Origin of the sequence: Paenibacillus agaridevorans, from assembly GCF_003112455.1 — a bacterium.
Classification (GTDB): domain Bacteria; phylum Bacillota; class Bacilli; order Paenibacillales; family Paenibacillaceae; genus Pristimantibacillus; species Pristimantibacillus agaridevorans.
The window spans coordinates 76,948-126,103 of sequence record NZ_BDQX01000381.1 but is presented as its reverse complement, the minus strand read 5'-3'; the positions used below and the strand labels follow the sequence as shown (position 1 = coordinate 126,103).

The window sequence follows — 49,156 nt, the reverse complement described above, 5'->3', positions numbered from 1 at the left end:
GGGCTGGAGCCTGACGCCGCCAAGCCGCCAAGCTCCGTTCGCCCCGCCGAACCCGCACCGCTCGCCGTGCTCAATTCGGATGGACACGCACCGCTCGCTGCGCTCAACTCGGACGGACACGCACCGCTCGCTGTACTCAACTCGGATGGACACGCACCGCTCGCTGCGCCCAACTCGGACGGACCCGCGCCGCTCGCTGCGCTCAACTCGGACGGACACGCACCGCTCGCCGTGCTCAACTCGGACGGATCCACTGATATTCCGACGATCTGGACTTCCTCCTCCAACCTGGCCGGCAACTGGGAGACAATCATCGCCACGCCCGTCGGGAAGATGCCGGTCCTGCTTTCGATTGTCATTCGGGACGGCGATCTCCAGGGGACAGCCACGCAAGGCGACGAGACCGTGGAGCTAATCGATCCTGACTGGCAAAATGATAGGCTGAGCTGGTCTCTTCGCGTGACGAAGCCGATGCGCTTGAATTTGAAATTCGAGGTTGCGGTAAATGGAGACGTGATGACCGGAATCGCCAAAGCAGGCATTCTGCCGGCATCCAAAGTGACGGGAAAAAGGGTAACGCCTGGTGAAATCGAGGAGAAATCTGAGGAAAACCGTCAATGAGAAAAGGGATATTTTCTTACAAAATGTTGGCTGCCATCGCCATCCTGTTCATTTTATACGCGCTGATTCGGAATTACATCATCGATCCCGGAGCGGAAAGCTTCCTGAGCCATAAGACCGGCTTGAAACGCGAACTGAATCTGCCGATGTGGCTGAATGTCATGTATATCCACGTCGCGTTTGCGTGCCTGGCCATGGCGACCGGGCTGCTGAACTTCTCGTCCCGGCTGCTCGAGAACAACCGAAAAATTCACCGTGTCAATGGCTATACGTATATCGTATCCGTACTTTTCGTCGTCCTTACGTCCGGGTACATGGCGCCTTATGCCACCGGGGGCAAGATCAGCAGCATGGGATTTAACTTCATGAATTTGATATGGCTGTTCATCACGATTACGGCCCTTGTCCAAATCAGAAAAAAGAGAATCATTCGCCATCGGAACTGGATGGTCCGCAGCTATGCCTTCTGCTTCGCGAACATGGCGATCCATCTGGTCTCGGCGTTGTTCCATCAGGGCTTCGGCTTCGACTACGCGGACAGCTACGCCATCGGCGTATACGGCGCGCTTGCGCTGCTGCTGATCATCCCGGAGGCGCTGATCCGAACGACTCTGAAGTCCGGCACATAAGCGAAGCGCTCTTCTATGGCAAAGGGCGGCCCCTGATGATGGGACCGCCCTTGTCATACCATTATTTTATGAGTCCCCGCAAGCGTCAACCTCTTTGGTTCTTAAGGCTCAGCGATCAATTTGACGACCTTCACTTCATCCGGATCAAGCGTTAAAGTGAATTGCCCGCCAACAAGGGAAAGCGGCATGCCTGCCGTCAATTCCTCGGCAGCAATCATCGTGCCCAGACCCATGGCCTGGCCGTCGAACGATATAGTCGACGTAACGGCCGAAGTTCCTTGGTTCATGAACGTGAGATACACTTCGTCTCCTTCGCCGTATCGTTCCATCGCGACCGACGGGGAGTCGGCGCTTGCCAAAGTGAGCGGCTCCCAGCCAGCCTCTGCTACAGCCTTCACCATCGGCACGTAACGAATGAACAACGCCCGGTCGCGATCATAGAAGCTCGCATTCTTCCAATAATTCGTCGCATTGTCCGCCGTGGCGCTGAACGCGCTCGGGAAGATGCCGTAAAATAGCAGCTTCTCCATGTAGCGCTCCATGTACGCGTTGCCGAATTTGCTGAAATTCGTGTTCTGGAGCATCAAGTAGGGCTTCGCTCCCGACAGCGTTCTGTATTTGCTGAGCGTCTCGTCCGTGTCGGGGTTAAACGTGTCTCCCGCCCCGAGCCAATTGCGCTCGTTGCCCATCGCGTCCAGCCAAGGCATATACATCGAGTAGGCGTGAGGCGTTCCGTTTGCCATCAACAGCCGGCCGTCTCCATGAAGTTCGTCCGCCAGGCGGACCGTCGCTTCCCAACTGGAGAACGCCCGGTGTATGGCAGGCCGCTTTGTTACCTTGGAGAAGACCAGCGGCGCAATCGCGTATTCGAAGTGAGCCCGATTATAGTTGAGCGTATAAGGCCAACCGTCAAGGGTGTCCAAATATTCGCCGTCCGGCTTCGGCCCGGTCGTGTTGTATCTGGCGTCCATCTTATCCTCGCTGAAATACATCTCGTAGCCGTTGGAATCGCCCGGCAAGTCCGGATTAGCGTTGATCATCCAGAGCGCGCCTACGTTCCAGGGAGTATCCAGCCATTGCAGGTAAGGATCTCCGGCCGGATTGCGCATGGCCGCGGCTTGCGCCATCTGCGCTTTCTCCTCCCCGAGCAAGGCTGCCGCGTCCCTCGCGCTCTCCGCGGTCGCAACCGTCTTGGGCGATTGCGGGTCGATGCTCTGCCACCAGGAGGACAGCTCCTGATAGTGGAATACCAAAATGTCGTTGGCGTTGGCATAAGCCGTATCCACGGGATCGTCGTCGCCTTCCTTAAAGCGGAATCCGAAGTCCTCGTTGTCCGGTATGTCGGAGATAGAGGCAAACGGCATCCAGATGCCTTGCTCCGGTATCCGGACCTCGTAAAACTCCGGGAACAGCTCCATGTATTTGTCGAACGCGCCGCGGAAGCCCTGTTCCCCGTCAAACCCGTAAATCACGAATCCGAAGTCCGCTGCGGAAGGGAAATTCGCGGTATCTGGCGCAAGGCCAAGCTCGAACGTAATCGTCAGTTGCTTCGTGCTGCCGTTGTAATCGAGCCGGTAATGCGTCGGCTTGTTGTAGTCCGTGCCCAACGACAAACCTGCTCCCGTGGCCGGATCATAGATTGCGGATATGGGATAAATGGACAACGGCCCCGTCTCGAAGTCGGGAATTTGGCTGTTGCTGTATACGTTGCCGGCCTGTCCCGTCTGGATGGTCCTTTCGCCGCGGACGTAATCGCCCCACTTCCACCCCTCCGCGTTCACCGGCAGGGCAAAGGTCAATGTCACGGCCCGGTCGTCGCCGCTGAGATCCGACAATCTGCCGGATACTTTAATCCCTTCGGGCAGCACCTCGAAATCGGCTTCGATCTCGAGGTCAAGCTGATCCGCGAGACCATTAAACGAACCCGGGTTGTTGCCCGCCAATCGCTCGAACGCATAGACGTCGGAATCCGATTCGTGATCGCGGACCAGGAATCCCGACGCGACACCGGCCGAAGCCAGCTCGCCGCTATTCCATTTCAACGAAGAGACGCCCCGTTCGCCCAATGACAACTCCAGTCCGTCCATGGTCTGAAGCGTCGTATAAGCCGTGCCTGCCTGAAACGGCAGAGGAGTGACCAGCGCATCTTCGAAAACGGCCGCTTCCGTCGTTATTTCCTTTACGGAGAAGTCGTCGAACCAGACATCCCCCCGGTGCCCGTCCCGGAAAATGCCATAAACCGATATCGTCTGGACCGGCTTCTGCGGCTGGAAGTACAGCTGACCTCTTGTCCAATCCTGCGTGCCAGTCGCAAATGGTGCCGTTAGAGCGAATTGGCTGGTTCCGTCCGTATAGAACACGTCCATGTACAAGGCATAACCTCGATCAATGTCTCCGGTGACATTGGCGGCTTTGCTCCAGCCGCTGAAGACGATCAGCTTGGGCGTGCTTTGGTTGACATGAAGCGTCTGATAAATGCCGGATGCGTCCGTGCCCGAAGCGTTGCTTAGCTTGACGCCCCGGCTTCCGCCCCGCCCGCCGGCGGCTTCGATCGTATAGCCATTGCCGAACGAACCCCAGCCTTCGATCGCGGTTCCGGCCACGTTCTGAAGCGTGCCGTTAGCCAGCAGCTCCGTGCCCGTCGTCGCGGGATCCCGTTTTCCCATGACCGCTCCTCCGGCGACGTGGTCCGGCAATTCCTCCAGCGAAAAATTATCGAACCAGACAGTGCCGCTCCGACCGTTAAACAACGCATAGACGGTAACCGATTTGACCGGCTTGGCCGGAGCGATGTATAACTGCTGCGGCTCCCAATCATGCGTGCCGCCTTCGAACGCCGCGTATAATCCCCACTCTTGGGTGTCATCGGCATAGGTTACGTCCGCATAGATCGAATAGGAGGATCCCGGCGAGCCGCTTGCGGAATCCGCTTTGCTCCACCCCCTGACGAGCAAAGGCTTGACGGTAGTCCGGTTAAGAGCAGCCGTCCGATAAATGCCGTATTCCGAGCTCGTCCCGGAACTGCTGACTTTAACCGCCGAGCTGCCCCCCCTGCCTTCGCCGGCGGCAATCGCGTAACCGCTCTGCCACGAACCCCAGCCGGAGATCTCGCCCCCGATAGTCGATTCGAACGCGCCGCCAGGCAGCAGATCGGCCGGCAGTTCCTCGACGGACAAGTCGTCGAACCAGACCTTGCCGGTCTTGTTGCGGAACAAAGCGTATACGGCGACGGCTTTGACCGGCTTCTCCGGATCGATATAGAAAGCTGCCTGCTCCCAATCGTGAGTCCCCGTCTGGAAAGCTTTCGCCTCGCCGTACAGATGCGTATCGTCGGCGTACGTCAGGTCCACCCATAAGGAATAGTCGGTGGATACGTTGCCGCTTGCGGTTTGGGCTTTGCTCCATCCGCTCACCTTAAGCGGCTTCGTCTCCGTCCGATTAAGCTCGATATATTGATAAGCGCCGCATTCGCCGGCCGTTGCCAGCTCGCATGTCAACGAGCGGGTTCCGGAACGGGCGACGGAGCTATCGACCGAATAACCGGCATACCAGCCCAACCAACCGGAAGCTCCTCCTCCGCTCAAGGACTCGGCGCCGCCGTTTGTCAATAATTGCGTCGAATCATGAGGATAATCCGGTTCCGAATAATAGGCCTCGGTCGATGAATAAGGAAATGCCATTAATCCAAACACGAGAAGCGCGCAAAGCAACGTCGATACCAAACCTCGCATACGATCGTTCACGTTTTTTCCTCCTCAATAGTTCATGATCAAACTTTCCTTGGCCCGCACAACGACATCCTCGGCCAATATCGCCCTGCCGCCATCAACGCGGCACTCCATCCCTCCTTCATTGAATCGTACCGTCGCTTCGGCGACTGCCTCCAGTCGCTTGCTTCGAATCGACTTCAAACGCAGCTCGCCGCCCAACACTTGCAGCGCAAGCCTTCCCGGCACCATCTCTACAGAGCCCCAAGCGTTTCCGGCAGCCCAAAAGGAGCGGAAGAGCTCTCTCTCCTTCGTTGCGGGCGAGAAAGCGATTTCCCCATCGCTCATGTCGAACTGAAATCCGCTCATGGCCAGAAGCAGCGCATAAGAAGACATCGCGCGGGCGTAATGGCTGCCGCATTCGAATTCGTTCCATGGATTGCGCCGCACGCCGTCGTAACGTTCCCTCACCGCGCGGACGACAGACAGCCCTTCATCGACCAAACCTTCGTAGATCATGTGGCTTGCCGCCTGGTATTCGAAGCCCGTCATGCACTCATCCGCGTAAGGAACCGGCACGAGCGGCTGCCCGCCTCTCGGCCACGTGCACACCAGTACGCCCCGCTCGTCGTTGAGCGCGTATACCCGGTTCGAGTTGGCATGCTCCCGCATGGACACGAAATTATAGCGATAAATACTGGCCAGCGCGCTTCGCACCTGCGAGCGGTCGAATATGTCTCCCAGTCCGGCCACTCGCGCGTGCCACTGACCGATAACTTGGTCGATATGGCAGCCTTGCCCGATTTGATATTTGATCTCTCCAAGCTCCGGGTCGACCGGATAGGCGGAATCCGACAGATCCAGCAGCTGATGGTAATATTCGCCGTTGAACGCGTTGGCGTCGATCCAGCTTTTTCCCTGCCGGTACATGGTTTCGTACTGATCGGCATCCCCGTCGCCGAGCGCCCGCGCCATGCAGGCCGCGGCCAGCAGCGCCGCCTGGTAATAACCGTTAAGATACGAATTTGGACCGTATAGCTCGACATCCAGCGTATGATGCTGGGCGCCTTCCAGGATACCGTCCCGATTGCGATCCCAGCCGTGCTCGTTATCCGAAGCCCAGGCGAACGCGAGCGCCTTCTTGACGGCAGGCCACAGCTTCCTCAGCCAACTCGTATCGCCGGACAGCCTCCATTCGCGATACGTCCGTACGATAGCCCCCATCTGACCGTCGACCGCCGCGTGGTAATCGGACTTCTCCCGTCCAAGGGGCAGCATCGTCCGGAAAGCCATCTTCCCATTGGGATACTGGTTATGGGCATAATCGAGCGACCGCATGGAACGAGCCAGCGCGGGGAACAGGAAGGCCGTAGCCTGCTCGTAATTCCATACATGCGTGCACGAGCCTTCGCATGAGCCTTCGTCCGTATGGCAGCCTTCGAAACCGTACAAGGAACCGTCCGTTAGCCGCATGACCGTCGGAGACTTAAGCGTCGACAGATTGGCGGATACCGCCTCGATCACCGCTTCCGGCAAGGTCGATTGAAACAGCGCCTCCTTGAACGACATCGTTTCCCGGAGCAGGCGGCCGTAGTTGGCGTGCGCGTAGGCAGCCGCGGACCTCGACCCTTCGAACTCGGTAGCGTAATAATTTTTCCATTTGCCTTCCAGCGTGCTGCCCTCGGGCAATGGATTCCAGTCGTTGACCGCCCATGGAAAGTGCCAAGCCAGAACGAATCGAAATTCCGCACGCTCGCCGGGCCTAAGCGTTCGGTGACCGACCACGCTGCAGGTATCGAAATTTTGTTCCACGACCCGGTAGACGTCAAGATCCCGAGGTTCCGCATATTCGCGTTCGGGCAAGCGGCCCGGCCGCAAAAATTCCTTCCAGAACACCGTGATGTTGTCGAACCATTCGCCGCGGTACCAGTAAGTCTGCAAGCTCGCGTCGGGAGCGTCTGTCGACAGCGTGATTTCCCCGTATTCCGGATCCGTCTGGGGTATGGCCGCCGTGGACAGCGTGACGCCCTTCATGGCATCGTCCCGGAACGAGACGTTGACCGATCCTTTCGCAAACGGGTTGGAGACGCAGCCCGCCAGCGAAACGTCCAGTTCATCCTTCGACCGGTTCTCCACCTCGTAGACGAATATCGCGACGGGGAGCGACGAGTCCCGTTCGTTCATCGGGATAAACGGATTAAACGCGGTCAGCTTGGCGGCAAGCGGAGAACCTTCTTCCTTGAAACCAAGCTCGGCGATCGGGAACTCGCCCCGAAACGTTGAGTCGCGAAAGTGGGGAAAGCCGGCCATCTGTCCGCGTCGCGGACCGAACCCGTAGCCCTCGAATCGCCCCCTGCCTTCTCCCGAATACGGCGGTTGCTTGTCTCCCTGGACGACCTTGGCCAGCACGGTGCGCCCATCCCGCTCCGCCTTGACCGCGAAAAACGAAAAACCGTTAAGGCTGAATTTGGCCGGACGGTTGCGAATTTGCCAGTCGATCAGTCCGCCGTTGCCCGACAAACCGATGCTTCCCGTGCCGATTCCGCCGAGTGGAAATGAAATCTCCCCCGTATTCGCGCCCGTATATACAAAACCTTGCTTCAACTTTCCCCGCCTCCTTGGTCAGCCTTTGAGCGATCCGGCGGTCATGCCGGCGATAATATACTTTTGCAGGATCAAATAGAACAGGAGCAGCGGCGCGATGGATAGGAACAACATCGGAAACAAACTGGTCCAATCGACCGAAAATTGTCCGATATTTCTGAAAACTTCAAGAAGCAACACGCCTTTATCCCTCGACTGAAGGAACAGGAGCGGTGTAATAAAGTCGTTCCAAGTCGCCAGCACGTTTAGAATCGTCACCGTCGCGACGACCGGCGTCAGTAGCGGCAACGTGATGGATGCGAAGGTTCGAAACACCGAGCACCCGTCTATTTTGGCGGCCTCCTCGAGCTCGAGCGGCACCGTCGATTCGATGAAACCCTTCAGCAGAAAAATAGAGAAAGGCAGGCCATAGGCGATCTCGATCAGAATGACGCCAGTGAGGGTGTTCATGAGCCCCATCTCGGATATGAGCTTGAACAGCGAGAGTATGCCCATCTGGTAAGGCACCATCATCCCCGCGAGAAAGATGCCGAAAATAACGCGGGAGTAAACGCGGCGCCTGCGCGCGAGCGTATAGGCCGCCATGGAAGCGAACAAGACGATGCCGGTCACGGCGCCTGCGCTAATGATCAGATTGTTCGACAGCGCTCTGCCGAATTGCATCGTTTGAAGCGCGTTCGCATAGTTGGTCCATAACCAGCTTTGCGGCAGTCCGAGCGGATGAAGCAAAGCTTGCTCGGGCGTCTTAAACGTCGTGACGAACAAATAATAGACGGGAATAATAAAGACGGCGGCCGCGATCCACATCGCCGCTTCTCCAAGCCGGAGGCCGAATCGCCGTTTCAAGCTGCTTTCGCGTAATCGTTCCATCTAGCGCTCCCCCCAAAGTCTGACCAGCCTGAGCTGCAAATACGTAATGAGGCCGACAATGCCGACAAACAATATGCCGAAGGCGGAACCGAAAGCGTAGAAGCCTTCTCCGAGCCCTTTCTTGACCATTAACGAAACAATGGTTTCGGTGGCATGGCCGGGTCCGCCGGACGTCAGCGAATAAATAATATCGAATACCTTGAGTCCGCTGATCATGACCGTGACCGTACAGAACGTGATCGCGGGAGCCAGCAGCGGCAGCGTGATGCTTCGGAACGACTGCAGCGGACCGGCCCCATCGAGCTGCGCGGCCTCGTAATATTCGGGATTGATGCTTTGCAGATTAGCCAGATAGATGACCATGTTGTAGCCCGCCCACTGCCACACTTGGGTAAAGATTACCGCGTAAAGGGCAAGATCGGCATCTCCGAGAAAGTTGATTTTGCCGATGCCGATTGCCGCAAGTCCTTGATTAATGAGCCCGAAATCCGACGTGGAATACAGGTAGCTCCATAGGAATCCGATGATCAGCGGACTAAATACAGCGGGAAGGAAAAAGACCGAACGCAGCAGCGCCCGCGTCTTGAATCCCCTGTTAAGCGCCACGGCCAGCGGGATGGCGAGCGCGTTGATCAATAGCGTCGAAATGAGCGCGTAGACGAGCGTGTTTCGAATGCCGGTCATGTAGATCTCTTCGCGGAATATCGCCTTGTAATTTTTCCAGCCGACAAATTCCACATCGCGAGGGTTAATGTCGGACCAATTCGTAAAGCTGTAGACGAAGGTGCTAAGCGCGGGATAAATGAAGAACAGACCGTAGATGGCGAGCGCCGGCAACAGGAGCAGCGCGTAAGTCGGCTCCAGGCGGCCGTTCATTTTCCATTTTGTCAAACCCATCCGGTTCGCCTCCTTTCCTGATCCATTCTAGGGCGTGTAATAAAAAGGGAGGCGCACCGTCGTTTGACGCCGCCTCCCCGTGGTTTTATTTGTTTCTAAGCGATTCGGCTTTTTTGTCGGCCGATTCCAGCGCCTGCTCCGGCGTTGCATGCCCACCGACGACGGCCTGAATCATTTTGCCAAGCTCGTCGATGATGGGATTTCGCAGCGTTCCCCAGCCGTTAGGAGGGAAATACACGTTGCCCTGCTCGAATGCGGCTTGAGCATCCGCGTATTCTTCCGGCATTTCGAACACGACGCCTTTCAAGTAGGAGGAACCGCCTTTGTTGTCTTCCCAGTATGCCTGCTGCCCTTCCGGAGTCGACAGCAGCTCCAGCACTTCGAACGCGGCCTCTTTGACCTTCGACTTGGCATTGATGCCGAACGCGACTCCCGGTCCGCCGACCATCCAGCCCGCTCCGCCTTTCGTCCCCAGATTCGGGAACATGCCGATGTTCATGTTGGGGTTCTTCTGTTTGAACGTGTCCATATACCAAGGACCGGATTGGAACATGGCGGCTTTGCCGCTCGTAAACTCGTCGATCGCCTGTTCTTCTTCCAAGCCGAGCATGTCCATGGTAAAGATGCCTCGTTCCAGATACTGCGTCCACGTCTGGAGAGCCGGCAGCAACGCTTCCTTCATCGTCGCTTCGCCCTTGCGGAACGCCTCGTCGAAGTCCTTGCCCTCCGCCGTGCCGATATGGTCGTTCAGCGCCAATGCGATGAAGGACTGCATAGCGACGTTTGCGTTTTTGAGCCCGATGGCTTGCGGTTTGATGCCGTTGTCGAGGAACGTCTGGGCGACGGCAAAATATTCGTCCAGCGTCGTCGGAACCGTCAAACCGTATTGAGCAAATAAATCTTTGTTGTAATACACGCCGTTGAACCAGCTTGCTTGCGGAAGTCCGTATAGTTTGCCTTCGAAGGTGACGTAGGAAGTACCCGAATCGTGGTACTTGCCGGCGAACCGATCCGTTAAATCTTCGAAGTAGCCCAGCTTTACCGTCGTGTCGTCGATTAATCCGCCTACGATATCAGGCCCTTCGCCCGCGGCCAATTGCGTCTTGATGATCGTGTCATATTGCGTCGCATCAATGAACTGATACTCCAGATCCACGTTAGGCAGTTTCTCTTCGATCAAGGCCAGCAAAGACGCCATGCTTTCTTCTTTGTTCCAATAAGAGAGACGAACTTTGGTTTTGGCGCCCGTTTCATTCGGCTCCTTGGACGAACCCGTTCCGGCCTCTTGGCCGTTCTGACCCGTATCCGGCGAAGCAGGCTGATTATTCGACCCGCATCCGGCCAAGACCGTAGTGGCTGCCAGCAGCATGGATACGACGGTAAACATCATTTTTTTCACGTACGGCACACATCCCTTTTATGTTCGAATTGGAGGCTGCGATCCCGGGCATCGCTGTTTCTTTCTGCAACTTAAGTATAGGACAGGGACAATAAGGCCGGATATATAAGCTTTTATCGATATCTATCAGAAAATCGCTAAAGTGAGGCGTCAGCGCTCAGCGGCATGCGGACCGTGACAGTCGTGCCCTTGTCGACTTCGCTTGCCAGGGATACCCCGTAAGGCTCGCCGAAGGAGAGACGAATCCGTTCCCGGACGTTCCGAAGGCCGTAACCCGGCGAATGTTCGGACAGCAATCGCATAAGCTCATCCTCTTCGATCCCCACGCCCGTGTCGCGTATCTCGAACACCAAATCTTCCCCGTCCTTGTAGCCCTTGAGCGTAAGGAGCCGCTCTCCTTCAAGCTTCTCCTTCAGACCGTGGTCGATCGCATTCTCGACGAGAGGCTGCAGGATCATCCGAATCATCGCATGCCGGAAGATGGCCTCGTCCAACTCGTACACGACTTCGAAAGCGTGCCCGGACATGATTTGTTGGATTTCGACGTAAGTTTGAACCATTGTGATCTCGTCCCGAACGGAAATCTGTTCCCTGCCTTTGTTGAGCGCCGTCCTGTAAAATTTGGCAAGCAGCGTGACGGTTCGACTCACTTCGAACGCGCCTTTTCCGATCGCCTGCGAATTGATCAGCGATAACGAGTTGTACAGAAAGTGTGGCTTGATCTGCTCTTGCAGCGCGACCAGTTCGGCTTCCTTGCGGGCGATGCGGTTTACGTACGCCTCCTCGATCAACACGTTGATCTGCCTCAGCATATGGCCGAACCGATTCGTCAACTGTCCGATCTCATCCTTGGACGCCGCGGAAACCATGATGTCCAGCTCGCCTTCCTCCACCCGCTTCATTCTCTCGTTCAGTTTCATGAGTCCATGCAGGAGCGTGCGGGAGAAGAGCAGCACAATGACGAACAACACGGCAACGCAGATGACGATCATTACGAAGGTCGCCTTAAGAATATCTTCCGTTCGCTCTCCGATATGGCTTGTGCTGGCATAATAGAACATGGACCAGCCCGAATCGGAGATGCCCCTGCGATAGCTCAAATAATCCCCATCGCCCGCCGATTCTCCTTCGTCCTGTTTAAACGTCGAGAAGATGGCGTCGCCGGTATGGCTCTCTATCGCGATGCGGTCGTCTCCGCCCACTTTCCCGATCACTTCGTTAATCAAACGATCGAAATCGAATTCGATGTACAGGATGCCTTGGCGAATGCTTTGTCCCGGTTCGTAAATGTTGCGCGTGGCAAATAGCTTCTCGCCGTCGCTCCACCAGCGGGTTGCCGTATCCATGACGGTCTCTTTGTACCACCTCGCCTCTTGGACAAGAGAAGCCGGCTGAATAAAGTTGCCGAATGGAGACTGGCGGTTCTCCGAATAAATGACGATTTCCTTCATTTCGGACATAAAAAAAAGATAGTTCCAGAAGATCGGCTCCACGTCCTCGTTCATTTCCACGGCGAACTGATAGACGTCGATCTCGCGGTTCGTAACGGCGTTTATGACTTTAGGGTTAAAGACGATGGATTTGATGGGGTATTCCTGCCGCTCGAACCGGTAGCCAAGCTCGGAGGAAAGCTGATTGGCCGCCGTCACCGCCGACGTGTTCAGTTGGCGCTTTAAATCTTCGTTAGCGCTCCCGTACGAATAAACGCCGAGAACGCTAAGCGGCAGAATGATGACGATGCAATAGGACAAAATCAGCTTCTGGCGGAGAGGCATGTCGCGAAACGCGCGAAGTAGCCCTCTCATGACCGCTCGCCTTGTTCCCTGTACTGCACGGGCGTGCAGCCGAACTGCATTCGAAACAACATGGAGAAGTAAGAGGGATTGGGGTAACCGACCGCTTGGCCAATCTCGGCGATTTTCGTATGGGTCGTCGCGAGCAGTCTCTTCGCGTTCTCCATCCGTACCGCAATGATGTATTTGCCCAGGTTTTGGCCCGTATGGTTTTTAAACAGATGGCCGAGATAGCTGGCGGAAAGAAAAACTTCCGAGGCCAAATAATCCACGCTAAGGCCGGAATCTCCATAGCGGGATTGGATAAGCGCCTGGACGTCACGGACCACCTTGCGCGTGTTCTCGTCGGATCCGCTCCCTGTTGGAAGTTCGCTTCCCCTTTGCACACCCTCATCGGATGACGAGCGGTCATCGAAGCCCGAGGCCTGAAGCTCCCGGTGCTTCCGACATTTCTCGATCGCCTTGTCCATAACGGCAGCGAATTCTTCTCGATCAAGCGGTTTCAGCAAATAATGGATGGCTCCGAGGTCGATGGCTTCCTTGGCGTATTCGAACTCGCCGAAGGCGCTGTATATAATGAGCTGAACAGACGGATTAAGCAGTTTGGCGTGACGCGCCAGATCGAGGCCGTTCATGCGGGGCATCTTAATATCGGTAAACAGGATGTCAAAGCTGTTGGAACGAAGCAATTCCAACGCTTCCTCGCCGTTCGAAGCGGTCGATACGTGCAGAGGCAAGCGTAAATTCTCGATAATGGTGCGTATCGTCCCCGTCTCGATTACTTGATCGTCTACAAGCAGAATAGCATACGTGGATTCCAAAACTTCGCCACCTTCCTCCCAAGATGCTCAACATTATAGCAGGAGGAAGAAGGGTTGGGAAGACAAGCCTTGCGGCATCCGCACAACTGACTGACAAGCGCGAACGCCAAAAAGACGAAACCGCATGGGGCTGCGTTTCGTCTTTTATGGTTTATTTCATGACCTTCCTTGCCCACTTAAGCTTCCCCTTGTAGGGGGGGAACAGGAGGCCCGGCTCAAAACGCGTCGTGCGCTTGAGCAGGCTCTTCCGATGAGAGAACAGCTCGAAGCTGTGCTTGCCATGGTACGCGCCGATGCCGGAGGAGCCGACTCCCCCGAAAGGAAGATGGTGGTTGACGATATGCGACAAGGTGTCATTGACGCAGCCGCCTCCGAAGGAGAGCCTGCCCATCACTTCCTGCTCCGCCGCTGCATCCTCCGTGAACAGATACAGCGCAAGCGGCTTGCTGCGACCGCGAACAAAGTTGATTGCCTCTTCCAGGTGAGCAAAAGTCAGCATGGGAAGAATCGGACCGAACAATTCGTCCTCCATCGCCGCGACGCCTTTCCCGTCCTCGGAAGCCTGGCCCGCGTCAATCAGCGTCGGAGCCAGGTACAAGTCGCTCCGGTTTCGCTGGCCTCCCCATACAACGCGTTTCCCGTCCGCTTCTATGATCGCCGCAAGCCTGTCGTATTGCCGCTCGCTTACGATTCGCCCATAATCCTCGCTTGTTGCGGGATCGTCGCCGTAGAACTGCCGCACGGAGTTCCGGAGCAGCTCCGACAGCCGTTCCTTTACCGACTCGTGCACGAGCAGATAATCCGGCGCGATACAGGTCTGCCCCGCATTGATCAGCTTGCCCCAGACGATTCGTTTCGCCGCAAGCTCCAGATTGGCCGTCGCGTCGATGATGGCCGGACTTTTGCCGCCCAGTTCGAGCGCAACCGGCGTCAAATGGCGGGACGCGGCTTCCATCACGATTCGCCCCACCCCCGTGCTGCCGGTAAAAAAGATATAGTCGAAAGGCGCATGGATGAGCGCCGAAGTCACCTCTTTATCTCCTTCCACGACTCTCACGTAGGCAGGATCGAAGGCGTCCGCGATCAGCTCTCTTATCGCGGCCGACACATGCGGCGTTACCTCCGACGGCTTGATGACCGCGCCATTGCCCGCGGCGATCGCTCCGATCAGCGGCTCCAGCACGAGCTGGACAGGGTAATTGAACGGTCCGATGATAAGAACGGTCCCGTAAGGCTCATAGACCAGCCTGCTGCGGCTGCCGAACAACGTCAACGGCGTCTTCACCCTGTGCGGTTTCATCCACCTTCGGATATGCTTTATCATATACGTAATACTGCCCAGCACGAGACCGATCTCCGTTGCAAAAGCTTCCGCTTCGCTCTTGCGCAGATCCTTGTACAGCGCCCCAAACAACGCCGCTTCATGCTTCGCGATCGCTCCCTTTAGCTTGCGCAGCTGCTCGATGCGAAACGCGGCATCCGCTGTCGCTCCGCATTCGAACCAGCGGCGGTGTTCCGCCAAGATCGCCTCTGCGTCCAGCCCGCTCTCCCCCGTACCGCTGGCGTTATGTCCGTGCGGCATAGCTGTTCCTCCGTTCTGCCAAGTCTGCAGCTTGCACAGTCCTGCTTTTTTATTTTAGTTTAACACTACAAGCTTTCTAACCGCTACTTGCCGATATCTAACCCCAAGCTTCCGTCTCCCTTCTCGGTACGATGCAAAAAAACGCCCATCCCCACGGGGACAGGCGCTTGCTTTTGTTATCGCCGCGATGCTTGAGATCATCGCTTCGGCAGCAGCTTCACGTATTCATCGGACAGCTTCATCAAACTAAGGATATAGTCGTAATCTTGACGATACTGGCTGAAGTCCGCGACGGGCTCCATCGTTTCGATATCGTAAGCTTTGCCGTCGTCGAAGCCTTCGCCCGGGACAAACAAAATATCATCGTTGAAAAATGATCCTGTCGGCAAATAATAACGCATGCCGATGACATTCCGAGTCGTGTTGATCAAGTCTTTGCCGAAGACGGTTGCACCCTTCTCCTTGAGATCGAGACCAAGCAGATTCGCGATCGTCGGCATAATGTCGACTTGGCCGCCGACTTGAGCGGAGGTCTCGCCTTGCACGCCAGGGACATGGACGAGGAAAGGAACGTTGAAGCGGCCGATGCGGTCATCGTATTGGATGCCGAGCTCTTCTTCGACGAATTCGACAGGCGTCTCTTTGGCTTGCAGGCCGAAGTGATCGCCATAGATGACAAGCATGGTGTCGTCCCACATACCGCTTTGCTTCAGATTCTCAATCAGCAGACCTAACGCATAATCCGTATAGTTTGTCGCTTCGATATAATAGCCCAGTTGTTTCTTTTCAAGGGATGCCGGAATTTCGATATGCTTGAATTTTTCCGGTACCCAAAACGGATGGTGGCTCGATGTAGTAATGAATTGGGCGTAGAACGGCTGGCCTTCCTCATAATGCTGCTTAAGCACGTCGAATCCGACCCGATACATTTCTTCGTCCGAGGCGCCGAGCGCATTGAACTGATCATTTTTGAAATCGGGTTTATCATAGTATTTCGTAAAACCCAGCGCGGGATACATTTGATTGCGATCCCAGAACGTGACATCGTTAACGTGGAATGTGTTGCTCACATAACCTTCGGACGCAAGCAGCCTTGGCAGTGCCGGCACTGCCCGGTCGCTATAGCCCTTGGACATGGCTTCCGTGCCTGTCGGGTAGATGCCCGTGTTGACGTTCCATTCCGCATCGGAAGTATTGCCTTGACCGATCTGTTGGAATACGTTGGTGAAATAGAAGCTCCCATCATCGGAGATCAAGTCGTTTAGAACCGGCGTAACCTCCTGGCCGTTCACGGTCAAGCCGACCATCATATCCTGGAACGATTCCAGTTGAATGACGATGACGTTTTTCCCTTTGGCCGCGCCGAACAGCTTCGGCGTGCCTGCTTCTGTTGCTTCTCCGCCAAAATGTCCGCCCACAAGCTCGGCGAGCGCTTCCGCTGTTTTTTGGGGATCGCCATCCTTAATCGCCTGGTTCTCCTTGCGCTCGTTAATGGCTGTAGCTACTTGATAATTCAGAACGCCAAGGCGCTGCGCCTGCACCAGCTCGTTGGAGATATGCAGGTCAGAGCGGATGTACAAGACCGACGCGCCTAACGCCACAACAAGCGCAATGCCGACATAAAGCGGCTTGCCCGCTCCGCTGCTTCCGTGTTTGGATGCCTTGCCGCGCATAACGATCAGCGATAATGCAATCAGGACCACAAGATCGAGGAACAGCAAGTAAAACTTAGGGTTGATCGCAGACTTAACGCTTTCTCCAACCTGACCTACCTGATCAAGGCCGCTCAGTGCCGTATACGTCGGAATACTTCCAAAAAAGGAGAAATATACGGTGCAAGCGAACAATACGAACGCGAGCAGTCCATTTACGGCCCCGAATACGAGCGGCTTCCAGCGGCTTGTTGTGAGAAGCTCCGCGATGCATAAAATGACAAGAACGGCAGCCGCGTCTGCAAGCAGGCGATCGATCTGCACCGTTCCGAAGTTAAATTGACGGAATAAGGCCATCTTCAACATAATAAGAACAAAGGTCGCCCAGAACGGCGAACGACGATATATATTCAGTATGGCATTCATGTTTCACTCACGCTCCTTGCTTTGATACCTTTTAAAATAAAGAAAAACCGTCGAAAAGACGGTTCCTCGCATAAATGTTAATTTCATATTAACGTAATTCGGCACAGAAATAAATAGGGAACTCCCGCCAAATCCGTATCATTGCGTTTCACTTTGCTCCAAATCCCCATGCCACAGCTTGCGGAACGAATCGCTGGACTCAAGCAGCGCTTCCGCGGTCCCTTCCGCTTCGATTTTGCCGTCCTGAAGGACGATTATGTGATCGGCTCTTGCAAGAGCCGCCTTCCTGTGGGAGATGACAAGGCAGGTGGCATCCCCCCGCTCGCCGAAAAGCCGATCCCATAGCTTCTCTTCCGTCTCGACGTCCAGCGCGCTGGACAAATCGTCGAAGACGAACAGCTCCGACTCCCGTACCAGCATTCGTGCCGCTGCCGTACGCTGCGCCTGACCGCCGGACAGCTTAACGCCGCGCGGGCCGATCGTCGTCTCTAGCCCATCGGGAAACTTCGCCAGATCGTCCTCCATAACGGCCGTGCGCAAGGCGCGATCCAGCTTGACTTCATCGTCGGGCTGGCCGAGCAGAATATTCTCGCGCAGCGAATCGCTGTACAGCCTTGGTACCTGTGCGGTATAGGCGCTTCTCGGCGGGATAAAGAAGTCTCCGAGCTCCCCCTTTACCATCCGTCCGTTCCATTGCACGATGCCGCCATCCTTGGGCAGCAGCCCCAGCAGGACGCGGGCAAGCGTTGTTTTGCCGGAGCCGATCGGTCCTGTCACGACCGTAAAGGAGCCTCTGGGCAGCCGCAGCATAATATCCTCGATTCCTCTCCCCGTCTCCGGATAACGGTAAGTCAAGCCCGTTGCTTCCAGCAGCTCAAGCTGCTCGAACGAAGATACGCCGGCGCTTCCTCCAAGCCCGGACCCGACAACCGAAGAAGAAGACTCGCCTCCTGGGCTAACCGCATGATCGATGACCGCGCCTTTTCTCTCCAAGCCAAGCGCCCGATGCGCCGTCAGAACGGAGGTCGGGGCGCCCTGCAGCATAAAGGTTAGTCGTCTCAGCGCCACGCCCATCTGCTTGAAGTACGTGAGGAACTTGCCGAAGTTGGAGATGAACTGAGTCACGAACGTTAAATAATAGACGAACAGCGCAAAATCGCCGACCGTGAATTCCCCGCCCCTCATCTTTTGTCCCGCCAGCAACAGAATCAATCCGGTGCCAATGTTAACGGTATTGGAAAAGATGGAGTCCAGCATTTCGGTCATCAGCTTGTCCTTCAGCATGGTGCGCCTGCGGTTCTCTCCAAGTCCCCGGAAGCGGTCAACGACGCGTCCCTCCGCCCCGGCCACTTGTATGGCCTGCACGTTGCCGAACATCTCGCTAATCGCCCCGGTAACCTTGGACGTCGCTTCCCGGCTCGCCTCTCTGTACTTTTGCAGTCTGGCCGTCGCCAGCTGCGCCGCGATGACTACGAGCACAAGGGGCAGGAATACGAGCAGGGTCATGCCCGCATCGATCCCGATCAGAATATAGCAGGATACCGCGGCGAAGCACGTCATCCCGAATACGTCTACCGACCAGCTGACGGCTTCTTCCGTCTGATCCACATCATCGCGGAAGTAGCTGATCCCTTCGCCGGGCGAGCAAGGAATCGCCTTGGCGCCGGGCTCCTTGAGCACATGCTCCAGCAGATTCCGCCTAATGAGCATGCCGATTCGAAAGCGGAATTGCACATCCGTAATAAAGCCGAACCAGATAAACACGCTGCGGGCAAGAGCAGCGGCAATAAGCAGCATAACAATCAAACCGACGCCAAACTCCGCAGGCTGATCGGGTACAAGCGAATCAAAAAACGCTTTGGTCAGGAGGCCGGGAAAAATCGGCATCAAATAAATAATCGTCCAAAGAACGGCGTTGGCGATGTACCAGCTCTTGCGATAGCCGATCAAACGCATCATATAGGTGAATGTGCTCAAGCCGTCACCTCCTCCAATCCAATGGCAAGCATGCGGCTAAACCGCGATGAAGGATCGCCCGCCAGCTTTTCGCGATCTCCGCTTTCCGCCAGCACGCCTCCATCCATAATGGCAATTCGGCCCGCTCGCTGAATCGTGGACAGCCTGTGGGCAATAATGATGCATGTCCGCCCTTGAAGAAGCCTGTCTACGGCCTTCTCCAGCCGCTGCTCCGTGAGCGGATCAAGGCGGGACGACGCCTCGTCCAAAATGACAAGGCCCGGGTTCTGCAGAAAGACGCGCGCGAACGCGAGCAGTTGCCCCTCTCCTGCCGACATGCTTCCGCCGCCGGAATCGAGCGTTGTATCCAGACCATCCTTAAGCGAGCGCAGCCAATCGCCGAGCCCAAGCTCTTCTAATACGGCGCAAATCGCCTCGTCTGTAATAGAAGGATCGTAGAAGGTCAGATTATCGCGGACCGTGCCTTGAATGATCTCGATATTCTGGGTAACGATCGCGACTGTGCTCCGGAGCTCGGATAACTTCATATCCCGAATATCGGTTCCGTTAAGGCGGATTGCCCCTTGCTGAGGATCGTAGAAGCGCAGCAGCAATCTCGCGATCGTCGTCTTTCCGCTGCCCGTACGCCCTAGCAATCCCAACACCTCTCCGGGTTTCAAATCCAGATTGAGACCCTTGATGGTCGGGGACTCTCCGTAGCTGAACGACATCCCGTTAAACGATACCGCAACCGGACCGTCCGCAAGCTTGACGCCGGGACCGTCCTTAATGCCGGACTCCATCGCCATCAACTCGCGAATGCGATGCATGCTGGCGTCCGCCTTCTGCAGGTCCTCAATCTGGGTCCGGATCTTCTCGATCGGCTTGGCCAGCAGCTCCGTGTAGAAAAAGATCAAATATACGGTGCCGATCGTAATGGCTCCCGTCTTCCACAGATATGCGCTGATGACGAACGCCATAACGTTGCCGAGCGCAAATACGATGATCGTCGTGATCCACATCGACGCGAAGCCGAGGAACGCCTTCTGTCTAAGCGGCAGCATGCGGCGGATCAGCCCGTAAAATCGGCCCATGACGTAGCCGGAAGCGCCGTTCGCCCGCGTATCCTCCGTCCCCTCCAGATGCTCACCGGTAAAGCCGTAATACTCCGCGTTAATGCTCCTCCAGTCACGCCACACCGGCGCGGCGTATTTGCGGATATGCTGCACGATAAACACCGCGAACACGACGAAGAGCAGCATGCCGGCTCCGATCCAGACGTTCTCGAGAAACAGCAGGACGATGATGCCGATCATAAGGAGCAAATTGCCGCCCAGATGAATTATGAAGCTGGAGAAAAAATTGGCTAAAGCGTTGACGTCGCCATCCACACGCTCGATAAGCGAGCCCGACGTATTGGACTTATGAAAGTCCATATCCAGTCGCAAACAATGCTCCGCCAGATCGCCGCGAAGCTTGTTCGTTGTTTTCCATGCGAGATTTTCGCCGACATATGTCGATATGATCGCGATGATTTGCTGCATTATAGAGAAGCCGATAAACAGCAGGGCAGCGTACATCAGCTTCTCCAGAGGCTCGTCCGAGCCAGCTGTGTCAATGAAATAACGAATGACTTGCGGACTGGCAAGCTGCAGACCGATCAAGCCGAACAGCAGCAGCGTCAGAGCGATCAGCGAGCCTCGGTGCGGGAACAAATATTGTCCCAATAACTCGGCATACACCTTTATCCCGCCGGATTTTGTTGTTTTATTCATCCTACTCACTTCCCGCTTTCTCCCATTTGACAAACGTACGTTCCCTCATTCTATCACAAAGTCTCCTATATGGGTTGTATCTCTTTGAGTGATTTGATATTTTTGAAATACTATAGTAAGGCGAGGAGACGAAATAACGATGGGTATCAAATTGGTTTCATGGAATGTAAACGGGCTTCGGGCTTGCGTCGGCAAAGGTTTCCTGGACTACTTCAAGGAGATGGACGCGGACATCTTCTGCCTCCAGGAGACGAAGCTGCAGGAAGGCCAGATCGAGCTGCCGCTGGGAGACGAATACTACCAATTCTGGAATTACGCGCAAAAGAAAGGGTACTCCGGTACCGCCATCTTTACGCGATATAAGCCTCTATCCGTCCGTTACGGCATGGAGACCGACGAAGAGCCGGAAGGCCGCATCATTACGTTGGAATTCGAACAGTTCTATATGGTTACCGTCTATACGCCGAATGCGAAACGCGACCTCTCCAGACTGGAGTACCGGGTGGAATGGGAGGAGCGATTTAAATGTTATTTGAACGGACTGGACAAGTTGAAGCCTGTCGTCGTATGCGGGGATCTAAATGTCGCGCATGCGGAGATCGATATCAAAAACGCGAAATCCAACCACGGCAATTCCGGTTTTACCGCGGAAGAACGCGGATGCATGACGAGCCTGCTGGATTCCGGCTTCGCCGATACGTTCCGCCGGCTCTATCCGGATCGCTCCGACGTGTACACCTGGTGGTCCTTTATGCCGAAGGTACGCGAACGCAATGTCGGCTGGCGGATCGACTACTTCCTCGTGTCGGAGCGGCTGGTCCCGCTCGTCAAGGACGCCGGCATCGACGCCCATATTATGGGCAGCGACCACTGCCCCGTAACGCTGGAGATGGAGGAATTGGAGCGCTGAGCTAATGATTCGCTGCCATGGCCTGGGGCAGGTGTCCGCTGCGCGCCAATCGGGGAGCAACAACGCTAACTTGTCAGTTCTTCTGCCATTGCCGCCCATAGAGGCCACGCTTCCAAATAAGCAGGCAAATCTTCCGGATGGTGCATGAGACAGATCGCGATTCTGCAATAGAGCTGGAACGCCGTCTCGAGAATCACTTCCCCTGGTTCGACCGTCCGTATGTTCAACTCGTTGTAGGCGCCCAGCAGCGTCTCGACGTTTAAGTCGTCCGGAGACGAGCAAAACGCGTAAGTAAAATCGTAAAGAATCGGCCCGGCGATCGGCGACGGGTCGATGACGCCTGTCATTTTGTCCTCGTCGAACACGAAATTATGAACGCCGGTGTCGCCGTGCAGCCAGTACTTATCCTCCTCGCCCCAGTCCCGGAGCTTCTCCTTCCATACCCGTTCGACCAGTTCATGGTCCTTCGCAGGCAGGTAGTCACCAATCCGTTCCGACGCGAAGACAAGGCTTCTCCCGTTGAATTCGCGCCATGACTCGCAAGGCGAATCCGGTCTTCCATATCCTTGGAACGATTGTTCCAGCTTATAATGATTAAGCAGACCTCGCGCCAGCTCGCTCATCCAATCCTTTTTGCCGCCGCGATTGACGTGCGTCGTTCCATCCTGATACTCATACAGCAAATAACGGTGCTCCGGATCCACATATAGCAGCTTAGGCAGCAAATACGCTTCTGCATAACGTATGAGGAACTGCGCCGTTTCCCGCGTATATTCGGCCTCTTCGAGCTTTAGCACGTACGACGGCACTCCGTTCCTGGACAGGATGAAAACTTGCCCCTCCGTCGTTCCTTTGGCTGCCTCGACAGCCATTTCCTCCACACGGCCTATGATTTTCAAGCCTGCCAACTTCTCCAAAATTTCATGCAACGAGCCGTTCATCTTCGTCCCCTACTTTCCATGTCGTCAAGCCTTAACCCTTCTCTGAATTAAGTATAGCCCATTCTCCGAGCGACGCCCGGTAAAGTTCGGCTATAAATTTCCTCTCACCTTGCGGAGATAGGCTCCAAGGATTTACAGTTCTAAATAGCGATTCTTTAACGACCACGGATTGGAAATAAAAAACCATGCGATCGGAATCATGACGATTCCAAGGCATGGAAAGGGGAAGATGATGAAAGCATACCAATGGCAAAACTGCCCGCCGAACGTTAGACGGCAGGCAGAGCTGATCACCAATTATTTGTATGATTATTTAGGGAGCGCGCTTGTCGGAGTATACATCCACGGCAGCATCGCGCTTGGCAACTTCTTGCCGGCCAGGAGCGATCTCGATTTGCTGGTCGTCGTCGATCGCGCTTTGACGGCCAAGGAACGATTCAAGCTGATGATCGCTTTCCTCAGCCTGCATCGCCAGCCTGTCCATGTGGAAGCCAGTATTGTGCGCAAGTCGGATATGGACAACTGGACATTCCCGACGCCCTACGAGTTCCACTTCAGCGAACATTGGCGGAAGCGGTTCGAAGCGATGGAGGCCCGCGAGGACGACTCGTTCTGGCAGTTCGAAGGCGAGGCGACGGACAGCGACCTGGCTTGCCATGTCAAACTGGCAAGACAAGCGGGAATCGCCTTATACGGTCCTGAGCCGAGCGACGTTTTACCTGAAGTACCCCATGATGATTTCTGGCAATCCATTCGCGCCGACGCGGACTATTACGCGAAGCACAGCGGCGATCTGGAGAACGCGGGCATCTTGTCCCTGCTTCGCATCTGGGCCTATAAGGAGCTTGGCGAGATCCTCTCCAAGGTAGATGCATGCCGCTGGGCAGAAGGCGCGCTTCCAGAAGAGCTTCGACACATTGCCGTAAATGCGATGAATGAATATGCGATGAACGCCGCTCCCGCCCACTGCAACCAGTCCGAACTCCTCGCCTTCAAAACCTTCTTGTTGAATCGGATAGATGCAACTGTTTCGGTTGGTTGATAGTTTCGCTTGTGAAATTCATACGGTGGAGGATAATTTTGCGGAAGGGACTACTTTATCCAGCGACAACATGTTCCTGGAGTAACTTTAGCTGTAGAAAGCCTCTTGACGCGATCTTCGGACAGGGGTTCAACTCCCCTCGCCTCCACTATGTAAATCCACAACCGCATAAGGTTGTGGATTTTTGCACGTTACGAGAGGTCAAGTGCCGTAAATTTTTCTGGTTAAAAATATCCATTTTTAAAGCAGGGTTTAAGAAGTATTTATCGAAATATGTAAAATAAAAAAGTAAAGGAGTTCGTTCTGTGGGAAATGAAACCGCAACTATGGAAGTTAATCAGGAAGCGATAGACAAAATAAAGCATATACTACTAAAGGAGAACCCGATCTTATTTTTGGGTGCAGGTTTTTCTTATGGGACAAAAAATGCTGCTGGTAGGTCGATTCCAATAGGTGATGGGCTGAAAGAATTGATCCTTAGTGAGTTATTGAAATATGATATTGACTCCGAGGAATATCAAGAACTTAATAAATATCCTTTATCAAAAGTTTGTCAGTACGTGGAGGATGAATATAGTAGAGAGTTCTTGAATGATTTTATTTGCGAAGTATTTCGAAATACAACTCCACACGATTACCACTTTAATATTTGTAAATTCAACTGGTCAAAGATTTATACAACAAATATTGATGATATGATGGAAACAGTTTATCGTCAAAGCGGAAAGGATATTCTGGTACAGAATTTAAGTCGTGCCTCTACTTTGAAAAAAAATTGCACCCAGTATTTTAAACTTCATGGATGTATTCAGAATCCATCCGGAGGATTTACATTTAGTACTGCAGAGTATATAGATTCTATGTTAAGTCATCAGGATTTTCGATTTAGTAGTTTTAACATAGATATTCAAAAGGAACACTTTATATTTCTTGGTACTTCTTTTGACGAAGTAAACCTTGATTATTATTTAGAACTGTACAAAAATGCTGGATTCTCATCACGCGGTCAACTTTTCTTTATTTCACCTAACCCATCGCTTATTCTACAAAGTAAAGTGAGAAAATTAAAAGGTAATATCATTCGGTGGACCACTAAAGAGTTTCTACATTTTATAAACAACAACATTTCTCAACAAGTGGATAAAAGCAAGAATACAGAAAGAATGCTTTTCCACAGGGGATTTGTAACATTTGATTACTTTAAAAAAGAATATAATGATAATAATTTAATAGAAAGTAAGTTATATTCAGGTGATGAGCCAATAATGGATGATATCATATCAGAGTGGGATTTTAAACATCCAATTGTGGATCAAATAGTAAGTGATATATCAAATCGGAGGGCATCGTGTTTTACTATCTATGGGAAAACATTAATAGGAAAAAGTTGCAGTTTGTTAAGGATCGGGCAAGAACTGTATAGGGATGGTTACTGTGTGATCCTATTTAATGGACGAGATTTTGATACAAATGTATTAAAAGAATTTGTTGCCCAGAATAAAACCAAGAATAAATTTGTTGTACTAATAGATAATGCAAGTTACTTCTATAATGTGATTTCTAATTTTAAGCATCTTGTTTCTGGTAAAACCATTTTTTTTATTACTACTTCAAGAACTTATCTTCATACAAGAAAGAGATATGCGTTGTTAAATGGTTCATTTAAAGAATACTTCTTTGACTCAGAAATTACTAGACCATATGCTCAAATTATTGTCAATAAGCTTAGAGAAAAGGGCTATTTGGGAGAGTTAGCAAAGTTAGCGGATGAAGAATCTAAGTTGGATTATTTTGTAAATAAAAACGATCTGATGTCAGGAATGTTGGAATTAACTTATGGAAAAGGTTTCATTAGGCGCTTTACAAAGGAGTTGAATGCCGAGTTAAGTAAAAATGATATGAGATTAAAAAGCTTATTACTTGACCTTGCTATTATTGACAAGGCTGAACTAGCCTCGTTTCCAGTTGAGTTGATCGCCATGCTTTATAAAACGAATACCAATGATCTAATAAATAAGGTATCTAACTACATAAAACAGACTAAAAATAAAAATTATAGATTGCGTAGCAGTTATTTTACAAGTAAAATATTGGATGACTCTGGAAAAGAAATTCTTGCTCGGAACGTAAAAGATATATTAATAGCAATATCACCGCAAGTTATAGAAAAATCGAAAAATTACTGGACTGAAATGTTTGAAACTTTGCTTAAAGAGAAATTCCTTTCAAAAATACTTAAAATTGATAAAGGTAATATCCGAAAGTTGTTGGTTGAACTTCAAAATTATTATTCTGACACGAGTTATTATTGGCTACAGTTGGGTTTGGCAGAACAAAAATTGAGCGATTATGAGAAGGCATTAAATCATTTTAGGCAAGCCGAAGCGATTTCGCCGACCTCTTATCATGTTCAACATGCTATAGGAAGAAACTTCATGAGACATGCTAACAGTAAGAGGAATATTGTTGAGTCATCGAATTTGTTTAAAGAAGGCGAGAAAATAATTCTATCATTGATAAACGAAAAGGAGCTCTTTCAAGCCAAGTCTCACTCTGTACATTGTTATTTATATGAGAAAATCTACTTTATGAAGAAATTTCAGGTTGATCCTACAAATGAAGAATTAAAAGAGTTAAAAAGATACCTTGATCAACTTACCGAAAAAGACGAGGAGGGAGTTATGGTTAAAGATATTACTAATTACTTTTATAATTATTTAAATGGAATTGGGAAGTTGAGTATGATCAAGGTTAAGTTGTCAGACTTGAATAAATATAACTTTATATTTCAAGAGTACGATAAAGATGTATTACTTGATTATGACTTAGATTAATACCGTTTGAATAGTTGAATAATTAAACTGAATATTTCGCTATTCACACTTCGGTGAATTGTGGTTTTACACAACCACGGTTCGCCTCCACCATCAACCCCCAGTCCGCGTAAGGACTGGGGGTTGTGTTGTTGTCGAGTTATCTCAATTTATCTAATAGGTTGTAATAGTAATATGTTTTCGATCTCAGCCTGCCATCAGAAAAAATCATTTTGTTGGCTTCTAAAACGTTTAGATAACTTCTACATGTTGCTTCTGATAAATCAGTCGAAGAACAAATGGTTTGGACTGTAAAAATTGGTTTTTGAAAGATGCAGTCAACTACTTTTTTTTACTCCGCTACTATTAATCAATGATTGTGCTAAATCTAAATCATGATCATATAAGGTATTCACATCAGGATCGTTAATATAGATTTCGAGATTATTCATAAATGTGTCAACTAGCTGTGGTTGCGGCGGAATATACGTTGCAGTCTCCATAGAACAGCACTCAGGACCAATGAAATAAGCGTTACATGCATCTCTTTAAACAATCTTGTCGAAAGCGGTAAAACGGCAAGTCTATTCATGCCCTCACGAAGCGCGTGATAATAATTTAGCACTTCTTGAATATCTTTGTTAATTTTTCTACTGTGTGCCTCCACTTCAAGAACTTCATCAAGAGTTACTTGAGTGCCCTCAATTTTTGTGGATTGAACAGCTTCATTAAGCATTACTAGATTCAATATGAAATGAGACGGGAGCCTCGTATTCTGAAGCAGTACTTGATATTGAGCTACCTATTTATTGGCTTCAATGAGTTAGTGAATAAACATCAGTTGATCTACTCGTTCACTAGTAAGGGATAAGTTGTCAGGCGTGAAAGGTACCTTAGCCATTCTAAACCTCGACTTCTGTTTTTTAGACCTTGATATTTTTCACATCATACCCTAATAATAATTGTAAATACCACGATTATTTTCGATACCAATCATTAATGTTAGTTTTTTCGCTTTATTTTTACCTATGGTTTCTATGAGAATAAAAACTGCGCTTCTGAACGCAACGTTCAGAAGCGCGGTATACGCTACAAGGCTATTTTTGTTTCAATAAATTCAAAATAGCTTGAATCGCTTCGGCACGGCTTGTATGCGCTTCGGGATCGAACAACCCATTGCCTTTCCCTTGCATCAAACCAATCGCCAACACTTGATTTATATCATCTTGAGCCCATGTTGCGATGCGGTCGGCATCGATAAATCGATCAAGCGCTTCGCTTGCGTCAGACGTTTGGCCTGTCAATCGCACATAGGCTCTGAACAACATGACTGCCATCTGCTCCCGACTGATCTCGGCATTCGGGGCAAAACGTTCTTTGTCTATTCCCTTAACAATACCCGCCTCATAAGCTGCAGCCAATTCTTTTGTATACCATGCATTTGCGTTCACGTCGGAATAAGTGACAGCAGTAGTGCTTGCAGGCAACTTCAATGCGCGAACTAACATCGACGTGAATTCCGCGCGGGAGATCAATTGCTTCGGTCTGAAGCTGCCGTCCGTGTAGCCCTTGACAATACCAAGATCAACAGCTTCTTTAATCACGGCTTCCGCCCAGTGCCCGGCGATGTCTGTAAAATTGGTCGAAGACGCTTCCGGTGTATCCGTATCATCCGGATCGGGATCCTCAGCCGCTTCCGATGGCACTGTGGGTTGTACGGGATTAGAAGGATAATAGTTATACGGCAGTGTCTTGAATGTCCCTGTCAAAGCCTCGCTTTCATTGCCTGCCGCATCGATTGCAATAATCTTGAAGTTAAAGTTCGTATTCTCTGTCAGCGATGCAACCGTATACTCATTTGAAAGTCCGCTAACCGTGCTAACGAATTGATTGTCCAGATAGATCTTGTAACCAGATACACCGACATTGTCGATCGCCGCAGACCAGCCCAGTTTCATGCTTGTTTGCGAAATATCCGTTGCAAACAACTCGCTTTGCGGCGGCCACGTCGGACTGATCGATTCGCTTCTCGTCTCGAAAGTGGAGACGGTGGCATTGGCTAGCAAGTTCCCGCTTGAATCTTGAACTGCTGATGCTGGAATAGACAAAGTATAGCTTGCGTCATTAATCAACTCATCATTGGGCTGAATAACCAGATCATAACCTGAAGCTGTTACCTGGACAGGCACTTCCACGTCACCAAGATATAATTTCACTTCCTGAAATGAGGTTCCCGGTTGAATAATTTCGTCGAATGTTGCAATCATTCTCTTGTTGATCGATACGTTTGCCTGCTGATGCAATGGATTCAGATTCCGTAAAACAGGCGCATATAGGTCTGCCCGATCGATTCTATACTTGTATAAATCCGCACCATTCGCAAAATACAAGTTGCCCTCATGATCTTGCGTCAAATGCGTGCCGCTATCTGCGAGTAATTCCATTTCCAACGTTTCTGCATCGATGCGGTATATACCGCTAGGAATTCTGACATACAAATCTCCACTTTGATCAACGACCAGATAAGTTGGTTTAAATGCGTGGTAGGTTGCGCACCATGAACAAGAATAGAGCTCTTTTGTCAGAACCGTCTCCTTGGTCGTCGGATTGAACTTGAACAACGTATTCATGGTCAGCCCCCATATATTCCCGTCTTTATCCCATTCTAAGGACGAGATTAAGGTTGCGCCAGGTACCGGTGCTCCTTCCCACGCAACTTCCTCAAGCGCTTGGTCCCAGATAAATAACTTTGCTTCTGTTTCTGTCGGGTATCCCCCAAGTCCTCCCCAAATCGATGTCCCTCCATAGATCAATCCGTTTTTGGATAGCAACGGGACAATGCTTTGATTCTCGACGACTTGGCGATGAACGCTGTAATTGCCTGCTTCGGGATTATAAATGGTCAAAGCGCCGCCCAGCAGCCCATAATCGGGCACTGTTCCCATCGCGAGCACGTCCCCGGACCAAGTAAAGCCGTATGGCCGATCTTGGCCTTCCGCTTTCAGCCCGACGATCGATTGAGGATTTGAGCCGATCGCATAAGGCTGTGCAAAATCAAAGCTGTAAAGGTATGCACCGGGGTAGATGCCCATATATAATTTGCCGTCATAAAATAGGCCCGACTCGATTTGGTTAATTGCGCCTTTCGGATATTCATAAAACTCATCCGTAACCGGATCATAAGCGGACAATCCGCCAGATTGAAAGCCGCTCGTATAGATTTTCCCATCGTGACCTGTGCCCACCCAGTTGATAATCGTGGGTTCTCCCGGGATTTGGCTTTCTGCTATTTTAATGCTCCCAGTCGTCGGGTTAATCATCCGCATTCTGCCTACGGCATCAATAGAGATTAATGTCTCTCCTGGGAAATCAGGCTCGTTTAAGTGAACCCATCCAAAGCTTCTCGCACTCCAAAACCTGGAGTCTTCTCCAATCAGCGTCTTGTTCTTCGTCACGGGATCATAACCGATTATTTTTCCTGCACTGAACATGTAAACCTTGTTATCGGAGCTTAAGGGTGATACATCAATGCCGCTTATATTGGTCAAAGTATCGATCCATTGCTCCTCAACCAGATCATAGACAAGCACTGCTCCTGCATTCACAACTCTGGCGAATAAATAATCTCCCCGCACATTGACATCGTATACGCTCGATTCATTCGCATAAGCCGAAGGGAGCGCAATCTCATTCTTTGTGCCCGTGATGCTGTCGACTTCAAATAATCTGGCTTTTTCAGTGCCGAGGCCGACATAAAGCTTGCCATTCCACCAGTCGATCGAACGCGTATATTTAACCCCTTCGACTACACTGCCATAATCCTGGAATTGTTCTGTCTCGGTGTTGTATTGAAAAACTTTACCATTCGGGTAAGTGCCTCCGTAGATATTCCCCGCGTCATCAACGGCCAAGCGCCACAGAAATGTCTCTCCCTCAATCGCTACTCCCAAGTCGGTCATTTGACCTTGCTGGCCGCTGCTGCCTGGCGTCCAACGAAACAGTTTTCCGCCGATCGTCGAAATGTACACGCTTCCATCTTGAGCGGTAACCAAACCCCATGAGCCTCCCCCGCCAGGCAACTGATGCTGCTCCACAATGGTGTTCGTATGCGAATCGACAACAAAAAATCTTGCAGTCGCTCCATTGATAACGGTGTACGTCCACTCCTCGTTATTGGGACCTGTGCCGTAGGCGGCAGCATTTATGCCGACATTATGAACTGCCGGTCCAAGGTTGAAACTTTTCTTCTCTTGCTTGACATAGCTAACATTATCAAAATAACTGATGCATGTCCCCAAGCTATTGGAGTGCAGCATAATTTCCGCGTATACGGCATCAGCAGGCACATCGTCCATAAATGTCAAGGTAGACCACTCGTTCAAGGGCTGCGTATAATAGGCCTTAATTTTTGAACTGAGCAATTCGTTGCTTTGGTTATAATAATAAATGTAAATCAAAGGACTTCCTTGCTCGACGTAGGCATCAACTTTTAACAAATAAGGATTGCCCCCGCTGATTGGTACTTTATTGCTCCGCAGATAGACAGAGGTTTCCGTACTTGTATCCACCAACTTCATCGCTTTACCTGTCCGGCTTCCGGGCAGATTATCTTCTATAGTGATACCGCCCGTGCTCCATATTTGATTCCAGCCGGGAATTTTGTTGTTGACAAGCGGCAGCTCGAATCCGGCATTTGGTACATCGGATGTCAGCATTTCAAGGGACACGTCGTCAAAATAACCCGTAAAGGTGCCTGGTCCATTGGAGTGCAGCATGACTGCCGCATGCGTAGCTTCGACAGGAACTTTTGTCTCCATATAAAGTGTCTTCCACTCATAAGTAGTCGCTCCGTAATAGCCCTCGATCGCATAAGGAGATATTTCATTCCCGTTACTGTCATAGAAATAAATGATGATGACTGGCGCACCAGATTCAATATAAGTATCCAAGGATAACAAATATCGTTTGTCTGCCTGAATCGGAATTTTATCGCTTCTCAGATAGACCCCGCCTGCCGTGCTCGAATCCTCCAACCGTAAGGCTCTCCCGGCACGATTGTCGGGCAAGTTGCTCGACACACTGATACCCGTTGTGCTAAATACCTGTGTCCAGTTTTGACTTTTTCCGCTGACAAGCGGCTTCTCGAATCCCGCGTTGGCTACTGGACCAACGATTTGCTCGATCCTGAAATCATCGAAATAAGCAGAACATGTTCCGACTCCATTCGAGTGCGGCATTACCGCGGCGCTTACTGCTCCTTCAGGCGCAACAGCTTCTAAATAAATCGAAGTCCATCGCTCGGAAGGCGTCCCGTAATAACCATCCGTTACACTCGTTAACTGCGTTCCATTCACGTCGTAGAAATAAATAATCATCACCGGCGCGCCGGATTCAATATAGGTATCGACAGCCAAACGATAGGTTTGCCCCTGCACCACTGGAAACTTGTCACTTCTCAAATAAACGGCCGAAGTTGTACTTGCGTCGACAAGCTTCATGGCTTTGCCAGTATGTCCTGCTGGTAAAGACTCTTCTATTGTAATGCCGCTTGTGCTCCAGATCTGGGACCAGCCAGGTATGACCCCGCTCACAACGGGCTCCTCGAATCCTGCGTTTGCAATCACATTGACTTCATTGACTTGAGTCGTTGGATCGTCGTTTGCCTTGACGTCGCCAATTGGAAACAAAGTCGCACTAAGCATGCTAAAACAAACAAGACTGCATAACCAAGTTGTCATCTTGTTTTTCAAAGCCACGAGAATCACCTCTTTCCGCAAAATGTTGTATTAAACTATCACAAAGCAACGTATCAGCGAGTGCAATTCAATCTCCGTGCCTGAACAAAGTGCCGATCGCTCCTACGGCGTCGGAATAATTTCCGTATGCCCGTTCGCAATCGTTAAGCGCGTACTCATGCGTAATCATGGCTTGGACCGATATGCGCCGCTCAGCCAGCAGACGAATATATTCCGACGTATTCCGGCCTTCGGTCCAACGCACATATCCGACGGGATAATCGACATTGTCCCGCTCGTACCGTTCGTCGTAACGTCCCGGCCCTCCAGCGCGCGATATGAGCACCTGCGCTTCCTTGGCGAACATCAAACCCCGGTTGAACTCCGTGCACAAGTCTCCTACCACCACAATTTTTCCGCGATCGCGCAGCCAGCCCAGCGAGGCGTCAATCAACCCCGAGCCCGATCCGCCGGCACACAGCAATACGGCATCGGCGCCGACGCCGCCTCCCGTCGCTTTCTCAAGCTCGCCCACCAGCTTTTCGCGGTTATCATATACCCGGGATAACCCGTATTTTCGCAGCATATTTGCCCGTCCGGCATCCACATCCAGGGCAATCGTCCTGTACGCTGCGGCATGAGCAATCTGAGCAATCAAATTGCCGAGGATGCCAAGTCCGACAACAATGACCGATTCGCCAAAAGCCAACCGCGCGGTTCGCAGCGCATGGATCGCTATCGCTCCCAATCCTGCATACGCGGCTTCCCGAGCATCCACATGCTCCGGCACCACCGCCGCCAGATTGGCCGGTACCGACAGCCATTGCGCATGACATGTATACGGGGCGCCGTAACAGGCGACCCGCTGTCCTTCGCGAAAGCCATGTGCGCCTTCTCCCACTTGCTCTACAATTCCGACCGCGCTGTATCCCAATATGCGCGGATCGTCCAAGCTGCCGCGAATCATCCCAAGCTCGGTGCCCGGACTAATCGCGGAATATTCGGTCCGCACGCCCACATGTCCCGGCAGCAGCTTCGGCTTCTCGATGTCGACGACGGCAACGCCGCTCCGTAGCGCAGCTATCGCTTTCAAATTCCGACCCCTCCTTTGTGCCGCCCGATATACGGGCGCTGTTATTCGTTAGACAGTTTTCTGTATTCGCTTGGCGAGGTGCCATAATATTTTTTAAAGGTCGTCGTAAAAGTCGACGAGTTCAGATAGCCGATTCTCTCCCCGATTTCGGCAATCGACAGCTGCGAATCCTTGAGCAGCTCTCTCGCATGGGTCAGTCTGATTTTGTTGAGATATTCGACATAATTGACGCCGAACGTTTTCTTGAAGTAGTTCGAAAAATATTTCGGAGTCGTCCCCGCCACCGCGGCAATTTCATCCAGATATAAATTCCGCATATAATGCAATTCAATATATTGGGCAATAAAGGACGGGTTCAGCTTGCGTCCGTTCTCCTCTTGCTTGGCATGCCCCGCCAATTGTCTCGCGGCATCGAGCAGCGCGTTCTCCATTTCGGCATAGTCAGGCGCTTGCTCCAGCCGTTGCATAAAGTGCCGCTCCAGTTCGTACAGCTCCTGACCGGTCCTCGCCGAACCTTCCGTGTGCCCGACCATGTAGAAGAACATGCTGTTCGCCAGATGGATCATTTGATAATAATGAATGCGCCGCTCGGCATTTTCCCTGATCGTCTCCCGAATCAATTGCGTCGCTTCCTGCAGCTTGCCGATCATCAAATAATGGGATAGCTTCTCCATCTTCTCGATCGGGTAATAAGCCAACCGTTTGTACTGGATTTCCGCCACATCCATCACCGAACTGCCATCGTTGACGGCACGGTACAGACTTCCGCCTTGCACGGACAAATAGGCCCGGCGGCAGTTCGACACATTGGAGGTATAGAGAGCGCTAACGCAAGCCCACAATGAAAATCCGGAAAACTCCTCCTTCTGCAGCCGGGTCAAGGATGTTCTCAGTTGTTTGATCAGACCGCTGCGCTCCTGCAGCCGTTCGACGCCAAGCATAACGATAAATTGCAGATGTCCGGCGTGAAACGCGTTGGCTGCCAAACCGTCCCGGCCGAGACCCTGCTCCATCCGTCGCTCCATGTCCTCTATCGTCCAATTCTCCGCCGATTCGTTTGCAAGCCGGCCAACCTGCACAAGCGCCATGATGAAGTGCTTGTGGCGGTAGAAATCGGCATAGTAGGTCTGCATTCGGATATCTTGCTCGGTTTCGTGCGGCAATCCGTCCAGCGTCTGAAGGAACGTTGATCTTCGCAGCTCCTCATCGGCATACGCCTTTTGCCTCCGATTGTCTTCATTCTCCGATTGCAGCCTGACAATACCGCTTAATATTTTGCGGAAATCATTGCCCTTGCTGTTGCCTCCGCCCAATTGCTTTAAAATTCTTTTGACGGGATTGTTCAAATAGACACTGAGCAGCAAAGACAGAATGATAGCGCATACACCTGCGGTCAACATAATTTTTAAATTGGCTCCAGCAACGGCATCCACATTGGCGAACTGGTAGGGCAACCGCTCCATGTAGATAAAGTCGTTATAGTCCGACTTCAGAATCCGGTATTCGTAATCCTGGCGTTTGACCGTCACTTCGCCGGCATTGCCGAAATAAGCGTCGCTCAGCGCATCCACCAAATTCCAGTTGTCGTCGGTGCTCATCAGCATGTCGCGATTCTGGTCCAGAATCATCATGGAGCCGCCGGAAAAAATCGGACCCTGGTTCACATGTTTGAGCAATGCTTCCAGATCGATCAACACCAGAACATTTTTACCGGATGAACGCAGCTTGTTGCCTCCGGTAACAACCAGCAGCTTTTTATTTTTGTGCTGATTCGAGTTCTCGCCGGTATTGACTGTAAACGGCGATGCCGGAAAAACCTTGTACGTTTTTTTGCTCCGCATATAATTTCGCCAGTAATCGGCGTTGTAGGTCTCATGCAAATATTTTTTATCGAAGAAATAGTCGAAGCGGTTCGTGCCCTTGGTGGTAACGACAATATCCGAATCGTCATAGAACACGGCCACCTCTTCGATAAAGTCGTAAGGAGCCGACAAATTGGCGATATGCTCGATCATCGTGTAGGCAATGGACATATCCGTGCTGTCATCGATCATCGAGCGCAGGCTGTCCGTTCCGGGCATTATGTGGATGGTGTGGATCAAGTTGTTGACCACCCTGAAGCTGTTATCGAAGGCCTGCACCGTCGATTGCATCATCATTGAGTTTTTGTCGGATACTTCTTCGTAGATGCCCGATATCGAATTGCGGTACACCATATAAGTCGAGACGAACATAAGGACGATAACCAACATCAAAGCCAAAAATATTTGCATAAGCCCTAGGCTGGTCATTCTACGTCTCATTGCGCACGCCCCTATCGATACGATGTCCCATTATTTTAACACATTAACCTTTCTCCGAGCCGAGCATCACTCCTTTTGCGAAATACTTTTGAGCGAACGGATACACGATTAATACCGGGATCATCGCGAGTACAATCGTCGCATTTTTCATCGCCTGGGGCGCCAGAGCCGCTTTGTCCACCAGACCGGCAGTCGAACCCTCGTTAAAAATAAGCATGCCTCGCAGCACAACCTGCAACGGATACAACGCCTGATCGTTTAAATAAATCATGGGCAAGAAAAAGCTGTTCCAGTGCCCCATAAAGTAAAACAGGCCGATTGACGCCATCGCCGGCTTTGACAACGGAATGACGATATTGAACAGAATGCGGAACTCCGAGGCTCCGTCGATCAACGCCGCCTCGCGGATCTGGGAAGACATATTCTCATAGAACGTCTTTAGAATAATCAACTCGAAGGTCCAGATCGCATTCGGCAGCACGAGCGCCCAGACTGAATCGATCAGCCCAAGCTGCTGCACGATCAGGTAATTCGGGATGATGCCCGGGTTCAGGAACATGGTGAGCACAATCATCAACATCCAGAATTTCCGGAACACCAGATCCCGGTTCGCAAGCGGGTAAGCGGCTATCGCTGTCATGAGCAAATTGACGAATGTCCCGAAAGCGGTATAAAATATCGTGTTCAAATAGGCTCGCGGAATTTTATCGTCCTTAAGCACTTCCGCATACGCCTCGAAATTAAGACCTATGGGCAGCAGCCATACTTGCCCTTGCGACACGCTGGCCGTATCGCTTAGCGATACCGCGGCAATGTACAAAACGGGGTACAGGGTCGCAATAGCTACGCCAACCAGCATAATCGCATTGATAACGCCAAAAAACGTAAACCTGGCCTGGCCTACCATAATCCGCTCCCTCCCAGCCGCTTGCTGATATAATTGGCTCCCAGCAGCATAACCATGGCAACCAGCGCTTCGAACAGACCTACCGCCGCCGCATAACTGTAATTAGACTCCAGCAATCCTTTGCGATATACGAAAGTGGAAAATACATCCGCCACCTCGTAAGTCATCGGATTGTAGAGCAGTAATACCTTCTCGTAACCGATACGAATCATCGATCCCGTCTTCAGGATAAACATGATAATGACCGTTGGCAGAATGCCGGGAAGCGTTACATTCCATATGCTGCGGAACCTGCCGGCGCCGTCCACTCTCGCCGCCTCATACAAGGTTGGATTAATGCCCGCTACGGCAGCCAGATAGATAATGGCGTCGTAGCCGGTGTTGGTCCATATTTCCGATGTAATATACACAGGCCTGAACCAACTCGGATCGACCAGGAAATAATGGCTTTCCAGACCAAGCGATACCAACAGCCGATTGACGATGCCGTTTGTCGGCGACAGAAAGTCAATGATCATGCTGCTGATAATAACAACCGAAAGAAAGGCCGGCAGATAACTGAATGTCTGAATCGATTTTTTGAATCGGGCGACTCGCACTTCGTTGAGCAGCAACGCAAGAAGGATCGGGAACGGGAATGACGCAATCAGATTAAAAAAACCAAGCGTTAACGTATTTCTGAACAGAAGAAAGAAGTCGTCGCTGCCAAAAAGTTTAGAGAAATGCTTCAGCCCCACCCACGGACTGTCAAAAATGCCGGTAAACACGCTGTAGTCCATAAAGGCGATGGCCAATCCGGAAAGCGGTCCGTAACGAAATATCAAATAGAAAACGAGACAGGGAATTAATAGAATCAGCAGTTGCCGGTCCCGCTTTATCCGCTTGCGGAGATCGGACCAATAGGACCGAAATACACGCATGCCGCCTTTTCGCAAAGCCGTCGTATCTGATCCCGCCATACATGATCACTCCTATCGATGTTGAGCGGCGATCGGACACCTAAGCATCCGATCACCGTACCGTGCTGTTCGCGGCCTTGCATTCGCCGCTGCCCGACAAATCATTTGGAGCTGTCGAACCGTTCTTGAGCTGCATTATAGATGCCGATATATTCCGTCACGCCAATCTTGGCCGCATTCTGCACCCAGGCTTCCCATTCGCTGTTGCCGTAGGCCTTGTTCAGAACATACTTGGAATTAAATTCGGCAGCCGCCTTTTCGAGCGAAGTCTGTATTTCCGCAAGTCTTGCGTTTTCTTGATCCGTAAAATTAAGAACGGGATCAAGCGGCTCGAATTTGTTGTCCGACAGCATCATATCCTGGGCTTCCTGCTCTTTCTCCGTGAAATTGTAATAGACGCTTCGTCTGTCGGGAGCCAGGTACATGCCTTCCATCCACATGCCGTAACGATCGTTCAGCACATTGATATCCACCGTCGGCAAATCGGAGAGCTCTGGATACGTAGCTTTGCCGCTCTCATCCCATGTAAAGTTGACTCCCTCCGCGCCTATGGTGACCAATTCCGCGCCGGACGGGCTGCTCAAATAATCCAGAAGCTTGAGCGCCGCTTCCTTATTGGCGTTATTGGCCACCGTTATGCCCCACGAGGCGTCGATTTTCGGCAAGGTGCGAATGTTTCCGGTTGGCCCGATCGGGTTGGCATAACGCAGATCAAAGTCCGGATTGACGTCTTTGATCTGGTTATAGAACAAGTCGAGCCGTCCAATCCAATCCCAAGTTACGAACGATTTATCCGTTGTCATCTTCGCCGTCCACGAGTCGGGGGTATCCGTTAGAAACTCGGGATCGATCAATCCTTCATTGTACAGCTTTTTGATAAAATCAAGCAGTTCCTTGTGCTCCGGTTGAATCGAAGCAAACTTCCAGACCTTAGACGCTTCGTCATAGTAGGCCGGATAGCTGTCTCCCGCTATCCCCCATCCGTAAGCCAGATCCTTAAAGATCAGCTCCTTCGTTTTGGATGCGAACGGATAGGAATCCGGGTACGCGGCTTTCATCGCCTTCAATACCTCATAGAATCCGTCCGTATCCTTCCACATTTCAAGACCTAATTCTTTCAAAATATCCATTCGCGCCATCAGCCCATGGTTGACGTCCCGATTCATATTGTAGATCGGCCAAGCATACATCTTGCCGTTCTCGTCTCCGTAGGATTTGATCACCCATGGGTTCTCCTCTACGTACATCCGGTTGAAGTTGGGGAGAATGTCGAGATAATCGTTAATGGCAACAACGGCTTTCTGCCCGCCAATCTGCTTTAACTCTGCAGGCTTCAATCCGTGGAAAATATCCGGCAGCTTGCCCGAAGCTACGGTTACTCTCAACTTGTCCTGATACGTAGAGTTGGAGAATGCCTGAAAATTAACTTTAATGCCTGTTCTTTTTTCGATTTCCTGAGCGACCAGCTTGCCGTTAGGATCCGACTCTCCACTGAGCATCCAAGTAATGGTTGTTGGTTTATCCACCAATGGAAGCGTCAATCCGCCGGTATCGCCGTACGTATTCGGCTGCTCCGTGCCGGCGCCGGAATCGGATGGCGCTGCGGACGGCGATTGCGTAACGTTTGCGGTGCCGTTGTTTTTATTCCCCGCGCCGTTGTTGTTCCCTGCGCATGCAGCCAGCGCGGATATCAGGAATACGCAAGCGAGAATGGCACTTAACCTTCTTTTCATTTCTTGTCCTCCCCATTTTCATCTATTTGATTTTTGACGACCGTTTAGCGACCGGTACCGGGTCCCTTCGGTCAACCACATTCTATATTCGGCTTTGGACTCACGTAAAGAAGGCGTTTTCAACCAGCGGCATTTTAACTCCGCAGACTTGTTAAATTGAAGTTAAATCCCTGTAATATCAAGGTTTTAGGGGCTGTAGAAAATGCTAAAGAGGTAGAAATCCATAATAAAGTCCGGATTATATTAGTGTAAGATACTCTCTACAAAAAGCCCAGGTTCATATGAACCTGAGCATCTCGCTAATAAGCGGATGGATGACTGACACATGGCCCTCCTCCTCGAACTTGCGGAACGAGAGTCGCAGTCGCCCCTCTCCCGCAAGCGGCAACAGCCGCTGGTATAACCTCTCCGCATCCTCCGCCATCCCGGCCTTCTCCCGGCCGCCGACGCCGATCAAGAGCGCTGCGGCGACCTCGCCGGATAACAACCTTCGTTCGAGCTCCGGCAACCGTTCCAGCAACGAGTGATTTTTCCACCAGATAGATGGACTGCCCGCGATATAGGTTTGGAAGCTGTTCGGCTTCACTGCAAGCGTCCGCAGTACGAAATATCCGCCAAGAGAGTGGCCAAACAGCGTTTGCCTCGTGCGGTCGACTGGGTACAACGCTTCGATCGCCGGCTTCAGTTCCTCTTCGATAAATTCGGAAAATACCGCCGCGCCGCCGGTAAGCGGCCAATCGGAGCCATCCGGTCGCGTCGGCAGCTCAGACGGCTCAGCCGGATCGGTGTAGTCCAGGAACCGATCCTCGGACACGATCGGTCCTTCGGCGTCATAGCCGATGCCGACCACGAGGGGCGGGCTGATTCCCTGCGGACCGCGCATCTGCAGCCGCACCGCTTCCGCGATGGAAGCGAACGACGCGTTGGCGTCTAGCGTGTAAAGCACTGGATACCCCTCCGGCGGGGGATCAGCCGATGGTACCGAGATGAAAATACGGTACTTCCTCCCATTGCGGTGCGATTGAATCTCTCGCTGCTCGGTGCGAGGAACGACATAGCCGCCTGCCTGGCGGGATACGAACGGCGCTAACGTCGCGATTGCTCCAGCAGCGGATTGTCCCGTCGAAAGTCTCGTTTCCGTGTTCGCGCAAGCTCCGATTAAGCTTTTCTCACCTATTTGCTCAAACTCGCTCGACTCCATGGCCCCAGCCGCCTCCTCCGCCGGACCGAACAGCCACTGCAGCGCCCGCGGGAGATTGCCCGCCATGCAGAGCGCGTCATGCGTGCCGCCCTCCTCCAAACGGAAGCGCAGACGGTCGTCCGGGAAACCTTTTTCCTGCCACAATCGGCGCGCTTCCAGCGTTGCTTCTACCATATGGCGCTGAATATTCGCCTTGTAAATACCCTCTGCGTCCCCCACCGACATATAGATTCGCAAGTCGTCGCGAGGCGCATCGTTGTTTCGCAAGTGCGGAATAACGCCTTCATACCAGAAGGACGCCGACAACAGGCCGAGCAGGCCGAACGTATTCGGCCGCCACAAACCGCCAAGCAGCGATACCAGGCCGCCGAAGGATCCCCCGATCAACGCCGTATGCTCCCGCTTCGGCTTCGTCCTGAACTGTCCGTCGACGAACGGCTTCACGCTGTCCGCGAGCTCGTCCAGATAGGCGCGCGCTCCACCGCCGAAAGCAGGATACGTCGACAGCAGAGGCGATGCCGGCCACGGCGTATATTCATCGTTGCGGTTCGGCGTATGTACGCCGACATAAAGCACCTCTTGCAGCTTTCCTTGCCTAGTCAAATGCTGCAGCTGATTTGCAACGAGCTGGAACAGGTCGCCCCCATCTTGCACGTAAGCGACCGGATATCGCCGCTCGCGTCCCGCGTCCGTTTCATAGGACGGAGGAAGAAGCACAGTAAGCCGGCGTCCGTTCGCCTCCATATTCCTAAACCAATTCAATGTATGCACACTCCCGTTTTCGCCCGCCTGCCGCTCGGACGTGGTAAATGAGTACCGTGGCCATTCGCTTGTTCGCCTTCATCGTCTGGCCCGGATAAGCAAAAACACAAAATAGGGAACGCCGATAATCGATATCACGATGCCGACCGCGAGTTCCGCCGGAGCGAACACCGTCTTGCCGATGAAATCGCCGACGACGACCATCGCCGTCCCGATCAGTCCGCTGAGCGGCAACGTTGCGCTATGGCGCTCTCCTACAAGCCTTCGAGCCAAATGCGGAGCGATCAGCCCTACGAAGCCGATGCTTCCCGACACGGCAACGGAGGCGCTGACGAGCGCGATGCTGCAAGCGAGCAACATATTTTTCTCCCTCTCCACGTTCACTCCGAGTCCTCCAGCCGTCGGTTCGCCTAGTTGAAATAGGTCCAGCACCCGCGACCGTCTCCACAACAAGATCGGCATCGCGAGCAGCCACGGCAGCATCGTGACGACGAACTTCCAGTTGGCGCTATAGATACTCCCTGCGAGCCACACCGCGGCCATCTCGAAGTCGTTCGGATTCATCTTAAGCGAAACATATATCGTAACTGCCCCGAATCCCGAAGCAATCGCTATTCCCACCAAAATAAGGCGTTGCGGATCCAGGCTGCCATTATGCCTCGCGAACAGGTAGATCAAAGAGGTTGCGAGCAAACCTCCCGCGAGACCGAACATCGGCTTGAGCATGACGCCCAGCCAGCCGGATGCCGCTATCGCTCCTTGAGTCAGAAACATGAAGAGAACGACCGTCATTCCCGCTCCGGCGTTAATGCCAAGAATGCCGGGATCGGCAAGCCCGTTCCGCGTGACGCCTTGAATAACGTTTCCCGCCATGCCGAGCGCGGCGCCGACCAGCATGGCCAACACGATCCGGGGCAGACGGAACTCGAACACGACAAGGTCATGTTCACGGACGGGGTCAATGCGCAGCAGCGTCTTGGCCACATCGAGCACGGACATGTCGAACATGCCGTTTGTTACGCTCAAATAAATCGCGGCAAGAATAACAAACGTCGTCCCGCCGAACGCCGCTCCCGTCCGAACGGACGCGCCTTTACGCATGTTTGCCCCCTCCTCTCGTCTTGATCAGGTAGAGAAAGAAAGGAACGCCAAACAGCGCTGTCACGACGCCGATCGGCGTCTCGAATGGCGCGTTCAGGAAACGCGAGATCAGATCGCACAGCCCGAGAAACAGGGCGCCCATCGCGGCGGATAACGGGATGATGCGCCGATAATCGACTCCGACGAGGAATCGCGCCAAATGCGGGACGATCAGGCCGATGAAGGCGATTTTGCCCGCAAGCGCAACGGCAGCTCCGGTGAGCACCACGACGGCGAGAATGACGAGCCCTCTCGTCAGCGCCGTTCGTTGTCCAAGACCGGAGGCTATATCCTCGCCGAGCGACAACACCGTCACAGACTTCGCCAGACAAAGCGCCAGCAGAAGCCCGGCCGCCACGAACGGAATCACGATCTTTAGCAGTTCGGGGTCTATTTGATGGAGCCTGGCGTTGTACCAGAAGCTGACGCTCTGCGAATACTGAAAGTAACTCGCGGCAGCAGCCGATACGCCGCTCAGGAAGGTGCCGACGATCGTGCCGAGAATGGCTAGTTTGACCGGCGACAGGCCACCCGGAATAAGCCAGGCCAAGCCGAACACCAGCCCCGCACCGAGCGCAGAGCCGATCACCGAGACGATAATGAGCCCCGTCGAACCCGAATAGGGCAGAAAAATCATCGCGAACGTCACCAGCAGCACCGAGCCGTCGGAGACGCCCATGATCGATGGCGAAGCGAGGTAGTTGCGCGTCATTCCCTGCATAAGCGCCCCGGACACGGCAAGCGCCGCGCCGATGACCAGCGCCCCGACCGCGCGGGGAAGCCGGGCATGGCGGATGATCTGGTGATCGACATTATCCGGGTCGAAGTGGGCGACGGCCTGCCATACCGTAAGAGCCGTAATATTTTTGGAGCCGTACAGAATAGACAAAATGATCAATAGCAGGGCTGCTGCCGGCGCCATCACGAGGATGACTGCCGGCAGTACGTTGTTGTGTCGCATATTCACACGCCTTATCGGATTCGGTTATGGAGCAAGCTTGGCTACGGCCGCCTTCAGGAATTCGATCTTGCTATAAGCCGTGCCGCCTTGCGCGAGCGGATCGACGATGTTGATGAACACGTTGCCGCTCTTGAACGCTGCCGTCGTCTTGGCGATTGGATTGTTCTGCAAATCTTCCAGAGCTTTAGGCGCGTCCGCGTTCTCCGTCGGCTCGAACTGCAGGAACAGAAAGTCTGGATTGATCGCGGCAAGCTGCTCGGTCGTGATCTCTTCCTGCGCTTTCGCCGCGGCGACCGCATCCGGAGCCGTCAGTCCCAGTTCCTCGTACAGAATCGGGTTAAAATATACGTTCGTCGGGTAGATGAACATTTTGCCGCCTTGGCGAATACGAACGACCGCGACCTTCTGGTCCTTTAGCTTGTCGCCAAGCTGCGACTTCGCCGCTTCGAGATCGGCCTTGTATTTCGCTACTTCTTCTTCCGCCTGCGCTTCCTTGCCGCTCAGTTGGCCCAGCAGCTTCAGATTTGCTTCCCAGTTCGTCGAGATATGCGAATACAGAATCGTAGGTGCGATTGTCGCCAGCTTCTCCGTTACTTCGGCAGGGAACTTCGTGGAGCCCAAGATGACATCCGGCTTCAGAGACAGGATTTGCTCGAAGTTCGGCTCCGTCTTCTCTCCCACCGATACCGCGTCCGTCGTAATCGACTGGAACAGCGCCGGGAATTCGCCGCCGAACGAAATCGCGCCAACCGGCTTCACGTCGAGCACGATGGAGTCTTCCATTGCTTCTACCGCGCCCGTGATTACGATTCGTTCCACGTTCGCCGGAATTTCATATTCCTGGTCCAAATATTTAATGACCTGCGTGCCTGTCGCCGTTTCTTCCGTAGGCTGCACCGTTGCTTCGGCCGTTGCCGTCTCCGTTGCCGCCGGGCTCCCCGCCGGCTCGTTGTTGCCGTTATTTCCTCCCCCGCAAGCCGTTATCGCAAGCGACAACGCAAGCAGCAGCATAAGACCCGCCATACCATTTTTCAACCTCATTGCCAGCACCTCTCCTGTTTCTCTAATTGATATTGATTATCATTAGCGATTATAGGATATGGATGCTGTTTCGACCATGGATTATATCCAGATCGAACATGGAAATAATCCAGATTACTCAACTATCATAGCAAACGCCATCTCCAGACACCGCTCGATTGCAATCGGCGAATATTCCCGCCATGGATCGGAGGGCAGCAGTCTGAGCCGGTTGTCCCTCACTACGGGGAGCGCCTGCCAATCCGACGATTCGCGCAGCGTTCTCCACCGTTCAAGCGTCTCGGATTCCTTGCGGATCAGCATGAACGCCCAATCGGCGTCCAGCCTGCCGAGCTCCTCCAGCGTAATCGGACGACCGTGATCCGAAGGCATATAAGGATGCAGCGATGTGAAGCCCAAGCCTTTTACCATCACATCGTGAAACGTCGAGCTGCAATCCAGGTACATCCGGTCTTTGACCAGGCGGATTTGCAGAACGTTGCGCCCTGGTCCTAGCGTTCCGGCGCGAACGAGGCTGCAGCGCTCCTCCGCCTTTCGATCGTAGTCGAGAATCCACTGCCGTGCCTCGGCCTCGGCGTCCAGCCTGGCGGCTAACGCAAGCAGAACGGACTCCCAGCCCGTCTCCTCGGAAGGCAGCAAGAACACAGGCGCAATCTTCGCAAGCCGCTGCCGCTCCCAGTCCTCCGTTTCGTTGGCGCATACGATCAGCTCCGGCTTTGTTCCGACGAGCTGCTCGATATTGGCCATGCGGCGATGATTCTGGCGGAAGGCGTCCAGATGAACCGGAATATCCGCCCCGTAACGCTCGATGTACAGCTTCGTCCACTTCGGATGCAACGGGGCCGCATACGGAATAATGCCGAGAGCCAGCATATAGCCGATGATCGAGGAGGAGCCGTATACGACGATTCTCTTGCTGCGAGACTTCATATAAGCCGTGGGTGACATGCCGGCGAACTTCTTGAACTTGCGGCTGAAGTAAAACTCGTCGGCAAAGCCGACCTGATGAGCCACCTCCTTCATTCGCAGCCCGGAATGGAGCATCAGTTTTTTCGCGCGGTTCATTCGAATGTTCGTCAAGGTGTCGATCGCGCTGACGCCGTACGTCTTTTTGAACGCATCCACATAATATTTCGGACTCAGCTTCGCAATGGAAGCCAGACGCTCAATTGATAAGTCTTCATGGAACCGTTCCTCCATGAAAGCCCTCGACCTCTCCAGAGCGGACTCGGTCGACGCCTTGCTGCCAACCCTCTCCGCCGACAGCAGCGAATAGATCAGCTCGTTCATATCAAGCTCCGCCCGCCATCTCTTAAGACCGTCTTCGCTTCGCCAATTCTCATAAATGGAGCGGCATAAGTGGGCGAGCCTCCCTTTCACGGGAACGTTCAGCTCATCCTTGCCTTCGAACAACATTTCGATCAGATGCGCAGCCGGCAGAGCCGCGAGGGGCAGTTGCTCCTTACCGGGTTCGATTGTCGCCTCGAAGTGCAAAATGGCCGCTGCCAGCTCGCCGCCCCGATCCGACAGCAGGCCGAATGTGCTGTCCGGACGCACCGGGTAAGCGCGGTCTCGTACCAATCTCAGCGATCCGGCATCCAGTTCCAGCTCGCCCTCGCCGCGAATCGGCACGATGAGCGCGGGAAGCAGCGTTAATTGCCGCTCCATCCTTTCTCCTTCCGCCCCGGCAAACAGTTCAATATCGATCAACCGCACCCGAAGCCGCTCCAGCGGCACGCCCCCGTTCCTTGCTGTTTTCAACATCGCTGCTCCCTCCCCTATGTCGTATGGTCATGACTTGTTCTCCCAGTCCGATCATAGATCAAATGATTTGCGGTATTGGCTCGGCGTAATATGATGTATCTTGCGGAATACGGCGGAGAAGCGTCCGGCGCATTCGTACCCGCAGGCTCTCGCGATATCCCGGATGCTCATCTCATCCTTGGCCAGCATCCGCATCGCTTGCTGCATCTTGCCCTCGCGGACATAAGCGGCGATCGTCACGCCGTAAACCAGCTTGAACGAACGCCGCAGCTTGCTCTCGCTCATCGCCGCAAGCGCAGCCAGACGAGATAAGTTGGGCGGCTCCAACATGTTTCGGTCGATTGCATCTTTAACCTTGAAGATGCGCTGCTTATTGTCCCATGTCACATGGTCGGCGCGCCTCTTGTCGATCAGCTCCGGTTGTTCCTGATTGCGCTTGATCAGCATCAGAATTTCCCCGCATTTAAAATAGTAATAAGGCAGCGGCGTTACAGCCTTCCGTATCGACCATTTCAGCTCATCCATCGCGAGCAGCACATCCGGCGTATTGATCTGAGGCTCCGTCCATAGCCGGGCTTCGCCTGGTTTAAAAGCGGTCTCCGGGCCGCCGCCCGCAAGCAGTCTGCCGTGGATATATTCTTCGAACACGATCATCGCGTCGAAGCATATAAGTTCCTCATCGGAATAATGGATCGTAATCGGTGTTCCCGGGCTCGCAACGACCTGATTCATCGGCTTCAGCTCCCGGTCGCTCCTGCCTTGTCCGGATATCGTTATTCGTCCTTTGCTGACGCTGAACAACCACATGCAAGGTTTATCCGTATCGAACGTATACGAAAGTTTTGATACCACCTTGAACCATGCGCTGACGCAAAACAAACCCGGCTCCGGGCTCATCTGGATGATCCAGCCTTCTCCCCGGCTCTTCGGCATGTCGTAACACCAGCCGTTTCCAAAGCGGCGCCTTTGCATCCCGAATTGCCGGGCCATTGATTCAAGACCGTCGACAAACATCCCTTTTTCGTCTTGAATAAAGCTTGTCCTTCTCGCCTTCGAACTTCCCGCGTCTATCCTCGCATTCGCTTTTCCGATTGACTTCCCCATACCTTCTGCCTCCACACAATGTGCCAAAGTGATATAGTTCTATGCTGATTTTAACTGATTTTGATTATCATTAACAGCTATAAATCTAATAAAATGCGGATGTTCCGGGCTTTCGCTTCTCTTTTCCACTTGTCCAGGAGCCTTTCGTCAGCGATTGACTTCCTCGATGACAACAACCTAATATAGCTTTGAATCATTTATTTTTTTGAACTACCTTTAGAAGGAAGGAAGATAAGCGCGTGCAGACTTTACGTCGTTTTTTCTCGTATTACAAGCCCTACAAGTGGCTTTTCACCCTTGCTTTCGGCAGCGCCATCATGGCCGCTCTGCTGGATCTGACATTCCCGATGGCTATCAATATCATCATCGACGACTTGCTTCCCAAGGGCAACTGGATGTCGATTCTGTGGGCCGGACTTATTTTGCTCGGGATCTATTTACTGAGCTCCGTATTTCATTTTGTCGTCACCTATCATGGACACAAGCTCGGCATCAATATCGAGACGGACATGCGCCGCAATCTGTTCAAGCGGGTGCAGAAGCTGTCGTTCCGTTTCTTCGACAACAACAAAACCGGACATCTCGTCTCCCGCATGACCAACGATGTCATGGATATGGGCGAGGTCGCCCACCATGCTCCCGAGGATCTGTTCATCGCCGTCATGACGCTGCTCGGCGCTCTGGGCATCATGCTCGGCATCAACTGGCAGCTGGCTCTCCTAACGTTTGTCATCGTGCCGCTTATGATCTGGGTATCGCTGCATTTCTCCCGCAAGATGAACGCCGCCTTCAAAAAAATGTTCAGCGACATCGCCGACTATAACGCGCGAGTCGAAAATAACGTCAGCGGCATGCGGGTCGTTCAGGCTTTCGCCAACGAGCCGTTCGAGATCGAGAAGTTCAGCCAGAACAACAATCAGTTCCGCTTGACCAAATTGATCACGTACAAGGTTATGGCCTGGCATTCCTCTATCAGCTTCGTCATGCTGAAGTTCGTTTCCCTGTTCGTCATCGTCTGCGGAGCCTGGTTCGTCATTGAAGGAAAAATGAGCAATGGCGACTTCATGGCGTTCATCCTGCTCTCCAACGTCTTCCTGGGACCGATCCGCACGATCAATTCCCTGATCGAGACGATACCCAAGGGGCTCGCGGGCTTCCGCCGCTACGAGGAATTGATTCATACCGAGCCCGACGTAAAGGAGAAGCCCGACGCCCGCAGCATCGGCCAACTCCGCGGCGATATCGTGTATCGGAACGTAAGCTTCGGTTATGAGTCGGACAAGTCGATCGTCAGCAATCTGAGCATGGACATTCGCGCCGGCGAAACCATCGCGCTGGTCGGGCCGTCGGGCGGCGGCAAATCCACGCTTTGCAGTCTGCTTCCCCGCTTTTACGACATTGCGGGAGGACAAATTATGATCGATGGCCTGGACATTCGCGATATGCCGCTGCGCAGCCTGCGCGAGCAGATCGGCATTGTGCAGCAGGATGTATTCCTGTTCGACGGAACGATCCGCGAAAATATCGAGTATGGCCGGCTCGGCGCAAGCGAGCAGGAGATCCGGCAGGCTGCGGAGCGCGCCCAGCTCGCGGAGATGATTGACTCCATGCCGGACGGACTCGATACGCTGATCGGCGAACGCGGCGTCAAGCTGTCCGGCGGACAGAAGCAGCGGCTGTCCATTGCCCGCATCTTCCTGAAAAATCCGCCGATCCTGATCCTGGACGAAGCAACATCGGCGCTTGATACGGAGACGGAAGCTTCCATCCAGCAAGCTCTGGCCGAGCTGTCCAAGGGACGCACCACACTGGTCATCGCCCACAGGCTGGGCACCGTCCGCAACGCTGACCGCATCTTCGTCGTGGCCGAGCAAGGCATCGCCGAGAGCGGCACGCATGACGAGCTGATGGAACGCGGCGGCATCTACCGCCGGCTGCATCAGCAGGGGCTGACGGGCTGAGGGGCCGACAGGCGGCATCTACCGCCGACTGCAACGGCAGGGGCTGACGGGCTG

General features: G+C 52.7%; 30 protein-coding genes and 1 pseudogene. 6 read left to right on the top strand and 25 right to left on the bottom strand.

Going from position 1 to position 49,156, the window contains the following annotated elements; translation table 11 throughout:
• Together PAT3040_RS37570 and PAT3040_RS29310 are read left to right on the top strand one after the other, a co-directional pair.
• Positions 1–621: pseudogene (locus PAT3040_RS37570) on the top strand (hypothetical protein); the annotation flags it as partial.
• Positions 618–1,250, top strand: coding sequence for a DUF2306 domain-containing protein (locus PAT3040_RS29310; protein ID WP_108995470.1), 633 nt, complete (start codon positions 618–620; stop codon positions 1,248–1,250). The pseudogene PAT3040_RS37570 and the gene PAT3040_RS29310, both read left to right, overlap by 4 nt.
• A gap of 101 nt (positions 1,251–1,351) precedes the next feature.
• Here the strand turns inward: PAT3040_RS29310 and PAT3040_RS29305 are convergent, their stop codons facing one another.
• From PAT3040_RS29305 to PAT3040_RS29255, 11 genes are all read right to left on the bottom strand, one after another.
• A complete protein-coding gene (locus PAT3040_RS29305) occupies positions 1,352–4,993 on the bottom strand; it encodes a hypothetical protein (protein WP_108995469.1) in 3,642 nt (1,213 codons plus the stop codon).
• Positions 4,994–5,005: 12 nt separating this feature from the next.
• The gene (locus PAT3040_RS29300; RefSeq protein WP_108995468.1) at positions 5,006–7,561 is read right to left on the bottom strand and encodes a GH116 family glycosyl-hydrolase; all 2,556 of its coding nucleotides are present in this window, start codon (positions 7,559–7,561) and stop codon (positions 5,006–5,008) included.
• A gap of 18 nt (positions 7,562–7,579) precedes the next feature.
• Positions 7,580–8,431 carry a carbohydrate ABC transporter permease gene (locus tag PAT3040_RS29295; protein ID WP_108995467.1) on the bottom strand — a complete coding sequence of 284 codons (852 nt, stop codon included), beginning with the start codon at positions 8,429–8,431 and terminating at the stop codon, positions 7,580–7,582.
• The gene (locus PAT3040_RS29290; RefSeq protein WP_108995466.1) at positions 8,432–9,328 is read right to left on the bottom strand and encodes a carbohydrate ABC transporter permease; all 897 of its coding nucleotides are present in this window, start codon (positions 9,326–9,328) and stop codon (positions 8,432–8,434) included.
• 85 nt (positions 9,329–9,413) lie between these two features.
• On the bottom strand, positions 9,414–10,718 hold the full coding sequence (locus PAT3040_RS29285; protein WP_258235222.1) for an ABC transporter substrate-binding protein: 1,305 nt from the start codon (positions 10,716–10,718) through the stop codon (positions 9,414–9,416).
• A gap of 146 nt (positions 10,719–10,864) precedes the next feature.
• Positions 10,865–12,532 (bottom strand): sensor histidine kinase, encoded by a 1,668-nt coding sequence (locus tag PAT3040_RS29280; RefSeq protein ID WP_108995464.1) that lies wholly within the window; start codon positions 12,530–12,532, stop codon positions 10,865–10,867.
• Positions 12,529–13,341, bottom strand: a complete 813-nt coding sequence (locus PAT3040_RS29275; protein WP_108995463.1) for a response regulator transcription factor — start codon at positions 13,339–13,341, stop codon at positions 12,529–12,531. The genes PAT3040_RS29280 and PAT3040_RS29275 overlap by 4 nt, the downstream gene beginning before the upstream one ends.
• A gap of 151 nt (positions 13,342–13,492) precedes the next feature.
• Entirely contained in the window at positions 13,493–14,923 is a 1,431-nt protein-coding gene (locus PAT3040_RS29270) for an aldehyde dehydrogenase (protein WP_108995462.1), read from the bottom strand.
• A 197-nt stretch (positions 14,924–15,120) separates the two neighbouring features.
• A complete protein-coding gene (locus tag PAT3040_RS29265; protein ID WP_108995461.1) occupies positions 15,121–17,001 on the bottom strand; it encodes an LTA synthase family protein in 1,881 nt (626 codons plus the stop codon).
• A 138-nt stretch (positions 17,002–17,139) separates the two neighbouring features.
• On the bottom strand, positions 17,140–18,978 hold the full coding sequence (locus PAT3040_RS29260; RefSeq protein ID WP_108995460.1) for an ABC transporter ATP-binding protein: 1,839 nt from the start codon (positions 18,976–18,978) through the stop codon (positions 17,140–17,142).
• Positions 18,975–20,732: an ABC transporter ATP-binding protein gene (locus PAT3040_RS29255; protein ID WP_108995459.1), complete on the bottom strand. Its 1,758-nt coding sequence runs from the start codon at positions 20,730–20,732 to the stop codon at positions 18,975–18,977. Before PAT3040_RS29255 ends, PAT3040_RS29260 begins: the two co-directional genes overlap by 4 nt.
• Before the next feature lie 145 nt (positions 20,733–20,877).
• On the opposite strand from PAT3040_RS29255, the gene PAT3040_RS29250 reads away from it, so the two are divergent.
• Positions 20,878–21,642, top strand: coding sequence for an exodeoxyribonuclease III (locus PAT3040_RS29250; protein WP_087569907.1), 765 nt, complete (start codon positions 20,878–20,880; stop codon positions 21,640–21,642).
• 65 nt (positions 21,643–21,707) lie between these two features.
• Here PAT3040_RS29250 and PAT3040_RS29245 read toward each other — a convergent pair whose 3' ends face one another.
• Positions 21,708–22,583, bottom strand: a complete 876-nt coding sequence (locus PAT3040_RS29245; RefSeq protein ID WP_108995458.1) for an aminoglycoside phosphotransferase family protein — start codon at positions 22,581–22,583, stop codon at positions 21,708–21,710.
• 229 nt (positions 22,584–22,812) lie between these two features.
• On the opposite strand from PAT3040_RS29245, the gene PAT3040_RS29240 reads away from it, so the two are divergent.
• Together PAT3040_RS29240 and PAT3040_RS29235 are read left to right on the top strand one after the other, a co-directional pair.
• Positions 22,813–23,625 (top strand): aminoglycoside adenylyltransferase domain-containing protein, encoded by an 813-nt coding sequence (locus PAT3040_RS29240; protein ID WP_181376907.1) that lies wholly within the window; start codon positions 22,813–22,815, stop codon positions 23,623–23,625.
• 305 nt (positions 23,626–23,930) lie between these two features.
• A complete protein-coding gene (locus PAT3040_RS29235) occupies positions 23,931–26,459 on the top strand; it encodes an SIR2 family protein (RefSeq protein ID WP_108995456.1) in 2,529 nt (842 codons plus the stop codon).
• A gap of 442 nt (positions 26,460–26,901) precedes the next feature.
• Here the strand turns inward: PAT3040_RS29235 and PAT3040_RS39135 are convergent, their stop codons facing one another.
• From PAT3040_RS39135 to PAT3040_RS29170, 13 genes are all read right to left on the bottom strand, one after another.
• Positions 26,902–27,222, bottom strand: coding sequence for a Fic/DOC family N-terminal domain-containing protein (locus PAT3040_RS39135; RefSeq protein WP_258235221.1), 321 nt, complete (start codon positions 27,220–27,222; stop codon positions 26,902–26,904).
• Between the two features lie 313 nt (positions 27,223–27,535).
• Positions 27,536–32,194 carry an S-layer homology domain-containing protein gene (locus tag PAT3040_RS29225; protein WP_108995455.1) on the bottom strand — a complete coding sequence of 1,553 codons (4,659 nt, stop codon included), beginning with the start codon at positions 32,192–32,194 and terminating at the stop codon, positions 27,536–27,538.
• A gap of 67 nt (positions 32,195–32,261) precedes the next feature.
• A complete protein-coding gene (locus tag PAT3040_RS29220) occupies positions 32,262–33,266 on the bottom strand; it encodes a zinc-dependent alcohol dehydrogenase (RefSeq protein WP_108995454.1) in 1,005 nt (334 codons plus the stop codon).
• 41 nt (positions 33,267–33,307) lie between these two features.
• Positions 33,308–35,569 (bottom strand): helix-turn-helix domain-containing protein, encoded by a 2,262-nt coding sequence (locus PAT3040_RS29215; protein WP_108995453.1) that lies wholly within the window; start codon positions 35,567–35,569, stop codon positions 33,308–33,310.
• A 43-nt stretch (positions 35,570–35,612) separates the two neighbouring features.
• Positions 35,613–36,476, bottom strand: coding sequence for a carbohydrate ABC transporter permease (locus PAT3040_RS29210; protein ID WP_108995452.1), 864 nt, complete (start codon positions 36,474–36,476; stop codon positions 35,613–35,615).
• The gene (locus tag PAT3040_RS29205; RefSeq protein ID WP_258235220.1) at positions 36,470–37,396 is read right to left on the bottom strand and encodes an ABC transporter permease; all 927 of its coding nucleotides are present in this window, start codon (positions 37,394–37,396) and stop codon (positions 36,470–36,472) included. The genes PAT3040_RS29210 and PAT3040_RS29205 overlap by 7 nt, the downstream gene beginning before the upstream one ends.
• A gap of 140 nt (positions 37,397–37,536) precedes the next feature.
• Positions 37,537–39,168: an extracellular solute-binding protein gene (locus PAT3040_RS29200; protein ID WP_108995450.1), complete on the bottom strand. Its 1,632-nt coding sequence runs from the start codon at positions 39,166–39,168 to the stop codon at positions 37,537–37,539.
• Between the two features lie 277 nt (positions 39,169–39,445).
• Positions 39,446–41,131 carry an alpha/beta hydrolase gene (locus tag PAT3040_RS29195; RefSeq protein ID WP_258235213.1) on the bottom strand — a complete coding sequence of 562 codons (1,686 nt, stop codon included), beginning with the start codon at positions 41,129–41,131 and terminating at the stop codon, positions 39,446–39,448.
• A 78-nt stretch (positions 41,132–41,209) separates the two neighbouring features.
• A complete protein-coding gene (locus PAT3040_RS29190) occupies positions 41,210–42,232 on the bottom strand; it encodes a FecCD family ABC transporter permease (RefSeq protein WP_108995449.1) in 1,023 nt (340 codons plus the stop codon).
• Positions 42,225–43,232 (bottom strand): FecCD family ABC transporter permease, encoded by a 1,008-nt coding sequence (locus PAT3040_RS29185; protein ID WP_087569893.1) that lies wholly within the window; start codon positions 43,230–43,232, stop codon positions 42,225–42,227. The genes PAT3040_RS29190 and PAT3040_RS29185 overlap by 8 nt, the downstream gene beginning before the upstream one ends.
• A 24-nt stretch (positions 43,233–43,256) precedes the next feature.
• A complete protein-coding gene (locus PAT3040_RS29180; RefSeq protein ID WP_373863985.1) occupies positions 43,257–44,267 on the bottom strand; it encodes an ABC transporter substrate-binding protein in 1,011 nt (336 codons plus the stop codon).
• A 120-nt stretch (positions 44,268–44,387) separates the two neighbouring features.
• Positions 44,388–46,037 carry an AraC family transcriptional regulator gene (locus PAT3040_RS29175; protein WP_108995448.1) on the bottom strand — a complete coding sequence of 550 codons (1,650 nt, stop codon included), beginning with the start codon at positions 46,035–46,037 and terminating at the stop codon, positions 44,388–44,390.
• A gap of 51 nt (positions 46,038–46,088) precedes the next feature.
• Complete coding sequence (locus PAT3040_RS29170) at positions 46,089–47,141, bottom strand: helix-turn-helix transcriptional regulator (RefSeq protein WP_108995447.1); 1,053 nt, start codon at positions 47,139–47,141, stop codon at positions 46,089–46,091.
• Between the two features lie 239 nt (positions 47,142–47,380).
• Here PAT3040_RS29170 and PAT3040_RS29165 point away from each other — a divergent pair, with 239 nt between their 5' ends.
• Positions 47,381–49,102: an ABC transporter ATP-binding protein gene (locus PAT3040_RS29165; RefSeq protein WP_108995446.1), complete on the top strand. Its 1,722-nt coding sequence runs from the start codon at positions 47,381–47,383 to the stop codon at positions 49,100–49,102.
• The last annotated feature ends 54 nt before the right edge of the window (positions 49,103–49,156 follow it).

Coding starts and splice junctions, on each gene's coding strand:
- PAT3040_RS29310 (WP_108995470.1), top strand. CDS start 618: ATGAGAAAAGGGATATTTTCTTACAAAATGTTGGCTGCCATCGCCATC.
- PAT3040_RS29295 (WP_108995467.1), bottom strand. CDS start 8,431: ATGGAACGATTACGCGAAAGCAGCTTGAAACGGCGATTCGGCCTCCGG.
- PAT3040_RS29290 (WP_108995466.1), bottom strand. CDS start 9,328: ATGGGTTTGACAAAATGGAAAATGAACGGCCGCCTGGAGCCGACTTAC.
- PAT3040_RS29285 (WP_258235222.1), bottom strand. CDS start 10,718: ATGATGTTTACCGTCGTATCCATGCTGCTGGCAGCCACTACGGTCTTG.
- PAT3040_RS29280 (WP_108995464.1), bottom strand. CDS start 12,532: ATGAGAGGGCTACTTCGCGCGTTTCGCGACATGCCTCTCCGCCAGAAG.
- PAT3040_RS29270 (WP_108995462.1), bottom strand. CDS start 14,923: ATGCCGCACGGACATAACGCCAGCGGTACGGGGGAGAGCGGGCTGGAC.
- PAT3040_RS29265 (WP_108995461.1), bottom strand. CDS start 17,001: ATGAATGCCATACTGAATATATATCGTCGTTCGCCGTTCTGGGCGACC.
- PAT3040_RS29255 (WP_108995459.1), bottom strand. CDS start 20,732: ATGAATAAAACAACAAAATCCGGCGGGATAAAGGTGTATGCCGAGTTA.
- PAT3040_RS29245 (WP_108995458.1), bottom strand. CDS start 22,583: ATGAACGGCTCGTTGCATGAAATTTTGGAGAAGTTGGCAGGCTTGAAA.
- PAT3040_RS29240 (WP_181376907.1), top strand. CDS start 22,813: ATGATGAAAGCATACCAATGGCAAAACTGCCCGCCGAACGTTAGACGG.
- PAT3040_RS29215 (WP_108995453.1), bottom strand. CDS start 35,569: ATGAGACGTAGAATGACCAGCCTAGGGCTTATGCAAATATTTTTGGCT.
- PAT3040_RS29210 (WP_108995452.1), bottom strand. CDS start 36,476: ATGGTAGGCCAGGCCAGGTTTACGTTTTTTGGCGTTATCAATGCGATT.
- PAT3040_RS29205 (WP_258235220.1), bottom strand. CDS start 37,396: ATGCGTGTATTTCGGTCCTATTGGTCCGATCTCCGCAAGCGGATAAAG.
- PAT3040_RS29200 (WP_108995450.1), bottom strand. CDS start 39,168: ATGAAAAGAAGGTTAAGTGCCATTCTCGCTTGCGTATTCCTGATATCC.
- PAT3040_RS29190 (WP_108995449.1), bottom strand. CDS start 42,232: ATGCGTAAAGGCGCGTCCGTTCGGACGGGAGCGGCGTTCGGCGGGACG.
- PAT3040_RS29185 (WP_087569893.1), bottom strand. CDS start 43,232: ATGCGACACAACAACGTACTGCCGGCAGTCATCCTCGTGATGGCGCCG.
- PAT3040_RS29175 (WP_108995448.1), bottom strand. CDS start 46,037: ATGTTGAAAACAGCAAGGAACGGGGGCGTGCCGCTGGAGCGGCTTCGG.
- PAT3040_RS29170 (WP_108995447.1), bottom strand. CDS start 47,141: ATGGGGAAGTCAATCGGAAAAGCGAATGCGAGGATAGACGCGGGAAGT.